A 55,736-nucleotide genomic window follows, 5' to 3' on the forward strand; every position below is an offset into this window, starting at 1 on the left:
GAGAATTGGAACCACCTGATCCCATCCCGAACTCAGTAGTGAAACGATTCCTCGCCGATGGTAGTGTGGGGTTTCCCCATGTGAGAGTAGGTCATCGTCAGGCTTTTATTCTAAGACCCCGTAAGCTTACGCTTACGGGGTTTTTTTATGGCTGGGGTTTGCCGTTACATGGGCAAGTTGTTTGAATTGGTCGATATCGGTTAGAAATAGACTTCAATGCTCGGTATGCTATCCGCTAACTACGTGGCTTTGTGAAAAGTGAGTGATGCAGCAGATTCAATTAATAACTATATTATCCGATGGGCAGTTTCATTCCGGTGAGGATTTGGGGGCTGCAGTTGGTGTAAGTCGGGCCGCTGTTTGGAAGCAAATACAAAAGTTGGCAGAGCTTGGTGTTGAGGTGGAGTCTGTTCGTGGTCAAGGGTACCGCGTTCTGGGCGGTATTGACTTAATCGCACCGGCAGATATTGCCGTTACGAGGTTCGATATAGAGCTTCTGTCGGTAACTACATCGACAAATAGCCTGCTAATGGATCAGGCTCAGCAGGGCTCTATTCACCTTAAGGCAATCAGTGCTGATATGCAGACGCATGGGCGTGGCCGTCGTGGTCGAGCATGGATAAGCCCGTATGCATCGAATATGTATCTCTCTGTTGGTTGGGAGTTCCAGAGTGGTGCAGCGGCTTTGTCGGGGCTTAGCCTGGCTGTTGGTGTGGCTGTCGTAGAGGCGCTGAGTAAGCTTGGTGTTTCAGGTGTCGGTTTAAAGTGGCCTAACGACATTTTACATAACGGGCTCAAGCTTGGCGGTATATTAATTGAAATGGGTGGTGATCCATCGGGTGATTGTCATGTGGTTATCGGCCTGGGGCTGAACGTACATATGGCTGGTGCGAGTAGCCAGGCAATTGATCAGCCCTGGACGACATGCGATAAGCTGACAGAGAAACCCTTGGCCCGGGCAAAAATATTAAGTTGCTTGCTTGATGCACTTGAGTCAATGCTGGAGACGTATGAGCAGCATGGCTTCTCAGCGTATCACCAACAGTGGGAGCAATTACATGATTACCAAAATCAGGTGGTAATAATAACCAGTGGTGAGAACAAATCCAGCGGGGTGGCGCAGGGTGTTGACGGTTCTGGGGCATTAATTGTGGAGACCTCGTTAGGCCGTAAGTTGTTTCATGGTGGTGAGGTAAGTGTGAGGAGGTCGAAGTGACAACGCTGTTGCTTGACTGCGGTAATACCCGAATTAAATGGCAGTTACGTGCTCCGGATGGAATCAGGGCTGCGGGCGTTGTGGAACTGGCAACAGCTGAGGCTGCTGACGCGCTGGCCTTATTGCTCGATAGCTGGGCTGTCGATGCGGTAGCGATCTCGTCTGTACGCAATAAGGCGGCCACGGCTGAAATGGCGGAGGGCTTGAAAAGCCGCTTTAGTTGCAGGGTATTTGTTGCCGAGGTGTCTGCCTGTGCGTGTGGAATTGAGAATGGTTACCACCAGCCGCAACGTTTGGGTGTGGACCGTTGGATGGCAGCTATCGGTGCCTATAAGAAGCTGAGCAGCGCGGTTGTTATCGTTGATGCCGGTAGTGCAATCACTGTCGATTATGTAGATGCTCGGGGTGTGTTCAGGGGGGGGTATATTGCTCCAGGCCTTAAACTTTTGTGCGGAGCTCTACAACTTGGCACCGAGGATGTACATTTTTCAACCGATTATGATAATAAAGAGATGTCTGCGGGGTTGTCGACAGATGAGGCGGTGGCTCGCGGGCTAATGCACATGGCTATGGGGTATATTCGCAGTGCCCAGGATGAGATTGCGAGGCAAAATAAGGGTGACTCTGTGCCTGTCATTATGACTGGGGGGGATGCGCTGTCACTGCTGGCGGTAATGCAGGAGGAGCATGATTATATTGAGTCACTGGTTCTCGATGGGTTGAATTGGGTGTTTGAAGAGGAAGTGGTTGACGAGCTATGAAGTCAGTATTTGTTGTATTGCTAGTTAGCGTAGTAAGTTACGGAGTGTATGGGGCAGTGATGGAACGACAGGGGGTTCAGTCTGCAATTCAGCCTGCTGGAAAGGATGTCGGTGAGCTATATCTGAAAAGTGAGGTGGGTGAATACGCAAAGCCTGCATTAAGGCAGATGCTCAATCCAAAAAGTACAGAGGCTGTTGAGGAGGTGTCGGAACTTAGCCCGGTTGAGGATAAGGGGTTGCCGGTGGAGGCTGATGAGCTATGTTGGGCTATAGGTCCGGTCATTGACAAGCTGTCGTTGGCGCAGCTTGAACGTCGCTTTAATGCATCCTATGTCGATTACAGTGTCAGCGGTGTGGATGTGGCGACAGACTCAGAGTACTGGGTGTATATGGGACCCTATGCCAGTAGAAAAGAATCAATGCGTCAGTTGCGTCAGTTGCAGCAAAATAAAATAGACAGTTATTTGATTGCCAAAGGCGAAATGGCCGAGGCGATCTCGCTGGGTATCTTTAAAAATAAAGATGGGGCGAGTAGGTTGCTGACAAAATATAGCGGCAAAGGGTATTCCGTCAAACTGAAGGAAGTGGTTAAATTTAATACAGTTTATTGGCTGAACGGCACGGCTGCCAACAAACAGGCTGGGGAAGAGTTATATCAAAACTTAAAACAGGATTTCTCAAAGCTAGAAAAGAGAGATTATTTTTGTAAAACGCTTGCCAAAGGAACCGGCATCCACTAATATTCGCGTCGCTTTCAAGGCAACAGTGCTGATGTAGCTCAGTCGGTAGAGCAGCTGATTTGTAATCAGCCGGTCGTAGGTTCAATTCCTATCATCAGCTCCATTTTTGCCTTGTAGTGAGCTTTCCAGTTGGCCTGGAAGGTTGTTGCAAAGAGTATAAAGTTCTTTGTTGTGGTGGGGTTCCCGAGTGGCCAAAGGGATCAGACTGTAAATCTGACGCGCAAGCTTCGGTGGTTCGAATCCACCTCCCACCACCATTTTTTTGAAGCGGGTATAGTTTAGTGGTAGAACCTCAGCCTTCCAAGCTGATGATGCGGGTTCGATTCCCGCTACCCGCTCCAGCATCGATTTAAGCTCTTGTAGCTCAGTTGGTAGAGCACACCCTTGGTAAGGGTGAGGTCGGCAGTTCAAATCTGCTCAAGAGCTCCAAGTTTATTTATTGCAGGAGTTAACCTAGGGTTCTCTCCTGTTTATGTGTAGAAGTTGATAATCACACTCTTCGTAGGGGTTCGTCACAATGGCAAAAGAAAAGTTTGAACGTAACAAGCCGCACGTTAACGTCGGCACCATCGGTCACGTTGACCACGGTAAAACTACTCTTACTGCAGCTCTAACTCGCGTATGTGCTGAAGTATTTGGCGGCGAAGCTGTAGCGTTCGATGGTATCGATAACGCACCAGAAGAGCGTGAGCGCGGTATCACTATCGCAACATCACACGTTGAATATGATTCAACTATCCGTCACTACGCACACGTCGACTGCCCAGGTCACGCCGATTATGTTAAGAACATGATCACCGGTGCTGCTCAGATGGATGGCGCGATTCTTGTTTGTGGTGCTACCGATGGTCCAATGCCTCAGACTCGTGAGCACATCCTGCTTTCTCGTCAGGTTGGTGTTCCTTACATCGTTGTATTCCTAAACAAAGCCGATCTTCTTGCTGAAGATTGTGGTGGCGTTGATTCTGAAGAATTCGAAGAGATGAAAGAGCTCGTCGAAATGGAATTGCGTGATCTGCTAAGCCAGTACGACTTCCCAGGTGACGATACTCCAATCATCTGTGGTTCTGCGCTGATGGCGTTGAATGGCGAAGATGATAACGAGCTGGGTACTACAGCGGTTAAGAATCTTGTTGAGTCTCTAGATAGCTACATTCCAGAGCCAGAGCGTGCTATCGACGGTGATTTCATCATGCCTATCGAAGACGTTTTCTCAATCTCAGGTCGTGGTACTGTTGTTACCGGTCGTGTTGAGCGCGGTATTGTTAACACTGGCGATGAAGTTGAAATCGTTGGTATTCGCGAAACTCAAACCACTACTTGTACTGGTGTTGAGATGTTCCGCAAGCTGCTTGACGAAGGTCGTGCTGGTGAGAACATTGGTGCCCTGCTACGTGGTACTAAGCGTGATGATGTTGAGCGTGGTCAGGTATTGGCTAAGCCAGGTTCAATCAACCCGCACACCAAGTTCGAAGCTGAAGTTTATGTGCTAGGTAAAGATGAAGGTGGTCGTCACACGCCATTCTTCAAAGGCTACCGCCCACAGTTCTACTTCCGTACCACTGACATCACTGGCGCGTGTGAGTTGCCAGAAGGTGTTGAGATGGTAATGCCAGGTGATAACATCCAGATGGTTGTTACTCTGATCAACCCAATCGCCATGGATGATGGTCTACGCTTCGCAATCCGCGAAGGTGGTCGTACTGTTGGTGCTGGTGTTGTTGCTAAAATCATCGAGTAATCGATGATCGGAGAGGGCTTGCTCTCTCCTATTTTAGGCCACTGGCTCAATTGGTAGAGCATCGGTTTCCAAAACCGAGGGTTGGCGGTTCGAGTCCGTCGTGGCCTGCCATATTTAAGCAAACCGCCCTACTTGGGCGGTTTGCTTTGGTGCATTTTGGACTTTTTAAACTGAGAAAGAGGCAATTACCGCTCTATGAATACAAAAGTAGAAGGCCAAGCTAGTCGATTCGATATTGTTAAGTGGGTTCTTGTATCGGCTATAGTTGTTGCTGGCGTTGTTGGTAATACATATTTCTCTGATGAGTCGCTGCTGTACAGAGTTTTGGCGTTGCTGGTAATGGGTGGCGTTTCTCTTGTCGTCGCATTGCAGACTGCAAAAGGTGCCGCGCTTTGGGACTTAATCAAAGAGTCTCGCGTTGAGATTCGAAAGGTTGTGTGGCCCTCGCACCAAGAAACATTACAAACTACTTTTATAGTGGTCGCAGTAACGCTTATAATGGCGCTCATTTTGTGGATGCTGGATTCGTTACTCGGCATGATTATCTCGAAGATTATAGGGTAGCAAAGCAATGGCTAAACGTTGGTATGTTGTTCATGCCTTTTCTGGCTATGAAAAAAGAGTGCAAAAGCAACTACTTGAGCAAATTGAACTCAAGTCGATGCAGCACCTCTTTGGTGATGTTTTAGTTCCCACTGAAGAAGTTGTTGAGATTAGAGCAGGGCAGAAGCGAAAGAGTGAGCGTAAGTTCTTTCCTGGTTATGTCCTGGTCGAGATGGAATTGTGTGATGAGTCTTGGCACCTGGTAAAAGAAACGCCGCGTGTTATGGGCTTTATTGGTGGTAAGGCTGATCAGCCAGCGCCAATCAGTGAGGCAGAGGCCAATGCTATTCTTCGTCGTGTTGAAGATAGCAGTGAGCGTCCTAAACCGAAGACATTGTTTGAGCCCGGCGAAATGGTTCGGGTTGTTGATGGGCCGTTTAATGACTTTAACGGTACTGTCGAAGAAGTGGATTATGAGAAGAGTCGTATTAAGGTTGCAGTATTGATCTTTGGTCGCTCGACTCCTGTAGATTTGGAATTTGGTCAGGTCGAAAAGGCTTAGATCAACTCTTTATTGGCGTAGTTACGCTGTTACCGGGGAGCACTGCTAGGCAGTGCGTTTGCACCCAAAGTGGAGAATCGCAATGGCGAAGAAAGTAGAAGCTTACATCAAGCTGCAAGTTGCAGCTGGTAAAGCAAACCCAAGCCCACCAGTTGGTCCAGCTCTTGGTCAGCACGGTGTGAATATCATGGAATTCTGTAAGGCGTTCAATGCTCAAACCCAGAGCATGGAAGCTGGTCTGCCGATTCCTGTCGTTATCACTGTTTACAGTGATCGCAGCTTTACCTTTATTACCAAGACTCCTCCTGCTGCCGTATTGCTTTTCAAAGCAGCTGGTATCAAGGGTGGTTCAGGTACACCAAACTCAAAGAAAGTCGGTACGGTTACTCGCGCTCAGCTTGAAGAAATCGCTACTACTAAAATGGCTGATCTAACAGCTGCAGATATGGACGCTGCTGTTCGTTGTATCGCAGGTACTGCTCGCAGTGCTGGTTTAGAGGTGGAGGGTTAAGTCATGGCTAAACTTACAAAACGTCAAAAAGCAATTAGCGAGAAAGTTGAGCCAGGTAAGCAGTACGCAATCGACGAAGCCGTGGCTTTGTTGACTGAGCTGTCTACTGTTAAGTTCAAAGAGTCTGTTGAGATTGCCATCAACCTTGGTGTTGATGCACGTAAATCTGATCAGAACGTTCGCGGTGCAACTGTTATGCCTCACGGCACCGGTGCAGATGTCCGTGTGGCTGTGTTCACTCAAGGCGCAAATGCAGAGGCCGCGAAAGCAGCTGGCGCAGAATTCGTCGGTATGGACGATTTAGCGGCCGAGATCAAAGGCGGCATGATGGATTTCGACGTTGTCGTCGCAAGCCCAGATGCAATGCGTGTTGTTGGCCAGCTTGGTCAGGTTCTAGGTCCTCGTGGTCTAATGCCTAACCCTAAGACTGGTACAGTGACTCCTGATGTTGCTACAGCGGTTAAGAACGCTAAGGCTGGTCAGGTGCGTTATCGCACAGATAAGAAAGGTATTATCCATGGCGCCATCGGTAAAGTCGGTTTCGACACCGTTGCGATCAAGGAAAATATTGAAGCTCTAGTTGTTGACCTTAAGAAAGGAAAACCAGCTTCAGCCAAGGGTGTTTACCTTAAGAAGCTGACGCTGACGACTACAATGGGTCCAGGTTTGGTGCTTGATCAGGCCAGCCTAGAGCTGTAATTTTTTACTGTCCAGGCTTTCGGGTTTGGATGGCAAAAGAACTTTGGGGTCTTTAGTTTAGACTGAAGGCCATCAAAGACCGCAGGTGTGAAAGCTTAATCGACTACGGTTAGCCTGCGTAGATGGTGTAATGATTGATTTATCAATCTCTATACTGAAATTGCATATTTAGACTTAGTTTGAATATGCGTGGATAGATCGACTAACCCCGATCATATTTCAGGAGAAATCTTGTGGCATTAGGACTAGAAGACAAAAAAGCGATTGTCGCTGAAGTCCAAGAAGCTGCTGCAAACGCTCTATCTGCTGTAGTTGCCGATGCACGTGGTGTATCAGTGACAGATATGACGGCGCTACGTAGCGAAGCACGTGAAGCAGGCGTAAGCCTCCGCGTTATTCGTAACACGCTAGCACGTCGCGCGGTTAAGGGAACTGATCTAGAGTGTCTTACAGACACTTTTAGCGGTCCTACTCTAATTGCATTTTCTAACGAGCACCCAGGTGCCGGCGCACGCATTCTTAATGCATTCGCCAAAGGAAATGACAAGCTAGAAGTTCGCGCAGCAGCATTTGAAGGTGAGTTGACAGATGTAACTCTGTTAGCAAGCTTGCCGACATACGACGAAGCAATTGCTAAGTTGATGAGCGTTATGAAAGAAGCTTCTGCTGGTAAGTTGGTTCGCACACTTGCGGCCCTACGTGACCAGAAAGAACAGGAAGCAGCATAAGTTATATTTAAATAACTTGCTGTTTCATTAAGATTTTAACGAACGAAAGTTCCCAAAGAAATTAGGATTTGAAAATGTCTTTGACCAAAGAAGATATCATCAACGCCGTAGCCGAAATGTCTGTAAAGGACGTTGTTGAGCTAATCGAAGCGATGGAAGAGAAATTCGGCGTATCTGCAGCTGCTGCTGCCGCTGCACCTGCTGCTGGTGGCGAAGCTGCCGCTGAAGCACAGACCGAGTTTGACGTAGTATTGACAGCTGCTGGCGATAAGAAAGTTAACGCTATCAAAGCTGTTCGTGCAATCACTGGTCTAGGTCTGAAAGACGCTAAGGCTATGGTTGACGGTGCACCTTCTGCAATTAAAGAAGGCGTAACCAAAGAAGAAGCTGAAGAAGCTCTTAAGCAGCTTGAAGAAGCTGGTGCATCTGCAGAGATTAAGTAATCTCGTGAATGCATAAAGCTTTTCGCAAGAAAAGCAGAAAGGCTGACGGCAATTTCGCCGTCGGCCTTTTGTCGTCTCTAACAGGTAATACTGACTGAAGACAAAAAAGTTAGCTGGTATGAGGAAGTTTAGCCAACTTCTGTGGGAAAGAATGAAGCGCGCAAGTGGTGGCGTTTTAACCCAAGCCAATTAGAGATTTCAAAAAACTACTGGGGAGTACTGATGGCCTACTCATATACTGAGAAAAAACGTATCCGTAAGGATTTTGGTAAGCTACCACATGTTAAGGATATTCCTTATCTGTTGGCGATTCAGCTAGATTCTTATCGCAATTTCACCCAAAGTGGTATTGCCGCAGACCAGCGTCAAGACACCGGTTTGCATGCCGCCTTTAAATCGGTCTTTCCTATTGTTAGCTACTCTGGCAGCGCAGCGCTTGAGTATGTTGACTACGCCCTCGGCGCTCCAGCATTTGATGTTGTTGAGTGTCAATTACGAGGAGTTACCTATGCCGTACCTCTTCGTGTCAAAGTACGTCTGATTATTTATGATAAAGATTCTGCCAGTAAGTCGATAAAAGACATTAAAGAGCAGGAAGTCTACATGGGTGAGATCCCATTAATGACTAATAACGGTACCTTTGTAATCAACGGTACTGAGCGAGTTATCGTTTCTCAATTACACCGCTCCCCAGGTGTATTCTTCGATCACGACAAGGGCAAGACACACTCGTCTGGCAAATTGTTGTATTCGGCCCGTGTTATTCCTTACCGTGGCTCATGGTTAGATTTTGAATTCGACGCCAAAGATTTGGTCTTTGTTCGTATTGACCGTCGTCGTAAATTGCCTGCTACTGTATTGTTGCGTGCTCTGGGTTATAACTCAGAAGAAATGCTTGAGATGTTTTACAGTGCTGACACCTTTACTCAGGCGGAAGACGGTCATTACGATCTTGAGCTTGTGCCTGAGCGCCTACGTGGCGAACCAGCAGCGCTTGATATTCTCGATCCCAAGGGTAAATTGATTGTCGAAGCGGGTCGCCGTGTAACCGCTCGTCATATTCGCCAAATTACCAAGGCTGGCTTGACGACGCTGAAGGTGCCCGCCGAGAATGTTATTGGTCGTGCGCTGTCTAAAGATGTTATCAACACCGAAACCGGTGAAGTGTTGCTTGAATGTAACACCGAGTTAACAGAAGAAGCGTTGGCAGCGATTAGCGAAGCTGGTGTTAAGTCCTTCTCGACCATCTATACCAATGAGCTGGACTGTGGTTCGTTCATTGCAGATACCTTGAGAACAGACATTACCCGCAGCAGCTTGGAAGCGCTGGTAGAAATCTACCGCATGATGCGTCCTGGTGAGCCGCCAACAAAAGAAGCCGCGGAAACTCTTTTCCAAAACCTGTTCTTCTCTCCTGAGCGTTATGACCTTTCAAGTGTTGGTCGCATGAAATTTAACATGCGTCTAGGTCGTGAAGAGAGCGTTGGCGATGGCATTCTATCAAGCGACGATATTGTTGACGTCTTGAAGACATTGGTGTCTATCCGTAACGGTGATGGCATGGTCGATGATATCGATCACTTGGGTAACCGTCGTATTCGCTCTGTTGGCGAAATGGCTGAAAACCAATTCCGTGTTGGTCTTGTCCGTGTAGAACGTGCTGTTAAAGAACGTTTGAGCATGGCTGAGTCTGAAGGTCTTATGCCTCAAGATTTAATCAATGCCAAGCCTGTTGCTGCAGCCGTTAAAGAATTCTTCGGTTCAAGCCAGTTGTCACAGTTTATGGATCAGAACAACCCGCTTTCTGAGGTGACACACAAGCGACGTGTTTCAGCCTTGGGCCCCGGTGGTCTAACCCGTGAACGTGCAGGTTTTGAGGTTCGAGATGTACACCCGACTCACTACGGTCGTGTTTGTCCAATCGAAACGCCTGAAGGTCCAAACATCGGTTTGATCAACTCGTTGGCATCCTATGCCCGTACTAACGATTATGGCTTCCTAGAGTCGCCCTACCGTATCGTTAAAGACGGCCATGCCACCGACGAAATTATTTTCCTATCGGCAATCAACGAGGCTGAGTACGTTATCGCTCAGTCGTCTGCCAAGCTGGATGAGAACAACAACCTCAGTGAAGAGATGGTCAACGTTCGTCACTTGAACGAATTCACCATCAAGCCACCGGCCGATGTCCAATATATGGATGTATCGCCAAAGCAGGTTGTCTCTGTTGCTGCTTCTCTTATCCCGTTCCTTGAGCACGATGATGCTAACCGAGCGTTGATGGGATCGAACATGCAGCGTCAGGCTGTACCTACATTAAAGGCTCAGGCACCTATTGTCGGTACCGGTATTGAGCGTAACGTGGCGCAGGATTCTGGTGTCTGTGTTGTTGCTCGCCGTGGTGGTGTGATCGATTCTGTCGACGCACAACGCATCGTTGTTCGCGTTAACGAAGACGAAATCGCCGATGGCCGTAACGGTGTTGATATCTACAACCTGACTAAGTACACACGTTCTAACCAGAACACCTGTATTAATCAGCGTCCTATTGTCAGCAAGGGCGATACCATTGTTCGCAATGACATCCTCGCCGACGGCCCGTCGATTGATCTGGGTGAACTTGCGCTTGGGCAGAACATGCGTATTGCCTTTATGCCGTGGAATGGTTACAACTTCGAGGATTCGATTCTTGTCTCTGAGCGCGTCGTTAAAGAAGACCGCTTCACCACCATCCATATTCAAGAGCTGACTTGTATCGCTCGTGACACCAAGCTGGGCTCAGAAGAAATCACTGCCGATATCCCTAACGTTGGTGAGGGTGCATTAGGCAAGCTGGATGACTCTGGTATCGTCTATATCGGTGCTGAAGTTCTCGGTGGCGATATCCTTGTTGGTAAGGTAACACCTAAGGGCGAAACCCAGCTGACGCCTGAAGAGAAGTTGCTTCGTGCCATCTTCGGTGAGAAGGCATCTGATGTTAAAGATACCTCGCTTCGCGTTCCTTCAAGCGTTAAGGGTACTGTTATTGATGTCCAAGTCTTTACTCGCGACGGTCTTGAGAAAGATCCGCGTGCCAAGGATATCGAAAATAGCCAGCTTGATGGCTATCGCAAAGACCTACAGGAAGAGTTCCGCATCGTTGAGATTGCCGCACTCGACCGTCTTCAGGCGGCTTTGTTAGGCAAGCCTGCCGCTGGTGGCGCTGGTCTTTCTGCCGGCACTGTTTTAACCGAAGAGATCCTATCGGGTCTTGAGGGTGATCAGTGGTTCCGTCTACGCATGCAGGACGAGTCTCTGAACGAGCTTATCGAAGAGTCTGAGAAGACCATGGATGAGTTGCGTAAGGATATCGACGAGCGCTTCGAAATTAAGAAGGGCAAACTGCAAAGCGGCGACGATCTGGCGCCTGGCGTACAAAAGATTGTTAAGGTCTATCTTGCCATCAAGCGTCGTATTCAGCCTGGTGATAAGATGGCTGGTCGTCACGGTAACAAGGGTGTTATCTCGGTTATCATGCCGGAAGAAGACATGCCTTACGATGAGAAGGGGCGCCCCGTCGATATCGTATTGAACCCGCTGGGTGTACCGTCGCGAATGAACGTTGGTCAGATTCTAGAAACTCACCTAGGCCTCGCGGCAAAAGGCTTGGGTCACAGAATCAACGACATGCTAGAGCAGCAGCGTGCCGTAGCCGATATTCGCCAGCTACTCGAAGATATCTACAACACTGCCAGCGAAGCCAACCGTAAAGAAGATCTTGCCAGCTTTAGCGATGAAGAGATTCTTGACCTGGCCCGCAACTTACGTACCGGTGTGCCAATGGCCACCCAGGTATTTGACGGTGCTAAGGAATCGGAGATCAAAGAACTGCTTACCCTCGCTGGCTTGCCAGACAGTGGTCAGCTAGAGCTTAAAGATGGCCGTACAGGTGATACCTTCACGCGTCCGGTAACCGTTGGTTACATGTACATGCTGAAGCTTAACCACTTGGTTGACGACAAGATGCACGCACGTTCTACCGGCTCTTACAGCTTGGTTACTCAGCAGCCGCTGGGTGGTAAGGCGCAGTTCGGTGGTCAGCGTTTCGGTGAGATGGAAGTATGGGCACTTGAGGCGTACGGCGCCGCATATACCCTACAGGAAATGCTTACCGTTAAGTCTGATGACGTTAATGGTCGTACTAAGATGTACAAGAATATCGTTGATGGCGATCATCGTATGGAGCCAGGCATGCCTGAGTCCTTTAACGTATTGATCAAAGAGATCCGATCGCTCGGTATCGATATCGATCTAGATACTGATTAAGCCTATTAACTGATTTTATCGGCGGCGGGTATTAAATACCCGCCGAGCTAAAGCACCGAACGGAGAAAACATCTTGAAAGACTTATTGAATCTACTGAAGTCACAAGGTCCAAACGACGAGTTTGACGCGATTAAGATTGGCTTAGCATCGCCTGAGATGATTCGCTCATGGTCTTTTGGTGAAGTGAAAAAGCCAGAGACTATTAACTACCGTACGTTCAAGCCTGAGCGTGACGGTTTGTTCTGCGCCAAGATTTTTGGCCCAGTAAAAGATTATGAATGCCTTTGCGGAAAATATAAGCGACTAAAACATCGCGGTGTTATCTGTGAAAAGTGTGGCGTTGAAGTTGCCTTGGCTAAGGTGCGTCGTGAACGCATGGGTCACATTGAATTGGCCAGCCCAGTTGCCCACATTTGGTTTCTAAAGTCGCTGCCGAGCCGTATCGGTTTGCTGCTTGATATGACTCTGCGTGATATCGAACGTATTTTATACTTCGAGCACTTTGTTGTTATCGATCCAGGTATGACAACGCTTGAGCGTGGTCAGCTGTTGAACGATGAGCAGTACTACGAAGCGATGGAAGAGTTTGGTGACGAGTTTGTTGCCAAGATGGGCGCCGAGGCTGTTCAATCCTTGATGTCTAGTATGGATCTGGAAGTGGAGGTTCGCGATATTCGTGAAGCTATTCCTCAGACCAACTCTGAAACAAAGATTAAGAAGCTGTCCAAGCGCCTTAAGCTAATGGAAGCATTCGAGAACTCTGGCAATAAGCCTGAGTGGATGATACTGGAAGTTCTACCGGTTCTGCCGCCTGATCTTCGCCCATTGGTACCGCTGGACGGTGGTCGCTTTGCGACTTCTGACCTCAACGACTTGTATCGTCGAGTAATCAACCGTAACAACCGTCTAAAGCGTCTACTCGAGCTCAACGCTCCTGATATCATTGTACGTAACGAAAAGCGTATGCTGCAGGAAGCTGTTGATGCCTTGCTGGATAACGGTCGTCGCGGACGTGCCATTACCGGTTCTAACAAGCGCCCACTGAAATCTCTTGCCGATATGATCAAAGGTAAGCAGGGTCGCTTCCGTCAGAACTTGTTGGGTAAGCGAGTCGACTACTCTGGTCGTTCGGTTATCGTTGTTGGTCCAACACTGAAGCTACACCAGTGTGGTCTGCCAAAGAAAATGGCCTTGGAATTATTCAAGCCATTCATCTATGCCAAGTTAGAAGCCCGTGGTCAGGCGACCACTATTAAGGCCGCTAAAAAGCTGGTAGAGCGCGAGCCCGCTGAAGTCTGGGATATTCTTGACGGTGTTATCCGTCAGCACCCGGTACTGCTTAACCGTGCACCTACTTTGCACCGTTTGGGCATCCAGGCATTTGAGCCTGTATTGATTGAAGGTAAGGCGATCCAGCTACACCCTCTCGTGTGTGCGGCGTATAACGCTGACTTCGATGGTGACCAAATGGCTGTTCACGTACCGTTAACGCTGGAAGCCCAGCTTGAAGCGCGTACGTTGATGATGTCTACCAACAACATTCTATCGCCAGCGAACGGTGATCCGATCATCGTTCCCTCGCAGGATGTTGTCTTGGGTCTGTATTGGATGACACGTGAGCGTGTTAACGCTAAAGGCGAGGGCACATGCTTTGCCGATATGGCGGAAGTAACGCGTGCTTTCGGTGCTCACCAGGTGGATTTGCAGGCCAAGATCAAGGTTCGTATTGATGAAACCTTATTCGACGAAGCCGGCGAAGAAGTTGCTACTCAGCGTATCGTTGATACGACTGTTGGTCGTGCATTGTTGTGGAAGACTGTACCCAAGGGGCTGCCTTTCGACGATACTACGGTTAACCGCAACATGACCAAGAAGGCTATCTCGCAGGTACTGAACAAGTGCTACCGCGACGTGGGTCTCAAAGCGTCGGTTATCTTTGCCGATCAACTGATGTATACCGGTTTTGAATATTCGACTAAGTCTGGTGCCTCAATTGGTGTCAATGACTTCGTTATTCCTCCTGAGAAGAAGCAAATCATCATCGATGCTGAGGCTGAAGTTAAAGAGATCGAGCAGCAGTATGCTAACGGTCTGGTAACTCAGGGTGAGAAATACAACAAGGTTATCGATATTTGGTCGCGCACCAATGACTTGGTCACCAAGAAGATGATGGAGACCTTAGAAACTGAACCGGTTATTGACCGTGACGGCAACGAGGTACAGCAGAAGTCATTTAACTCTGTTTACATCATGGCCGACTCCGGTGCTCGTGGTTCTCAGGCACAGATTCGACAGCTGTCTGGTATGCGTGGTCTGATGGCCAAGCCGGACGGCTCTATCATCGAAACGCCGATCACCGCGAACTTCCGTGAAGGCCTGAACATTCTTCAGTACTTTATCTCGACGCACGGTGCTCGTAAGGGTCTTGCTGATACCGCCTTGAAGACCGCCAACTCGGGTTACTTAACGCGTCGATTGGTTGACGTGGGCCAGGATTTGGTGGTCACCGAAGAAGATTGTGGCACCGAAGAAGGCCTGACTATGACACCGGTTATCGAGGGTGGCGACATCATCGAAACCTTGGGTGCTCGTGTACTAGGTCGAACTGTTGCCCGTGATGTGTTGAAGCCAGGCAGCGATGAAATTGCTGTTACTGCCAATACATTGATCGACGAGAGCTGGGTTATCCGCCTGGAAGAAATGGGTATCGATGAAGTACTCGTTCGTTCGGTTATCAACTGTCAGACATATCACGGCGTTTGTGCGACCTGTTACGGTCGTGATTTGGCCCGTGGTCATAAGGTTAACGCCGGTGAGTCTATCGGTGTTATTGCGGCACAGTCTATCGGTGAACCAGGTACTCAGTTAACCATGCGTACCTTCCACATTGGTGGTGCAGCATCGCGAGCTACCGCAGCCGACAGTGTTCAGGTTAAGCAGCAGGGTACACTGCGTTATCACAACGTTAAGTCAGTCGATAAGGGTGATGGTACTTGCATTACTGTTTCGCGTACCTCTGAGATCGCCGTTGCCGACCTTAATGGTCGTGAGCGTGAGCGCTATAAGCTACCGTTCGGTGCCGTTATCCAGCTGAAGGATAACGCTGCAATCAACGCTGGCGACATCGTCGCTAAGTGGGATCCGCACACACACCCCATCGTTACTGAGGTTGCTGGTCGTGCCAAATTCTCTGGTATGGAAGAAGGCATTACCGTCCGTACAGTGACTGATGAGCTAACAGGCTTGAGCAATATCACGGTTATCGATCCTGCTGAACGTCCAGTAGCCGGTAAGGATATGCGTCCAGCGGTTACTTTGGTGGATGATGCTGGTATCGAGCTTTGCATTGCTGGCACCAACGTTCCTGCCCACTACTTCCTGCCTGCTAACGCTATCTTACAGATGAGCGACGGCAGTGAAGTGAAGTCTGGTGATGTGCTAGCACGTATCCCACAGGAAGGCTCAAAGACGCGTGATATCACCGGTGGTCTGCCTCGCGTAGCCGATCTATTTGAAGCGCGTAAGCCAAAAGAACCAGCCATTCTTGCTGAAATTACCGGTACGGTAAGCTTCGGTAAGGAAACCAAAGGCAAGCGTCGTTTGGTTATCACACCGCTCGAAGGTGAAACAGCACCAGACGGTGGCGACCACTACGAATTGCTAATTCCGAAGTGGCGTACCATGTCAGTGTTCGAAGGTGAGAACGTTGAAAAGGGTGATGTTGTGTCTGAAGGCCCACCAAGCCCGCACGATATTCTTCGCCTCAAAGGTGTTGAAGAGCTGGCACGTTATATCGTGACAGAGATTCAAGAAGTTTATCGTCTCCAGGGTGTTGGTATTAATGATAAGCATATCGAGGTTATTGTTAACCAGATGTTGCGTAAGGTTGATATTACCGATTCTGGCGATTCTAGCTTCATTAAGGGTGAGCAGGTTGAATACGTGAACTTTGTTCGCGAAAACGCTGCCCTTGTTGCTGATGGTAAGTTCCCAGCGAAGGCCGAACGTGTCTTATTGGGTATTACCAAGGCATCGTTGGCAACAGAGTCGTTTATTTCGGCGGCTTCGTTCCAGGAGACTACACGTGTACTAACAGAAGCAGCGGTAACCGGTAAGCGTGATTACCTCCGCGGTCTGAAAGAAAACGTAGTCGTCGGTCGTTTGATTCCTGCCGGTACCGGTCTTGCTTACCACGCTGATCGCAAGCGTAAGAAAGACGAAGCGAAAAACCGCAAGCAGGGTGTCTCGGCTGTCGATGTTGAGCAGGCGTTATCTGCTGCCTTAGGTGGCAAATAACCTCTAGAGATTCGAGATCGTATAGCGATATCGTTTCTTGACGAGAGCGGGCGCAGGTTGTAGAATCTGCGTCCGCTTTTTCGATGAAAGTGGGTGGTCAGTTTTTGATCATTTTTTTTGTAATGAAACTCACGCATTTGGCGTGAGTGAATGTATTGGAGTCCATATCTATGGCAACGATCAACCAGTTGGTTCGTAAGCCTAGGAAGCGTAAGGTCAAGAAGACTGATGTTCCGGCTCTGCAGGCTTGTCCTCAGCGTCGTGGCGTTTGTACTCGTGTATACACCACTACTCCTAAGAAGCCGAACTCTGCGCTACGTAAAGTATGTCGTGTTCGTCTTACAAATGGTTTTGAAGTTACCTCGTATATCGGTGGTGAAGGTCACAACCTACAGGAGCACAGTGTTGTGCTAATACGCGGCGGTCGTGTAAAGGATTTGCCAGGTGTGCGTTATCACACCGTTCGTGGCGCCCTTGACACCTCTGGTGTTGCGGACCGTAAGAAAGGCCGTTCTAAGTACGGTACTAAACGCCCTAAGTCTTAAATTGACCCTGGCTTTTTCTAGCGTTAACAAACACGAAGAGAAAGTAAGGCCAAACAGCCGTAAGGTTTGTTTTGGAATAACCTGAAGAGAGAATGACATGCCTAGAAGACGCGTTGTCGCCAAGCGTGAGATCCTACCAGACCCTAAGTTTGGAGATGTCACCCTTGCAAAATTCATTAACCACGTAATGGTTAGTGGTAAGAAATCGGTTGCTGAGCGCATTGTATACAAAGCCTTAGCCTCTGTTGCTGAAAAGACCAACAAAGAGCCGGTTGAAGTATTTCTAGAAGCACTTGAAAACATTGCCCCAATGGTTGAGGTTAAGTCTCGCCGTGTTGGTGGTGCTACCTACCAGGTGCCAGTTGAAGTACGTCCATCTCGCCGTCACGCGCTATCAATGCGTTGGTTGGTTGAGTATTCCCGTAACCGTGGTGAAAAATCAATGCAGCAGCGTTTAGCTGGTGAGATTGTTGATGCTTCACAAGGTAAGGGTGCTGCTGTTAAGAAGCGTGAAGATGTTCACCGTATGGCTGAGGCCAACAAGGCGTTCTCTCACTACCGCTTCTAAGTCGGTACAATGTCTGGGGCATGTTCATGCCCCAGTTCATATTTGGGTTACCTAATCCGGAGTAAAACACTTGGCACGACAAACCCCTATAAACAAATATCGTAATATCGGTATTTGCGCTCACGTTGATGCGGGTAAAACCACTACCACAGAGCGAGTTTTGTTCTATACCGGTCTATCTCATAAGATTGGTGAGGTTCATGATGGCGCAGCCACTATGGATTGGATGGAGCAAGAGCAGGAGCGTGGCATAACGATCACCTCTGCAGCAACGACCTGTTTTTGGCAGGGTATGCAGCAGCAGTTCGATCAACACAGAATTAATATTATCGACACACCGGGCCACGTAGACTTTACCATTGAGGTGGAGCGTTCTTTACGTGTTTTAGATGGTGCTGTTGTTGTTTTATGTGGCTCCTCAGGTGTTCAGCCGCAGACCGAGACGGTCTGGCGTCAGGCGGACAAATATGAGGTTCCTCGCATGGTTTTCGTCAATAAGATGGACCGTGCTGGCGCAGACTACATGATGGTGGTGGAGCAGTTAAAGGCTCGGCTGGGTTGTAATGCTGTGCCGCTACAGATGACTATCGGTGCCGAAGAAGACTTTATCGGCGTTGTAGATCTGGTTAAAAATAAGGCCATTCTATGGAATGAAGCTGATCAGGGTATGTCTTTTGAGTACGGTGAGGTGCCGGCTGACATGGTTGATCAGGTCGCGGAGATGCGGGAGTACATGGTGGAGTCGGCTGCTGAGGCCAGCGACGAGTTGATGGAGAGGTATCTCGAAGAGGGTGAGCTCTCTGAGGAAGAGATAGTAGCGGGTCTTCGCAAGCGTACTCTGGCAAATGAAATTGTACCGGTTATCGGTGGTTCGGCGTTTAAAAATAAAGGTGTTCAAGCGATGCTTGATGCCGTTGTTCAGTATTTGCCGTCGCCAGAAGAAGTAAAGGCTATCGAGGGTACGTTGCTTGATAAGGCTGAGACTGTCGAGACGCGTCCTGCCAGAGATGATGCTCCGTTTTCTGCCTTGGCGTTTAAGATAGCCACCGACCCCTTTGTTGGTACGCTGACATTTTTCCGCGTTTACTCGGGTAAGCTGGAGTCAGGTACTGCGGTCTATAATTCGGTGAAGGAAAAGCGCGAGCGTGTAGGTCGTATGGTGCAGATGCACTCCAATGATCGTCAGGAGATCAAAGAGGTCTTGGCTGGGGATATTGCAGCGGCCATCGGTCTGAAAGATGTGACCACTGGCGATACACTCTGTGCAGAGAGTAATAAAATCGTACTAGAGCGCATGGAGTTCCCTGAGCCTGTTATCTCTGTTGCTGTGGAGCCTAGAACAAAGGCTGACCAAGAGAAGATGGGTGTTGCACTTGGGAAGTTGGCTCAAGAGGATCCGTCGTTTCGCGTAGAAACTGATCAGGAGACCGGACAAACCATTATCTCGGGCATGGGTGAGCTGCACCTTGATATTTTGGTTGATCGCATGAAGCGCGAATTTAGCGTCGAGGCAAATATCGGCAAGCCACAGGTGGCTTACCGGGAGACAATCCGTACAACGTCTGAGATTGAGGGTAAGTTTGTGCGTCAGTCCGGTGGTCGTGGTCAGTATGGTCATGTCTGGATTAAGTTTGAGCCGGCTGAAGATACTAACAGTGAAAAATTGGAGTTTGTTAACGAGGTAGTCGGTGGTTCGGTTCCTCGTGAGTATATTCCTGCTGTTGCCAAGGGTATTGAAGATCAAATGAAAAACGGTGTCGTTGCCGGCTACCCGTTGCTGGGTGTAAAGGCGACACTTTACGATGGTTCGTTTCATGATGTTGATTCTAATGAAATGGCATTTAAGGTTGCTGCCAGTATGGCGACAAAAAAACTGACAGAATTCGGCGGCGCGGTATTGCTTGAGCCTATAATGAAGGTTGAGGTGGTAACGCCTGAGGATTACATGGGTGATGTTGTTGGTGACTTGAATCGTCGTCGCGGCATGATCGGTGGTATGGAGGATGGGCCGTCTGGCAAGGTTGTAATTGCAGAGGTCCCATTGGCTGAGATGTTTGGCTATGCAACGGACCTGCGTTCCGCGACGCAGGGCCGTGCAACATATGCCATGGAATTTGATAAATATTCTGAAGCGCCAAAAAATATAGCGGATGAAATTATCAGTAAAAATATGGGTTATTAACCCGAAAATTTAACAATTTATAACTGAGGATCACGAAAGTGGCAAAAGAAAAGTTTGAACGTAACAAGCCGCACGTTAACGTCGGCACCATCGGTCACGTTGACCACGGTAAAACTACTCTTACTGCAGCTCTAACTCGCGTATGTGCTGAAGTATTTGGCGGCGAAGCTGTAGCGTTCGATGGTATCGATAACGCACCAGAAGAGCGTGAGCGCGGTATCACTATCGCAACATCACACGTTGAATATGATTCAACTATCCGTCACTACGCACACGTCGACTGCCCAGGTCACGCCGATTATGTTAAGAACATGATCACCGGTGCTGCTCAGATGGATGGCGCGATTCTTGTTTGTGGTGCTACCGATGGCCCAATGCCTCAGACTCGTGAGCACATCCTGCTTTCTCGTCAGGTTGGTGTTCCTTACATCGTTGTATTCCTAAACAAAGCCGATCTTCTTGCTGAAGATTGTGGTGGCGTTGATTCTGAAGAATTCGAAGAGATGAAAGAGCTCGTCGAAATGGAGTTGCGTGATCTGCTAAGCCAGTACGACTTCCCAGGTGACGATACTCCAATCATCTGTGGTTCTGCGCTGATGGCGTTGAATGGCGAAGATGATAACGAGCTGGGTACTACAGCGGTTAAGAATCTTGTTGAGTCTCTAGATAGCTACATTCCAGAGCCAGAGCGTGCTATCGACGGTGATTTCATCATGCCTATCGAAGACGTTTTCTCAATCTCAGGTCGTGGTACTGTTGTTACCGGTCGTGTTGAGCGCGGTATTGTTAACACTGGCGATGAAGTTGAAATCGTTGGTATTCGCGAAACTCAAACCACTACTTGTACTGGTGTTGAGATGTTCCGCAAGCTGCTTGACGAAGGTCGTGCTGGTGAGAACATTGGTGCCCTTCTACGTGGTACTAAGCGTGATGATGTTGAGCGTGGTCAGGTATTGGCTAAGCCAGGTTCAATCAACCCGCACACCAAGTTCGAAGCTGAAGTTTATGTGCTAGGTAAAGATGAAGGTGGTCGTCACACGCCATTCTTCAAAGGCTACCGCCCACAGTTCTACTTCCGTACCACTGACATCACTGGCGCGTGTGAGTTGCCAGAAGGTGTTGAGATGGTAATGCCAGGTGATAACATCCAGATGGTTGTTACTCTGATCAACCCAATCGCCATGGATGATGGTCTACGCTTCGCAATCCGCGAAGGTGGCCGTACTGTTGGTGCTGGTGTTGTTGCTAAAATCATCGAGTAATCGATTGATTTAAGAAGGTAATCTTCTTGTTAGGAGGCGCTCTGAATGAGCGCCTTTTTTTTGTCTGGCCGATACTGATAAGCTGCCTATAAAATAAACATTGACGGCTACTTGTACGGTCTGTAATATGCGCTCTCCATTCACATGAACCATCCAGAATCTTGTCATTTTGGGAAGGCATGTACTATTGAAAACGTAACGGAGTTTTTAAAATGCAGAATCAACGCATTCGCATTCGATTAAAAGCCTTTGATCACCGTTTGATCGATCAGTCTACACAAGAAATCGTTGAGACGGCTAAGCGTACTGGTGCACAAGTTCGTGGACCAATCCCTTTGCCAACGAAAAAAGAACGCTACACAATTCTTGTTTCGCCTCACGTAAACAAAGATGCTCGTGATCAGTACGAAATTCGTACCCACAAGCGCTTGTTAGACATCGTTGAGCCTACAGAAAAAACAGTTGATTCTTTGATGAAGCTTGATCTGGCGGCAGGTGTTGAAGTACAGATTAGTCTTGGTTAATTCAGCCTGTTAAAGGTTTGAAGGATTAAGATGAGCCCCTATCGATAGTGTGGGGTATTACTGAAGTTAGTGTGACGTACATCGTACGGCCATAGCGGGTATAAGCCCCATACGCTAAGAGGTTATTGAAATGACTATAGGTATAGTCGGTCTGAAACGCGGTATGACTCGTGTATTTACCGAGGAAGGTGTTTCGATCCCAGTTACAGTGATTGAGGCTTCGCCTAATCGTGTAACGCAAGTAAAAACAGTTGAAACTGATGGCTATAACGGCATTCAGATTACAACTGGTACTCGTCGCGCTTCTCGCGTAACGAAGTCGGAAGCTGGTCATTATGCCAAAGCTGGTGTTGAAGCTGGTCGCGGTATTTGGGAGTTTCGTTTAGACGAAGCAACTGAGATTTCTGCTGGTGGAGAGCTTACTGTTGAAGCTTTCGAGCCTGGTCAGAAAATTGATGTGACTGGAGAGTCTAAAGGTAAAGGTTTTCAGGGCGGTATCAAGCGCTGGAACTTCACCATGCAAGACGCAACCCACGGTAACTCTATTTCTCACCGTTCAAACGGTTCTATTGGTATGTGTCAGACTCCTGGCCGCGTCTTCAAAGGTAAGAAGATGTCGGGTCACATGGGTGCTGAGCAATGTACTACTCAGAACTTAGAAGTTGTTCGTGTGGATGCAGAGCGCAACCTTATTTTGGTTAAGGGTCCAGTTCCTGGTGCCAACGGTGGCGACGTCATTATTCGCCCAGCCGTTAAAGCTTAAGACTAGGGAGTTAGAGCATGCAGCTAAATATAGCAGGTGCAGGGACTTTAGAAGTTTCTGACACAACATTCGCTAGAGAATTTAACGAAGACTTGGTTCACCAAGTTGTTACCGCCTTTATGGCAACCTCTCGTCAGGGTACTCGCGCACAGAAGAATCGTGCTGCAGTGTCTGGTGGTGGTGCTAAGCCATGGCGTCAAAAAGGTACGGGTCGTGCCCGTGCAGGTACTATCCGTAGCCCAATTTGGCGCTCGGGTGGTGTGACTTTTGCCGCTCAGCCACAGGATTTTTCCCAGAAGCTGAACCGTAAAATGTATCGCGCCGCGCTACAGACCATTTGGTCTGAGCTAGTTCGTCAAGAACGCATTGTAGTAGTAGAAGATTTCGCTATCGACGCACCAAAGACCAAGGTACTTAAAGCCAAGTTGAATGACATGGGTTTAGAGAACGTTTTGGTTGTTACAGAAGAAGTCGACACTGGCTTGTTCTTGGCGGCACGCAACCTACATAAGGTTGATGTTCGCGATGTTGCTGGTGTTGATCCGGTAAGCTTGATTGCCTTCGATAAAGTTGTTGTTACTGTTGCAGCGCTTAAGAAAGTTGAAGAGGGTCTATCATGAACCAGGAACGCGTCTTCAAAGTTGTAATGGGTCCACACGTATCTGAAAAAGCTGCCATGGCTGCCGAAGGCAATCAGGTTGTTTTTAAGGTTGCTGTTGATGCGACTAAATTAGAAGTTAAAAACGCCGTTGAACAAATCTTTGACGTAAAAGTTGAAGGTGTTCGTGTAGTTAACGTTAAGGGTAAGCGCAAAATGAACCGTTATGGTGAAGTTCGCAAGCCTAGCTGGAAAAAAGCATACGTTAGCTTGGTTGACGGTCAAGAAATTGACTTCGCAGCAGCGGAATAAGGGAGAAAGGCAAAATGGCATTAGTTAAATTGAAACCTACTTCTCCGGGTCGCCGCCATGTTGTTCGTGTTGTAAATAACGAACTTCATAAAGGTGCGCCGCATAAAGCGTTGCTGGAGAAGAAGAGTAAGTCAGGCGGTCGTAATAACAACGGTCGTATTACTACTCGTCACATCGGTGGTGGTCACAAGCAGCACTATCGTATGATTGATTTCAAACGCGTCAAAGATGGCATCGCTGCCACTGTTGAGCGTATTGAATACGATCCAAACCGTACAGCGTTTATTGCGTTGATCTGTTATGCCGATGGCGAGCGTGCTTATATTATCGCTCCTAAAGGTGTTGCAGCCGGTGATCAGTTGATGTCTGGTGAAGCGGCGCCAATCAAGGTAGGTAATACCTTGCCATTGCGCAACGTTCCAGTAGGTTCGACTGTACACGCTATTGAGCTTAAGCCTGGTAAAGGTGCACAAATTGCTCGTAGTGCTGGTACTTCTGCACAGCTAGTTGCTCGTGAAGGTCGTCACGTTACTCTTCGTCTTCGCTCTGGCGAAATGCGTAAAGTACTGAGCGAGTGTCGCGCGACTCTTGGTGAAGTATCAAACAGTGAACACAGTTTGCGTAAGCTTGGTAAAGCGGGTGCTTCTCGCTGGCGCGGTGTTCGTCCAACTGTACGTGGTGTCGCGATGAACCCTGTAGATCACCCACATGGTGGTGGTGAAGGTCGTACCTCTGGTGGCCGTCATCCAGTTTCACCTTGGGGTACTCCTACTAAGGGCTTCAAGACTCGTAAGAACAAGCGTACCGATAAACTAATCGTACGTCGTCGCGGTTCTAAGTAACCACCACGATATAGAAAGAGGAATTAGTTGTGCCACGTTCACTAAAAAAAGGTCCCTTTATCGATCTTCACTTGTTGAAGAAAGTTGAAACGGCCCTGGACAACAACGACAAGCGTCCAATTAAGACTTGGTCGCGCCGCTCAATGATCATGCCAGATATGGTTGGTCTAACAATTGCGGTACATAACGGTCGCCAGCACGTGCCAGTATTGGTTAACGAAGAAATGGTTGGCCACAAACTCGGCGAATTCGCTGCAACACGTACCTATAAAGGTCACGTTGCAGATAAGAAAGCCAAGCGCTAAGGGGTTTTGAGATGGAAGTATCCGCCAAACTGAAAGGTGCGCGTATATCGGCTCAGAAGGCTCGCTTGGTTGCTGACCAGATCCGCGGCAAGTCTGTTGAAGAAGCGCTAGATGTTTTAGCTTTCTCCAACAAAAAAGCAGCTGAAATTGTTAAGAAGGTACTTGATTCTGCAATTGCAAACGCTGAGCACAATGAAGGCGCAGACATCGATGAATTAAACGTGTCTACCGTATTCGTTGACGAGGGTATGACTATGAAGCGTATTCGTCCGCGTGCCAAAGGCCGTGCCGATCGCATCATGAAACGCACTTGTCATATCACTGTCAAAGTCGCAGACATTAACTAGGAGACTGCCAGATGGGTCAGAAAGTACACCCCACGGGGATCCGACTCGGTATCGTTAAAAGCCATAACTCTGTCTGGTACGCCGACAAGTCAGGCTACGCTAAGAACTTGATTAGCGATCTTGAAGTTCGTTCTTTTGTTGAAAAAGAACTTGCTCATGCATCTGTTAGCCGTGTTCTTATCGAACGACCAGCACAAAGCGTACGTTTAACAATTTTTACCGCACGTCCAGGTATTGTGATCGGTAAGAAAGGTGAAGATGTAGATAAGCTTCGTAAGAAGCTAACCGCTATGACTGGTGTGCCAGTTCAGATCAACATCGAAGAAATTCGTAAGCCAGATCTAGATGCGAAACTAACCGCGCAAAACGTTGCACAGCAACTTGAGCGTCGTGTTATGTTCCGTCGTGCAATGAAGCGTGCGGTTCAAAACGCAATGCGTCAGGGCGCTCTAGGTGTGAAGATTCAAATCGGTGGTCGTCTCGGCGGCGCAGAAATCGCTCGTAGCGAATGGTATCGTGAAGGTCGTGTACCTCTACATACACTACGTGCTGATATCGATTACGCAACCTACGAAGCTCACACTACCTATGGTGTGTTGGGTATCAAGGTGTGGATCTTTAAGGGCGAAATACTAGAAAACGAACTTCCGGCGGCTGATAAAAAGCCTGCTAAGAAGTCGGCTAAGTAAGGAGTACGCCAATGTTATTGCCGAAGCGTACAAAGTTTCGCAAGATGATGAAGGGCCGCAACCGCGGTCTGGCTCACCGAGGCAGCACTGTCTCATTTGGTGAGTTCGCGTTGAAGGCTACAGGTCGTGGACGTATCACTGCTCGTCAAATCGAAGCAGCTCGTCGCGCCATGACCCGTCACATTAAACGTGGCGGTAAAATCTGGATTCGCGTTTTCCCTGATAAGCCGATCACTGGTAAGCCTCTTGAGGTTCGTCAGGGTAAGGGTAAGGGTAATGTTGAATATTGGGTTGCCCTTGTTCAGCCAGGAAAAATCCTATACGAAGTAGAGGGTGTATCTGAAGAGTTGGCTCGCGAAGCATTCGCACTGGCCGCTGCAAAGATCCCAGTTGCTACTACTTTCGTTAAGCGGACGGTAATGTGATGAATACAACTGAATTAAAAGCTAAGAGTGTTGAAGAACTCAATGCTGAGCTTCTGAAATTGCTCGAAGAGCAGTTCAAGTTGCGTATGCAGAAGGCCACTGGTCAGTTGAATCAGTCGCACTTGCTAAAGTCTACCCGTCGTGACATCGCACGGGTAAAAACCGTGTTGAACCAACAGGCAGGTAAATAATCATGGCTGAAGCAAATACTGCACGTACTGCGACGGGCACCGTGGTTAGCGACAAGATGAATAAAAGCATCTCTGTACTAATCGAACGTCGCGTTAAGCATGCGATCTACGGCAAATATATTACACGTTCATCTAAGCTACATGCTCACGATGAAAACAACGAGTGTAAAATTGGCGACGTAGTGACCATCCAGGAAACTCGTCCACTGTCTAAGACTAAGTCTTGGATCCTGGTCAAGATTGAAGAGCGCGCTGAAGCTTAAGTTAGCTTAGGCTAACTTAGCGAGCAGTAGCTCCCGGAGAAGAAGATGATCCAGACTCAATCCTATCTTGATGTAGCAGATAACAGTGGCGCACGCCGTGTTATGTGTATCAAGGTACTAGGTGGTTCACATCGTCGCTATGCGCGCGTTGGTGATATCATCAAAGTTACCGTTAAGGAAGCAATTCCGCGCGGTAAAGTCAAAAAGGGCCAGGTAATGAACGCTGTTGTCGTTCGTACCAAAAAAGGTGTACGTCGCGGCGACGGATCTAAGATCAAGTTCGACGACAACGCAGCAGTATTGCTGAGCGCCAATGACGCCCCTATTGGCACACGTATTTTTGGGCCAGTTACTCGTGAACTGCGCTCAGAAAAGTTCATGAAAATTGTTTCTTTGGCTCCGGAAGTACTTTAAGTACTTCTCGGCTAAAAAGATCGAGGTCTGAAAATGCGTAAAATTAAGCGTGACGACGACGTAATCGTTATCGCCGGCAAAGACAAAGGCAAACGCGGTAAAGTCGTTTCTTTAAAGAAAGACGGTCGTTTGGTTGTTTCTGGTATTAACATTATCAAGAAGCACCAAAAGCCTAACCCTCAAGCGGGTGTAGCCGGTGGGATTATCGAAAAGGAAGCTGCAATTGAAGCTTCTAATGTTGCGATTTTTAACCCAAACACTAATAAAGCTGACCGTGTAGGTTTTAAAGTAGAGGGCGATGCAAAAACACGCATCTACAAATCTACTGGCGAAGCTATTGATGCTTAAGGGTTTATAATGGCTAATTTGCAAGAAATTTATAAAAGCGAACTCGTCGCTAAGCTGAAAGAAGAGCTTAGCCTTGAGAACGTTATGGAAGTCCCACGCATCACCAAGATCACCCTGAATATGGGTGTTGGTGAGGCGCTAGGCGACAAGAAGGTTCTCGAACACGCCGTAGGCGATCTAGAGAAAATCGTTGGTCAAAAAGTCGTGGTCACTAAGGCTCGCAAGTCAATTGCTGGTTTTAAGGTTCGTGAAGATTGGCCGATTGGTTGTAAGGTAACTCTTCGCGGTGAGCGTATGTATGAGTTCCTTGACCGTCTGATCGCTATTGCGATTCCGCGTATTCGTGATTTCCGTGGTTTAAACCCGAAATCATTCGATGGACGTGGTAACTATGCGATGGGTGTGACTGAACAGATCATTTTCCCTGAAATTGATTACGACAAGATAGACGCTCTACGTGGTTTGGATATTGCTATCACAACCACCGCTCGCACTGACGACGAAGGTCGTGCATTGCTACGTGCGTTTAACTTCCCGTTTAAAACCTAAGGGCTGGTATAATGGCAAAGAAATCTATGATTGCTCGCGAAGCAAAGCGTGAGCGCACCGTAGCTAAGTTCGCTGCAAAGCGTGCTGAGCTGAAGGCGATTATCGTCAATCCTACTTCTACTGAAGAGCAGATTTGGGAAGCACAGATTGCCCTGCAGAAGCAACCTCGTAACGCTAGCACTAGTCGCCAGCGTCGTCGTTGTCAGTTGACTGGTCGTCCACACGGCGTATATCGCAAGTTTGGACTGTGCCGTAACAAGTTGCGTGAAGCAGCCATGCGTGGTGATATCCCAGGTCTTGTTAAGGCCAGCTGGTAAGCTAAATTTAGGAGCTAGCTATGAGTATGCAAGATCCGTTAGCGGACATGCTAACCCGTGTTCGTAACGCCCAAATGGCGGCTAAGCCGTCAGTTGGTATGCCGTCTTCAAAATTGAAGATTGCCGTCGCCAACGTACTTAAGGAAGAAGGTTATATTTCTGACTTAAACGTTGCCGAAGTTGAAGGTAAAGCCATTCTTAATATTGATCTTAAATATTTTGAAGGCAAGCCTGTTATTGAAGAGATTGATCGTGTAAGTCGCCCAAGTCTTCGCCAGTATACTGGTAAAGATGGTCTGCCGAAGGTTCGTGGTGGCTTAGGTGTGGCGATTGTTACTACCTCAAAGGGTGTAATGACCGATCGTGCAGCCCGCGCCGCAGGCGTTGGCGGCGAAGTGCTTTGCACAGTCTTCTAACAGTAATACGTTTAGAGTAAGAATTATGTCACGAGTAGCAAAAAGTCCTGTACAACTCCCTAGTGGTGTTGAGGTTACTCTTAAAGGCCAGAACCTATCCGTTAAGGGTAGTAAAGGTACTTTAGAGCTGGTCGTTCACGATTCCGTTACCGTTAACCAAAATGATAGCGTTCTAACATTCGAAGCAAAGGGTGGCGATAAGTCATCCAGCGCTTTGGCTGGTACAATGCGTTCTTTGGTCAACAATATGGTAACAGGTGTAAGCCAAGGCTTCGAAAAGAAGCTGGTTCTTAATGGCGTTGGTTATCGTGCGAAAGCAACGGGTAACGTCCTGAACCTAACTCTTGGTTTTTCTCACCCAGTGAATTATGAGTTGCCAGAAGGTGTTAAGGCAGCTACGCCATCACAAACTGAAATTGTGGTGAGCGGTGCTGATAAGCAAAAGGTTGGTCAAGCGGCTGCTGAAATCCGTGCTTACCGTCCACCAGAGCCTTATAAGGGCAAGGGTGTTCGTTATGCCGATGAGCATGTACGTCGTAAAGAAGCCAAAAAGAAGTAAGGTAAAATCATGAGCGTGAAGAAAGATTCTAGACAGCGTCGTGCACGTCGTGCACGCGCAAAGATGCGTGAGTTGGGTGCTGTTCGCCTAGCCGTGCATCGCACTCCTCGCCACATCTATGCCCAGGTGATTTCACCTGAAGGCGATAAGGTGTTGGCCCAGGCGTCTACCCTGGATAGCGCACTGCGTGAAAGCAAGACTGGTAACAAAGAAGCGGCTGCTGCAGTCGGTAAACTTGTTGCTGAGCGTGCTAAAGAAGCAGGTATATCTAAAGTGGCGTTCGATCGTAGTGGTTTCCAGTACCACGGTCGAGTTCAGGCATTAGCCGACGCTGCACGTGAAGCTGGATTGGAGTTCTAAGGTAAAGATATGGCTTTTAATAAAGAGACAGACAAAAATACCGAAGGGCTACAGGAAAAGCTGGTTCAAGTTAATCGTGTAGCTAAAGTTGTTAAGGGCGGCCGTATTTTCGGTTTTACCGCTCTTACTGTTGTCGGTGACGGCGCAGGTAAAGTAGGTTTTGGTCGTGGTAAGGCGCGTGAAGTGCCTGTAGCTATCCAGAAAGCTATGGAAGCTGCTCGTCGTAACATGATCGAAGTTGAACTTAATGGCGATACCATCCAGTACGCTGTTAAAGCTCGTCATGGCGCTTCAAAAGTTTACATGCAGCCCGCTTCTGCTGGTACCGGTGTTATCGCTGGTGGCGCAATGCGTGCAGTATTGGAAATTGCTGGCGTTCACAACGTATTGGCTAAGTGCTACGGCTCTACCAATCCAGTAAACGTTGTTCGTGCAACTTACAACGGTTTGGCACAGATGCGCTCTCCAGAGCAAATCGCTGCTAAGCGCGGTAAGAGCATCGATGAGATCACAGGCTAAGGTGTGAACATGGCTAAGAAAACTATTAAGGTTACGCAGGTCCGATCTAAATTCGGTCGCCTGCCAGCCCACCGTGCATGTATTGACGGTCTAGGGCTGCGTCGCATTGGCCACACTGTTGAGCTTGAAGATACTCCTTCTGTTCGCGGTATGGTCAACAAGGTTAACTATCTTGTTAAGGTTGAGGGAGAGTAATCATGACTGAATTACGTCTAAACACTCTAAGCCCTGCAGCTGGCGCCAAACACTCCAAGAAGCGCGTTGGTCGTGGTATTGGTAGTGGTCTGGGTAAAACTTGTGGCCGCGGTCACAAAGGTTTGAAATCCCGTTCTGGCGGTAGTGTACGTCCAGGCTTCGAAGGCGGTCAGATGCCTTTACAGAAGCGTCTACCAAAGTTTGGTTTCACATCACGTATTTCTCGCGTAAGCGCTGAAGTTCGTCTTGCTGAGTTAAACACTGTAGAAGCTGAAGTTATCGATTTGGCAGCGTTGAAAGACGCTGATATCATAGGCGGCCAAATGACTCGTGCAAAAGTATTTTTGTCGGGTGAAATTACCAAGGCTGTTACTTTGAAAGGTATTGCTTGCACCAAAGGTGCACGTGCTGCGATCGAAGCAGCCGGCGGCAAAGTCGAGGACTAAATGGCTAAAAAAGGACCACTTGCGGTAAGTGGTCAATCCGGCACAGGCGAGCTTTGGGCTCGCCTGCGTTTTCTATTCTTAGCAATAGTTGTATATCGGGTTGGCACACATATACCTGTTCCAGGTATTAATCCAGAACAATTAGCAGCGTTATTCAACCAGAATCAAGGCACGATTCTTGGGCTATTTAATATGTTTTCGGGCGGCGCCCTTGAACGTATGAGTATTCTTGCGTTAGGAATAATGCCTTATATATCAGCCTCTATAATTATGCAGCTGATGTCGGCGGTATCGCCAACATTGGAAGCGTTAAAAAAAGAGGGTGAAGCTGGGAGACGCAAGATAAGTCAGTACACCCGATACGGGACTGTCTTATTGGCTACAGTTCAAGCCGCTGGTATGTCAGCTGGCTTGGGTGGTCAAGGTCTGGCTCTTTTGCCTGAGAATGCAACCAATATCGACATGATGTTGTTCCACTTTGTGGCCATCGTTTCGTTGGTAACGGGTGCAGTATTTATGATGTGGCTAGGTGAACAGGTCACTGAACGAGGTATAGGCAACGGTATATCGATGCTTATATTTGCTGGTATTGTGGCGGGTCTACCCGGTGCAATTGGTCAGTCTCTCGAACAGGCGCGTCAGGGTGAGCTAAATCTTCTGGTTTTATTGGTCGTAGTAGCACTCGCAATAGCAGTGGTTTATTTCGTTGTTATGATCGAGCGCGGGCAGCGTCGTATCGCTATCAACTACGCCAAACGTCAGCAAGGTAACCGCACCTATGCCGCTCAGAGTTCATTTTTACCATTGAAAGTAAATATGGCTGGTGTCATTCCTGCAATATTTGCCAGCAGTATCTTGCTGTTCCCGGCCTCAGTGGCTCAGTGGATCGGCCAGTCAGCTGACAATATGGAATGGTTACAGGATGTCGCCTTGGCGATAGGACCTGGTCAGCCGCTTAATATTCTACTGTTTACTGTCTTTATCGTGTTTTTCTGCTTCTTCTATACAGCATTGGTTTTCAATCCTGATGAAGTTGCCGATAACCTAAAGCGTTCCGGTGCGTTTGTACCAGGTATACGTCCAGGTAAAAGCACTGCGCAATATATCGATAGTGTGCTGACCCGCCTAACAGTGTTTGGCGCAGGTTATATCGCACTAGTTTGTCTAATGCCGCAGTTCCTTGTCGTATTCGCAAATGTACCATTCTATCTTGGCGGTACATCATTGTTGATCGTAGTTGTTGTTATTATGGACTTTATGTCCCAGGTGCAGAGTCATCTGATGAGCAATCAATACGATGGGTTAATGAAAAAAGCCAATTTAAAAAACTACGGTAGGTAGTTTGACTGAGGTGGTGTATATTACGCCGCCTCATTTATCCGAGTTTGGAGTCGAAAAATGAAAGTTCGCGCATCTGTTAAGAAAATGTGTCGTGACTGTAAAGTTGTTCGCCGTAATGGCGCGGTTCGAGTGATTTGTAAATCAGAACCACGTCATAAGCAGCGTCAAGGTTAATCCTTAACCTCACGAAGCGACCATCCAATGTTGGATGGTTGATTTTTGTCTGCTCAACGTGTAGACTTTCGCGCCTTTCGTCTCTATGGCATTTGCTATAGGGATGAGGTTAAAAAGTTAGCATTTGAGCTAAATAAGACTGGAGTAAAAAATGGCCCGTATAGCTGGTGTGAACATACCAGATCACAAACACGCGGTGATCTCTTTGACCTACATCTTTGGTGTTGGTCGCACAACTGCGAAACAGCTTTGTGCAGCAACTCAGGTTGCAGAAGATAGTAAGATATCTGATCTTTCAGAAGCTCAGATGGACGCACTTCGTAATGAAGTAGCCAAATTAGCTGTTGAAGGTGATTTGCGTCGTGAAGTATCAATGAACATCAAGCGTTTGCTTGACCTAGGTTGTTATCGCGGTCTTCGTCACCGTCGTAGCCTTCCTCTTCGTGGACAGCGTACTAAAACCAACGCTCGCACACGTAAAGGTCCACGTAAACCAATTCGTAAGTAATCAATTTTTGTTGATTGTTTAGTGTAGCTGTACGTTTAAGTACAGTGTCGATATTAAGCAGGGTAGAAAAATGGCAAAGCCAGTTTCCAAAAGTACACGCAAAAAGGTCAAAAAGACCGTCGTTGATGGTGTCGCGCATATTCACGCTTCATTCAACAACACAATTGTGACTATTACCGATCGTCAGGGTAATGCACTGACTTGGGCTACCGCAGGTGGTTCAGGCTTCCGTGGTTCACGTAAATCAACTCCTTTCGCTGCACAGGTTGCTGCTGAACGAGCTGGCATCGCCGCTCAAGAATACGGGTTGAAGAACTTAGACGTTCAGGTTAAAGGTCCAGGACCTGGCCGTGAGTCTGCCGTTCGTGCGTTGAACAACTGTGGTTACAAAATCACAAACATTACCGACGTGACTCCGATTCCACATAACGGCTGTCGTCCACCTAAGAAACGTCGCGTGTAACTGATAGTAGGAATTTTAAAATGGCAAGATATATTGGTCCAACTTGTAAGCTTTCTCGTCGTGAAGGAACCGATCTTTTCCTAAAGAGCGGTGTACGTCCACTAGAGTCAAAGTGCAAGCACGAAACTGTACCAGGTGTTCACGGTGCTCGTCGCGGTCGTCTTTCTGACTACGGTGTTCAGCTACGTGAAAAGCAAAAAGTTCGTCGTATGTACGGTGTACTTGAAAAGCAGTTCCGTAAGTACTACAAAGAAGCAGCACGCGTTAAGGGTGCTACCGGTGAGAACCTTCTTCAGCTTCTAGAAAGCCGCCTCGATAACGTTGTATATCGTATGGGCTTTGGTTCAACACGTGCAGAATCACGTCAATTGGTCTCTCACAAGGCCATCACCGTTAACGGTGGCTGCGTCAATGTAGCGTCTTACCAGGTTAAGGCTGGTGACGTTGTAGCAGTTTGTGAAAAAGCTAAGAAGCAGCTTCGTGTAGAAGCCGCTCTTAAGCTTGCCGAGAATCGAGCTGCAGTTGAGTGGGTTGATGTTAACGCATCTAAGGTTGAGGGTACTTTTAAGGCTCAACCGGATCGTGCAGACCTCTCTTCTGAGATCAATGAAAACTTGATCGTAGAGTTGTACTCGAAGTAACACTATCGACTAAATCGTCAACACAGGTGTAAATATGCAGAGTGCCGTCAATGAGTTTTTGACACCGCGTAATATTGATGTAGAAGAAACTTCTACAACACGCGCGAAGGTAACCTTGGAGCCGCTAGAGCGCGGCTTCGGACACACTTTAGGTAATGCTTTACGTCGTATTTTACTATCTTCTATGCCTGGTGCCGCAGTAATTGGCGCCAAGATTGAAGGTGTTGAGCACGAGTACAGCGCTATTGAAGGTGTTGAACAGGATGTCATTGAGATTCTTTTGAATCTTAAGGGCGTCGCTATCATTATGGAAGGTAAGACTGAAGCTACTCTTACCGTTAGCAAGAAGGGGCCTGCAGTTGTTACTGCTGGCGACATCGAGCTGCCAGGTGATATCGAAATCAGGAATCCTGATCACGTTATTGCAACAGTGGGTGAAGGTGGAGAGTTAAATATGACTCTTACTGCTTCTGTTGGTCGTGGTTATGTCCCTGCGGATCAGATTCACTCAGGTGAAGAAGAAGGTCGCAGCATTGGACAATTGGTTTTGGATGCCTCGTACAGCCCTGTTCGCAGCGTTTCGTACGTTGTTGAGAGCGCTCGTGTAGAACAGCGTACTGATCTTGATAAATTGGTTCTCGACTTAGAGACCGATGGAACTCTTGATCCAAGCGAAGCTATTCGTCGTGCCGCAACTATTTTGCAGCAGCAGTTGGCAGCATTTGTCGATTTAGAGAGCGAGAAAGAAGCTGAGCCAGAAGAGCATGAAGAGGAAATTGATCCGATTCTGCTACGCCCAGTAGATGATCTAGAGTTGACTGTTCGTTCTGCGAACTGTCTGAAGGCCGAGAATATTTATTATATCGGTGATCTGGTTCAGCGTACTGAGGTCGAGTTGTTGAAGACGCCTAATTTGGGTAAGAAGTCTCTTACTGAAATAAAAGACGTTCTAGCTTCTCGCGGGCTATCGCTAGGTTTGCGTTTAGACAACTGGCCACCAGCCAGCTTGCGTAACGACGATCGCGTTCTCGTCAATTAATCAGGTGGGTTGTGTCGCATAATGCGCCGCAATCCCAGTTAATTTTTATTGCTGTGATAGCAATGAATGTAAGGAATTAAGCCATGCGTCATCGTAAAAGTGGCCGTCAGTTAAATCGTAACAGTTCGCACCGTAGTGCTATGTTCCGTAATATGGTCAACTCACTAGTTGAGCACGAACTCATCAAAACTACTTTGCCTAAAGCAAAGGAGCTTCGTCGTCATGCCGAGCCTCTGATCACTTTAGCTAAAGAAGATACCGTTGCTAACCGTCGTCTAGCCTTTAACCGTCTGCGTTGTAAAGATGCAGTGGCTAAGCTTTTCTCGGAAATCGGTCCTCGCTATCAAGCCCGTCCAGGTGGTTACCTGCGCGTTCTTAAGTGCGGCTACCGTACCGGTGATAAAGCACCTATGGCTTACGTAGAGTTAGTAGATCGTCCAGTAGCGGAAGCTTCTGAAGAGGATTAATTTCCTTGGCGGTAATAAAAAAGCAGCTTATCGCTGCTTTTTTTGTGCCTGAGATATATCGATGTTTGTAGGAGCCGCTTACAGCAGTTCTTTTAAAAACCGACCGGTGTGAGACTGTTGACAATTTGCAATATCGGATGGAGTGCCCGTGGCGACAATTTGTCCGCCGCCAGAGCCACCTTCAGGGCCGAGGTCAATCACCCAATCTGCCGTTTTGACGACATCTAGATTGTGCTCGATAACGACAATACTGTTTCCGTGATCGCGGAGTCTATGCAGAACTTTCAACAGTTGCTGGATATCATGGAAATGTAGACCGGTAGTCGGTTCGTCGAGAATGTAGAGTGTGTTACCAGTATCCCGTTTACTCAACTCTTTTGCCAGCTTGACCCGTTGGGCCTCGCCACCTGACAGCGTGGTGGCTGCCTGACCTAGTTTGATATACGAGAGACCAACATCCATCAGCGTGCTTAGTTTTTTCTTAATGCTCGGTACGGCCTCGAAGAATTCACAGGCAGCCTCGATGGTCATATCCAATACTTGATGAATGCTCTGTCCCTTGTATTTGACCTCAAGTGTCTCACGGTTGTAGCGCTTGCCCTCGCAGATATCACAGGGGACATAGATATCAGCAAGAAAATGCATTTCGACCTTGGTAACGCCATCACCTTGGCACGCTTCACAGCGACCGCCTTTGACATTAAAACTGAACCTTCCTGGCTTATAGCCGCGGGATCGAGATTCTTGCGTGCCGGCGAAAAGCTCTCTTACCGGAGTGAAAATCCCAGTGTACGTGGCGGGGTTCGAGCGCGGTGTTCTACCGATGGCGCTCTGATCAATATCGATACATTTATCCACCAGGTCCAGACCGCTGATGCAGTCATGGGGAGCAGCGGTAAGCGTGGTAGCGCCATTAAGCTCCGTGGCGGCAAGTGGGTATAGGGTGCCGTTTATCAGAGTCGATTTTCCTGAGCCTGAGACGCCAGTGACACAGGTAAGAAGTCCCAGTGGTATATTGACCGTAACATTTTGCAAATTATTGCCACTGGCGCCAGCGATGACAATTTGCCTGTCTGGATTGTTTGCTGTCAGTGTTGTGGGGATTTCGATCGCTTTAGTGCCACAAAGGTATTGACCGGTAAGCGATTCATCACAATTCATGATGTCGTCTGCGGTACCAGCGGCGATCACCTCGCCACCATGAATGCCGGCTCCTGGGCCGATGTCGATTACATAGTCTGCGCTGCGAATTGCATCCTCATCATGCTCGACAACAATAACGGTATTACCCAAATCTCTGAGGTGATTGAGGGTGCGAAGTAGTCTTTCATTATCCCGTTGGTGAAGGCCAATAGAGGGTTCGTCGAGGATGTACATGACGCCGACCAGGCCGGCGCCAATTTGACTGGCGAGGCGTATCCGTTGTGCCTCGCCACCAGAAAGAGTGTCTGCAGAGCGTTCAAGGGTAAGATAATTTAAGCCGACATCTACCAAAAACTCTAAACGGTCTCTGATTTCCTTAAGGATTTTTTCTGCTATCTCGCCTTTGCTGCCGTCCAGTTTGAGGTTGCTTGCATAGTCCAAGGCCTCGGCAATTGGCAGGCTGGTGAGGCTGGGTAGGTTTCGTTCGTTAATGAATACGTTGCGGGCAGAGCGTCGCAATCTAGAGCCCGAACAGCTGGGGCAGGATTGGCTGTTGAGATACTTGCCTAGCTCCTCACGTACCATATTTGACTCGGTATCTTTATAGCGGCGATCAAGGTTTGGAATGATGCCCTCGAAGCTGTGAGTGCGTTTGTAGATGTCGCCCTTATCGTTGGCGTAATTAAAGGCAACCTCTTCTTCGCCGCTACCGAATAAGATTATTTGTCGATGCTCTTCGCTGAGGGTGTTAAATGGGCTGTCAATATCGAAACCATAATGCTCGGCCAAAGAGGTGAGCATATGGAAGTAATATACGCTGCGGCGATCCCAGCCGCGAATGGCGCCCTCGGCCAGGCTTGCAGAATCATCTGTGATCAATCGGTTGGGGTCGAAAAACTGTTTCAAGCCAATACCATCGCACTCGGTGCAGGCGCCCGCAGGGTTGTTGAAGGAGAATAGTCTGGGTTCAAGTTCTTTTAGGCTGTAACCACACTCAGTGCAGGCAAAGCGGGCCGATAAAACCTGTTCCTCATCGGAATCCATCGAGGCAATAATGGCAAGGCCGCCGGAGAGCTCGAGAGTGGTTTCGAAAGACTCTGAAATACGCAGCTTGAGATCATCGCGAACTTTAAAGCGGTCAACGACAACTTCGATATCGTGTTTGTGATTTTTCTGTAAGTCGGGCAGCTCGTCTAATTCATAGATGGTGCCGTCTACTCTTGCTCGGATGTAACCCTGGCTACGAAGTTGCTCAAATACATGTACGTGTTCACCTTTACGTTGCTTGATGACAGGTGCTAACAGCATCAACTTAGTACCTTCGGGGCGTGACAATACTTCATCGACCATCTGGCTGACGGTTTGTGCCGCAAGGTCGGTGTGATGGTCAGGGCAGCGCGGTGTGCCAACACGAGCGTAAAGCAGGCGCAAATAGTCATAAATCTCGGTAATCGTCCCGACCGTGGAGCGAGGGTTGTGCGATGTTGATTTCTGCTCTATGGATATTGCTGGTGATAGTCCAGCAATATGATCGATGTCTGGCTTTTCCATCATGGACAAGAACTGCCTGGCGTAGGTGGAAAGCGATTCCACATAGCGTCGCTGCCCTTCTGCGTACAGCGTATCGAACGCTAGAGAGGATTTTCCTGAGCCGGAAAGTCCCGTAATAACAATGAGCTTGTTGCGCGGAATATCAACATCAATATTCTTTAGGTTATGAGTACGAGCGCCACGTACGACGATATTTTCCATTGCTATTCACCGCAGAAAAACAGAAAAGTATATAGTGCTGAGGCGTTTTTAGGTAGGGGTAGCGTGCAATGCAATCGTATTAATAATAATCGTTAGTTGCTATCATGGATGTTTTTATATTACCGAATTGATAGGAAGTCTGTCGTTGTCTGAACATCACATCTCCGCCAGCGAGAGCCGTTCCATATACGGCCTCGCCACGCTGTATTCTTTTCGAATGCTTGGGCTATTCATGGTTCTGCCGGTTTTGGCTTTGTATGCTGATGGCTTCACCGGGAGTACGCCAGCGTTGATTGGCTTGGCTCTTGGTGCCTATGGTATCAGCCAGGCGGTATTGCAAATTCCATTGGGTATGCTGTCCGACAAAATTGGCCGCAAAGCGGTGATTATTGGTGGCTTGTTAATTTTCGCCTTGGGCAGCTTGGTCGCTGCTGGGGCGGATAGTATCTGGGGTGTCATACTCGGCCGTTTTTTGCAGGGTTGTGGGGCTATTGCAAGCTCGGTATTGGCATTGATGACAGATTTAACCCGTGAGCAGCACCGCACCAGGGCCATGGCGACCATTGGCATGAGTATCGGGGTGTCGTTTATGGTGGCGGTAATTATTGGCCCTTTAATAGCCGGCAGCTATGGTGTCTCGGCTATATTCATTGTCACATCGCTGTTGGCCATCGCCGGCATTATGATTACGGTATGGCTTATACCGACACCGCTGAGTCAAGCCAGTGCGCAGCCGGATGTCGTCGCTGCACCGTCGTTGTTAAAAAAAGCGCTGATGGATGTTGAGCTGGTGCGTTTAAATACCGGTATCTTCACTCTTCACTTTATTTTAATGTCGACTTTTGTGGTTTTGCCGTTAATGTTGGGTGATGTTTTAAACCTTGGTGATAGCGAACATTGGAAGTTGTACCTGCCGCTGTTCTTTTTCTCATTTGTCGCCATGATTCCATTGATCATTATCGCTGAACGCGGTCAAAAGATGAAACCCGTGTTCGTGTTTGCGGTCGCTCAGTTATTATTGTCTCTGTTGGCCCTGGCATTCTTTGGTGGTCAATTTTGGGGGCTGATTATTGCTTGTTTTGCTTTCTTCATGGCGTTTAACCTGCTCGAGGCGACACTGCCTTCACTGATCAGTAAGCGGGCATTTGCCGGCGGTAAGGGAACGGCAATGGGAGTGTATTCAACCTCTCAGTTTCTCGGCGCCTTCTTGGGTGGCACGATGGGGGGGGTTGCCATTCAGTATTGGGGGGCATTCGGCGGCTTTACCTTATCGGCAGCCCTGGCCTTGGTATGGTTACTGGTGGCTGCAGGCATGCAGAAACCTAAACACTTGAAGGGCTTGGTGCTGCGTTATGGCGATAGCTTTGATAGCGCATCGATTGCTGGCAAACTCAGCAAGTTGGCCGGTGTTGTCGATGTAATGGTGATAAAAACTGACAGGCAGGCCTATTTGAAAATAGACGAGCAACTATTCGACGAGGAGAGCCTTACAGGCTTTCGCCAGCAGTAAATTTGCCACTCGTATCAGCTAGTCGCTGAGAGTATATTACGATATAGTTGATAGAATTTTCACATGCCATATTTAAGGAGAAGCTGATGGCTTCAAGAGGTGTTAACAAGGTTATATTGGTTGGTAACATAGGGCAGGACCCTGAGACCCGCTACACCGCTGCAGGGGCAGCCATTACCAATATTACGCTGGCAACCAGCGAGACTTGGAAAGATAAAAACACCGGTCAGCCACAGGAGCGAACAGAATGGCATCGCGTGGTGTTTTTCAATCGCCTTGGCGAGATTGCCGGTGAATATTTGCGCAAAGGTTCTAAGGTCTACGTTGAGGGCCAGTTACGCACCCGTAAATGGCAGGGTCAAGATGGACAGGATCGGTATACCACCGAGATAGTGGCCAATGAAATGCAGATGCTGGATAGCCGCAATGCAAATAATGGCGGCGACTCTCAGCATCAGGGCAGCCAGCAGAATTACCAGCAGCCCGCTGCAGCGCCAGCCCAGCGTCAGCCAACGCAGCAGCAACCGGCGCAACAACCTGCACAGCAGCCCGCCGCTGCGCCTCAGCAGGGTTACCAGCAGCCGGCGCAGCAGCCAGTGCAACAACAAGGCTATCAGCAGCCCGCTCAGCAACAATCTGCTCCGCAGCCTGCACAGACGTTTACTGACAACGCCTTTGATGATGACATTCCATTTTAAATAGTTAGGCAGTGATACTCTGAACCACCCTATAGCGGGTGGTTTTTTGTTTTAAGACAGTGGTCGAGGTGGTGTGATGAGAGTATTGGTGTTAGATAGTGACAGCCGTGTCGGTACCGAGGTTGTTGCCGCATTGTTGATGAAGGATTATCGCGTTGAGGGTATCACCCGAGAGCAGCTTGCTGATGCCGAATCGTTGCAGGCGATTGATCACCATACGATCAATATTGTGATTAACTGCTATATCCTGCAGAGCACTGAGCTCTCGTCTGAGGTGGGTGATAACGATATTGCTTTTGCCGCGGCGGTCGCTGAGCGTTGTCAGCAACAGTCAATTATCCTGTTGCATCTGTCGAGCTCGCAGGTGTTTTTAGAAAGGCACTCTGTCGAATACACCGAAGATGATGAACCGGCACCCAATATGGCCAGCGGCCGCGCCTTGTTAGCTGCAGAGCAGGCTATTATGGTCTGCGATAAACAGTTAACACTTCGTGTCGGTTGGGCCTTTAGTAATGGCAGTCATGGTCTGTTTGAAGACTTACTAATGCGTCTGGAGACTGGAGAGGAGTTGATTGTTCATGCTGGTGCAGAGGGCTGTCCTACGCCAGCTGTTGATGTTGCGCGGGTGGTGGTGGCCTGTGCTGAGCAATTAGTGGCCGGCGCAGGATGTTATGGGCTGTACCATTATTGCAGCTCCGACCCCACTAATAGTGAAGGCTTTGTCGAGGCTATTATTGCCACAGGCCAGCAATATGGTTATGTCGATCCAGAGAAAGTCAGCATTAAGCTGGTCGACAATGGCGAACTTTATGGGATTCCACCCCACCCAGTATTAAATTGCCACAAAATATTGAATCACTTTGGCATAAAACAACGTCCATGGCGCTCGGTTATGGCAAGCTTGCTAAAAGAACGTTACCAGGAAAGCGATTAGATTATGACGAATAAAAGTGTACAAGAAGAATTGAAGGTTGCCGTGTTAACGGTGTCAGACACACGCAATGAAGAAACAGACACCTCGGGTGGCTATTTGGTTGAGGCGGTTAAGCAGTCTGGTCATAACATCGTCGATAAGCAGATCGTAAAGGATGATATTTACGATATTCGAGCCGTGGTCTCTGGCTGGATTGCCTCAGATGTACAGGTGGTGATCTTAACCGGCGGCACAGGATTTACTGGGCGTGACTCGACCCCCGAGGCGGTGACGCCATTGTTTGATAAAACCATTGAGGGTTTTGGTGAAACCTTTAGAGCGATCTCGTACGCTGAGATTGGTAATTCGACGATACAATCGCGGGCGGTTGCAGGTCTGGCCAAGCATACGGTCATTTTTTGTTTGCCCGGCTCTACCGGCGCCTGTCGTACCGGCTGGGAAGGGATTATCAAAGATCAGATCGACAGTCGTCACCGACCCTGCAATTTTACCGGTGTGCTAAAGCCTAATGGCATTATGGGGCATGCCCAGTGAGCCCGTCATGGACCAAAATTGACGATGCGATAGCGCAGTTGCTGGCTGATGCCCGCTTGGTTGTTGAAAGCGAGAGTGTTGATTTGCTGTCCTCATTGGGCAGGGTGCTGGCCGCCGATGTCATGGCAAAGGTTTCTGTGCCTCCGTTTGATAACAGTGCGATGGACGGCTACGCGGTTCGGATTGAAGACATGCAGGACGGCAATGGGCTGCCTGTTACTCAGCGCATCGCCGCCGGATCGGTGGGTTCTCCTTTGCTTGTCGGTGAGGCAGCGAGGATTTTCACCGGTGCCCCAGTGCCCGAAGGTGCTGATGCCATTTTAATGCAAGAAAATGCAGAGTTTGATGGCAGTCTGCTGAAAACACAGTCGGTGCCTAAGCGACATCAAAATATTCGCCGGGCCGGTCAAGATATTGTCATCGGTGATATTGTCTTTGCCGCGGGTCATCGTATTCAGCCACAGGATTTGGGTGTGCTGGCTTCTGTCGGTGTCGCCACCTTGTCGGTGCGGCGTCGGCTTAAGGTGGCCGTGCTATCCACCGGTGACGAATTGCGTGAGCCGGGCGATACGCTCAATCCTGGTGAGATTTTCAATTCTAATCGTTACACGCTCAATGGTTTGTTGCAGCAGTTTGATATCGATATAGTTGACTTGGGAATTTGTCGGGATACTGCTGAGCACACAGAAGAGTTGCTGCGTTCAGCTGCCCAGCAGGCCGATGTCATTGTCAGCAGTGGCGGTGTGTCGGTGGGTGAGGAGGATCATGTTAAGGCCGTGGTTGAGCAACTCGGTGAACTCAAACTGTGGAAGTTGGCGATCAAGCCGGGCAAGCCTCTGGCCTACGGTAAAGTTTTGGGAGTGCCGTTCTTAGGCTTGCCAGGCAACCCTGCTGCGGTATTTGTAACCTTTGGTTTAATCGTCAAACCCTATTTGTTGCGTATGTTAGGTGTTGATGATGTCACGCCGCTAATCGTTCAGCTGCCTGCCGCTTTCAATATTACAAAAGAAGGGCGTAGACAGGAATATCAGCGGGCAAAAGTGGTGGCTAAAAATGGCAAGAGCGGTGTTGAGATTTATGCTAATCAGAGCTCTGGAGTATTGTCATCAGCATCGTGGGCAAATTGCTTGGCTGTGATACCAGCGGGCAAGACAATCGCCCAAGGTGACTTGGTGGATGTGATGTTGCTCGATAACCTGATGGGTTGACCGAATGGTTTTTGGAGGCATAAAAAAGGCTGCAACTGCAGCCTTTTTTATGTCTCGAACAGGGACCGATTAATCTTGGTAGCGCTGGAACACAAGCGATGCGTTGGTGCCACCGAAGCCGAAGCTATTGGACATCACACGTTCAAGCTTAACGCCATCTTGGCGCTCGGTAACGATCGGCATGCCCTGGGCTTCATCGTCCAGTTGAGAGACGTTGGCCGAGGCTGTGATGAAATCGTTCTCTTGCATGATGAGACTGTATATTGATTCCTGCACGCCGGCGGCGCCTAAAGAGTGCCCCGACAGAGACTTGGTCGAGCTAATCTGAGGGATGTCGCTGCCGAAGGCCTGCTTCATTGCGCGCAGCTCTGGGATATCGCCGGCGGGGGTGCTGGTACCGTGGGCATTGATGTAATCGATAGAGCCTTCGACAGTGCTTAATGCTTGTTGCATACAGCGTACCGCGCCTTCACCCGATGGCGCGACCATGTCGTAGCCATCAGAGGTGGCGCCATAGCCAACAACTTCGGCATAAATCTTAGCGCCGCGGGCCTTGGCGTGCTCGAGTTCTTCCAGTACCAGCATACCGCCGCCACCAGCAATGACAAAACCGTCGCGGTCTGCATCGTAGGCTCGTGAGGCCTCCGTCGGTGTTTCATTACGCTTTGAGGACAGGGCCCCCATAGCATCAAACAGAGAACTCATGGTCCAGTGCAGCTCTTCAGCACCGCCGGCAAAGACAATATCTTGCTTGTTAAGTTGTATTTGTTCCATCGCGTTGCCAATACAGTGTGCGCTGGTAGAACAGGCGGAAGAGATCGAGTAGTTCACGCCTTTTATTTTGAAGGGGGTTGCCAGACAGGCTGACACAGTCGACCCCATGGTCTGAGTAACACGATAAGGGCCGACACGCTTGATACCCTTGGCGCGTAGGATGTCTGCAGCTTCCGTTTGGCTGGCGGCAGAGGCGCCACCTGAACCCGCGATAATGCCGGTGCGGATATTGGAAACCTGGTCATCGCTTAGGCTAGAGTCATCGATTGCCTGTTGCATAGCAATGTAGGCATAGGCTGCCGCATCACCCATAAAGCGGAGTTGTTTGCGATCGATATGCTCTTTAAAGTCGATAACTGGTGTGCCGCTGACGTGGCTGCGAAAGCCTAAATCTTTGTATTCTTCATTGAAAGAAATACCAGAGCGGCCTTCAAAAAGAGATTCTTTGACCTCTTCCTTATTGTTGCCAAGACAAGAAACTATACCAAGTCCTGTAACTACAACCCTTCTCATAACTGCCTCTTAGCTGTTTAGCTGTATCAATTTTGAAACGAATACGGAATTAAGTTATCCGTAAAAAATTAAAAGTTCTCAGTGGTTGAAAACAATCCAACACGCAAGTCTTTTGCGCTGTAGATAACCTCACCATCAACGGAAACGGTGCCATCGGCTATGCCCATAATTAATTTACGCTCAATGACTCTTTTCAGCGTCAAGGTGTAGGTCACCTTACCAGCGGTAGGCAGAACCTGACCGGTAAACTTTAACTCGCCGACGCCGAGAGCGCGGCCCTGGCCTTTATTACCCTTCCAACCGAGGAAAAAGCCGACCAATTGCCACAGTGCATCTAGCCCTAGGCAGCCGGGCATGACTGGGTCGCCAGGAAAGTGGCATTCGAAGAACCAGAGGTCGGGGTTAATGTCGAGCTCGGCAACAATTTCGCCCTTGCCATTAGCGCCACCGTCGACCGTAATGCTGGTAATGCGATCGACCATTAACATATTATCGACGGGTAATTGTGCGTTACCGGGGCCAAACAGGCGACCGTGACCACATTCTATTAGGTCTTCTTTGGTAAAGCTGTTGATATGAGTTAATCCGGTCTTTTCAGTCATCGTCGGTATCGGTCTCTTGGTCAGGTGCTTAATGGGTAATAGTTATTGTGGAAATTGCACTCGCTAAGCCAACCATTGTAACGGTTTACGGTGGGCTGTCTAGTCGCGTAAGGGTGAACTTAAGCAAACGAAACAGGGCTGTACAACACGATTTTAGGGACTTCGCGGAAATTGCTCTGCATATCGTGCATGTTCTAATTGTCTCGCTGATGTTTTAGCGAAGTAGTCAATGGGTTACAATCCTATTATTTTTATAAAAACTGCCAATTAACCAATGTTTTTTGCTGTAGACATATAACTTTTTATTTTTTTAGAGGGAATTTTATGATTCATCCGATTCTGCTTTGTGGGGGTGTGGGGAGTAGGCTTTGGCCTGTATCGAGGGGCTTGTTTCCCAAGCAATATATTAATTTGGTCGACCCCGATGAATCGATGTTGCAGCAGACTATCTCACGCTTGGCGGGTCTGGAATTGGCGCCGCCGATAGTCGTTTGTAATGACGAGCATCGCTTTTTGGTGGCAGAACAGTTGCGTCAGTTAGGCATCGATGATGCGACGATTTTGCTGGAGCCCATGGGGCGAAACACCGGCCCTGCTGTTGCCTTGGCGGCCTATGCCGCGCAGTTGAAGGACGATACGGCGACGCTGTTAGTCCTGCCTGCCGACCATGTGATCGAGCAACATCATTCTTTTCAGGCTGTGGTAGCGCAGGCCGCTGCCGTTGCTGAGCAAGATAAGTTGGTGACTTTTGGCATTGTGGCTTCTGGGCCAGAGACCGGCTATGGCTATATTGAGCGTGGTGAAAAACTGGATGAGACGTCTTTTGCTGTGGCTCGCTTTGTCGAAAAGCCGAACCTTGCCACTGCGACAGAATATTTGGCCACAGGTAACTATGACTGGAATAGCGGGATGTTTGTCTTCAAGGCGAACACATTTTTAGCCGAGTTAAACCATTGTGCGCCTCAGATGGCCGCGTCAACCAAACTGGCCTTTGATAACCGTGGTGGAGATATGGATTTTATCCGTATTCATGCTGAAGACTTTGCCGCCTGCCCCAGTGACTCGATAGATTATGCGGTTATGGAAAAGACCGACAATGCTGTCGTCATTCCGTTAGATGCAGGCTGGAGTGATGTTGGGGCGTGGAACTCTCTGTGGGAGGTCAGTGAGCAGGATGATAATGCCAATGTTTGCCGCGGTGATGTGATGACCCATAATGTCAGTAACAGCTATATCCGAAGCGACCAGCGTCTTGTGGCCGCGGTAGGTGTCAGCGATATTGTGGTAGTGGAAACCGCCGATGCCGTATTGGTTGCAGATAAAAACCAGGTGCAGGATGTTAAGCACATTGTCAACCAGCTTAAGGCTGATGGTCGGGATGAGACCCATGCTCACACCAAGGTGTATCGCCCTTGGGGAAGCTATGAATCCATCGCCAATGACAGGCGCTTTCAGGTAAAGCGGATTGTTGTCACCCCGGGGCAGACTCTGTCTTTGCAGATGCATCACCACCGTGCCGAACACTGGGTTGTGGTCAGTGGCAGTGCGCTGGTTGAGTGCGACGGTAAAGAATTTTTATTGGCTGAAGATCAGTCGACTTATATACCGCTCGGGCATAAACATCGACTGTCTAACCCCGGCGTAATTCCGCTGGAATTGATAGAGGTGCAGAGTGGTAGCTACCTCGGCGAAGACGATATTGTTCGCTTTGAAGACGTTTATGGCCGCTCGGAGTAAGGCGGTAACCAAACACCTGATTTAATAATGGAAATTTAGATTGTTATGAGTAACGCGATTAAATGTTTTAAGGCCTATGATGTTCGTGGTCGTATCCCGGATGAGTTAAACGATGATATCGCCTACCGTATTGGGCGGGGTTATGCCAAGGTATTGCAGCCAAAGAAGGTTATCGTCGGCTATGATATTCGTCTCACCAGTGTTGCCATCTCAACGGCTGTAATCAATGGCTTGCGAGATGAGGGGGTCGATGTCTATTGTATCGGCCTGTGTGGTACCGAAGAAGTTTATTTTGCCACGTCTCATGAGAAGATGGACGGTGGTATTGCAGTGACGGCCAGTCATAACCCGAAAGATTACAACGGCATGAAGTTTGTCCGTGAAGAGTCGAAACCTATCAGCGGCGATACCGGGCTATTTGATATTCAGGCAGCTGCCGAGCGCAATGAGTTTAGCGATGCACCGGTGCGCGGCCAATTGATAGAAATCGATACCCGCCCAGCCTACGTGCAACACCTGCTGACCTATGTTAGTGGCGATACGATGAAACCGCTGAAACTGGTGGCAACAGCGGGTAATGGCGGCGCCAGTATCGCCCTTGATGCCATTGAGCCTGAGTTGCCAATAGAGTTTATTAAGGTGCATCATCAGCCGGACGGCAATTTCCCCAATGGTGTCCCTAACCCGCTGTTGGAAGAAAATCGCAGGCCGACTGCTGAAGCCGTGGTGGCTAACAAGGCTGACTTTGGCATTGCCTGGGATGGTGATTTTGACCGTTGCTTCTTCTTCGATGAGACGGGGGCGTTTATTGAGGGCTATTATGTCGTCGGCTTGTTAGCTGAGGCCTATCTGCAGAAAAATCCGGGTGAGTCGGTTGTGCATGACCCTCGCCTGACATGGAATACCGTTGATATTGTCGAGACGAATAAGGGGGTGGCAATCGAGTGTAAAACAGGCCACGCTTTCATTAAAGAGCGGATGCGCAAAGAGAATGCCATCTATGGTGGCGAGATGAGCGCCCACCATTACTTCCGTGAATTTGCCTACTGCGACAGCGGCATGATTCCCTGGTTGTTGGTGGCTCAATTGGTCAGCGACAGCGGTAAGACTTTATCACAGCTGGTGGCGGAGCGTGTTGCTGCCTATCCCTGTAGCGGTGAGATCAATAGCACGGTTAAAGATGCCAAGGCCTTGATTGAGCAAATAGAAACGATATATGCCGGCGATGCGGTGTCTGTTGAGCATACCGATGGGCTAAGTGTTGCCTACAGCGATTGGCGCTTTAATGTACGCATGTCTAATACTGAGCCGGTATTGCGTTTAAATGTTGAAAGTCGTGGCAGCGTTAGCTTGATGAAAGAAAAAACAGCAGATTTGCTGGCCATTATCGAGGCGCAATAGATAGGGCATTCGGCGGCGCCGATATTTAGCGCCGCTGGTTCTTTTGTTGATATCTTTTGATCATTGCCAGGGTGGAGCCGTCTAGGTCGGCCAGTGCTTCCGGTTTTCCCTGAATTGCCTCATCGACTTGCTGGCCAATTCTCTTGCCGAGTTCCACGCCCCACTGATCGAAGGGGTTGATATCCCAAAACACACTGCAGACAAATGTTTTGTGTTCGTAGAGCGCTAGAATTTCACCCAGCGTAAAGGCATCGAGCTGGTCGAAGCTGATAATGGTGCTGGGCATATTGCCGTGCATGACTTTATGTGGGGCCAGGGTGCTGATGTCTTTCTCGTTATAGCCATCGAGGCGCATCCGATACTCAGCATCGGCTAAGCTTTGCCCCGTCATTAATACTCGGCTTTGAGCCAGGCAATTAGCAACGAGTTTCTGATGAGCGATTGGGCAGTTATCACCGGCTGATAGCGGGAGTAGGAAGTCTACGGTGACGGTCTGTGTGCCCTGGTGAAGCAACTGATGATAAGAGTGTTGACCATCTGTGCCGGCGGTGCCCCAAACAATCGGATTGGTGTCAGACAGCACGGGGCTGCCATCACGCCTGACCGATTTGCCATTACTTTCCATACATAATTGCTGCAAATAACTCGGCAGCTTTCTGAGGGCATAACAATAGGGAATGACCGCATGGCTGCGGGCGCCCATAAAGTTGCCATACCAGATCTCAAGCACGGCGAGAATGGTCGGCAAATTTTCTGTGAAAGGGGCTTGTTGAAAGTGCTGATCCATGACATGAGCACCGGCAAGCAGTTGTTGAAAGGCCTGTTTGCCAGCGCAGAGCATGGTGGATAAGCCGATGCATGACCACAGCGAGTAGCGCCCGCCAACCCAGTCCCACATGGGTAAAATGCAATCGGTGGCAACGCCAAAATCGACCGCCTTGTTGTGGTTGCTGGTAATGGCAATAAAGTGTTGGTCGCTGCCTGTGCCGACTGATGACGAGGCCAGCCAGCGCTGAGCATGCCGGGCATTGGTCAGTGTTTCTTCGGTGGCAAAGGACTTCGATGCCACGATGAAAAGTGTGGTTTCGGGCGATAGCTTGGCGAGGGTTTTGTTAATCTCGGCGCTGTCGAGATTGGAGATGAAGTAAGCGTTGATACCGGCCTGCTTATTCTTCAGGACGTCGGCAGCAAGTCTTGGCCCTAAATCTGAGCCACCAATACCAATATTAACAACATCGGTAAAGCGCTGACCGCTGGCTCCCGTTTTATTGGCCGATAAGATGTCGTCGCAGAGCTGGTAGCAAGAGGCCAAGGTTTGCTCGATGAGCGGATCCGCGGGCACGTCTCTAAGGCGGGTGTGGTGAGCCGCACGCTGCTCAGTATTGTTAATCAGCTCACCGCTAAACAGGCGCTGAATCCATGAGTGAAGATCGAGCGTATCGAATTGCTGCTGAAAGGCTGACAGTACATTATTAGAGATTAAGTTTTTTGAGTAATCGATCGATAGGCTTTGGCTACGCGCACTGAATGCTTCTGCGCGCATAGAGTCTTTGTCAAACAGCTCGGAGATGGTTTGTTGTTTAAGTTCGTCGCTGAGCCGGGATAAATCTGTGGGTTTCATAATGCCTAACAGTCGATTGTAGTTGCGGCGGTATAGCGCTTATTTATAGGCGTTTTCTAGTCACTATGCGCCATGACGCTTACATGCAGGTCTCATGACGCATAGTGTCCGGCTACAGGTCAGCTGTCGAAACGGTTCGCATCGGGGAGTCGGGGATTTGAATCTCATACTTTTTCACCAGGTCATACAGCGTCGGCCGAGTGATACCCAATAGCTTCGCGGCGGCGGAAATATTGCCGGCGGTGATATAGAGGGCCTTGTTGATCGCTTGTTGCTCTGCTTCGTAGCGTACCTTGCGCAGGTTGATGCTCAAGTCTTTGGCTGATTCTAGGCAGAGGTCGGCAGCGGATATTTTCTTGCCCTCGCACATAATAACGGCGCGACGTATTTTGTTTTCCATCTCGCGAATATTGCCAGGCCAATTGTAGCTCTCAATAGCGGCCGTAGCTTCGCTATTAAAGCCGGCAATACCTCGATTTTGCTGTTCGTTAAACTGCTGTAACAAGTGCCTGGCCAATAGGATTTTATCACCATTACGCACACGGAGAGGGGGGATGTTAATCACCATTTCGCTGATGCGGTAATAGAGGTCTTCACGGAAGTCACCATCGGCAACCATGGTTTCAAGGTCTTTGTTGGTGGCGCAGACAACACGCACGTCGACAGCAATTGTCTCGCGACCCCCGACGCGCTCAATTTCGCGCTCTTGCAAAAAACGCAGCAATTTGGCCTGCAGTGGCAGTGGCATATCGCCGATTTCGTCGAGGAATAGGGTACCGTTGTGGGCAGTTTCAACCTTGCCGGGGGTGGTTTTGTTGGCACCGGTAAAGGCGCCTCGTTCGTGGCCAAATAATTCGCTCTCCATCAGCGCCTCGGGAACGGCGGCGCAGTTAATAGCAATAAAGCGATGCTCGTTTCGAGGGCTGGAGTGGTGGATGGCCTTGGCCAGCACCTCCTTACCAGTGCCGCTCTCGCCAAGCAGCAGACTGGTAATATTGGTGGGGGCAATTTTCTCGATGGTTTGGCAGATACGCAGCATTGCTGGGTCGGAGGCAATCAGGCCGTTAAGATTACTGTGTGATTGTGATTGTAGACGGCGGTTTTGCTCTTCCAGGTTGTAGATGTGAAATGCGCGATTAACAATCAGATCCAAGGCCTCTGTGTTGACCGGCTTTTCATAAAAGTCATAGGCTCCAAGATCGACGGCGCGGAGTGCGTTCTCGCGTTCATGATGGCCGGTAACAACAATAATTTTCGTGTTGGGGGCAAGGGCGAGAGTCTCTCTTACCGTTGCAAAACCTTCTTCGACGCCCTCGTCATCGGGCGGTAGTCCAAGATCTTGGACGACAACGGCAGGCTCCTCTTTGCGAATGGCGGCGATGGCTGATTGGCGATCGTTGGCCAGTACGACATGATAAGCATCGAAGTGCCAGCGCAACTGGCTCTGTAATCCAATGTCATCCTCTACAATCAGTAATGTTGGCTTGTTATTGATTTTATTCATTTTCTGACTTCCTAGTAATCGCTGGTCTCTAATAGTGGGACGGCGATGTTAAATACGCTGCCTTTGTGCAGTTCGCTGCTGACGCTGAGTTCGCCTTGTAGGCTGTGAATATATTCTCTGGCTTGGAACACGCCTATGCCCATGCCTTTTCCTGATTTAGTGGTTTCAAACGGCTTAAAGAGTCGTTGACGGATGAAGGTCTCGCTCATGCCGCAGCCATTATCGGTGATGGCGATAGAGGCTCTATCGTTGTCGGTGCTAAGGTGGATGTTGATCTCACCGTTGTTAGGTGTCGCCTCCTGCGCGTTTTTAATCAGATGGGTTAAGACCATGGTAAAGGTGTCGATATCGGCATTGACTTCGAGAGTCTTTTCGCCGGCAAATGAAAATTGCGGCTGTGGGTAATCGAAGCGACATTTCTTAATTGCCTGTTGAATGACTTTTTCGAGTGGAATGGTCTGGTTGATACTGCGGCTTTGGCTTTGTAATTTGGTTAGCAGGCTGCTCATTCGGTTGACTGAGTTGTCGATGGTATTGATGGCATCCTCGAAAAATTCGGGGTTGTTTTTGTGTTTGGCGGCATTTTGAACTACCAGCGCTTGTTGGGCGATCAGGTTTTTCAAGTCGTGCATGATGAAGGCGGTCAATTTGTTGTAGGTGTCAAACTGGCGCGACTGAGAAAGCTGCTCTGAGGCTTCATGGCGGGCTAAATAGGAGGCGATTTGACGTCCCACCGTTTTCAATAAATCGAGATCCTCCCAGCTCAGTGGCTGTATCTTATTGGGCGGTTTTTGCAGACACATAAAGCCCAGTAGATCATTTTCATTGAGCAGCGCTAGCACGATCCACAGATCTTTGATTTCTCTGGCCCAGCCTGGCAACAACAGGTTCTCGGGGTATTTTGTGCTCTGTGGCCCTATGGCTTCAAACACCCACTCTTTGTCACGCAGAGCATGGATGAACGGTGAGTCAACAGTTTGGATGGCAGCTTCCGGCAGTGGGCAGCGACTCTCGCAGCTGGGGATGTAGAGCTGGTGTTGGCGCTGCCACAAGGCGCCTCCAGGGCAGCCAAAGATATTAGCCACGGCTTTGATGGTGCGCTTTTGCAGATTATCTTGATCCACTGGCTGGGATAAGATTTGAATCAAGTTGAGCCACTCGTTACGGTAATCATATTTGTGGCTGAAGAAATGTTTGTTGATCAGCACCACGATGTAGGCACGGAATTGGCCGAGTGAGAATAATACGGCAACCGATAAAATGGTGGTGAAGGTGAGAACCTGTTGTAGTGCGCCGCCCCATGAACCACCATAAATCTGCATGTAAAAGCCAACGCCGGCCATGACAAACAACAGAATGCCGGCACTGGTAAGGCTGGTGGTATAGAACACAATCTTGCGTGAGAGGGTAAGCTGGGGGGTGTGTTTCTGTTTCAGTGTGAACAGAAAAAACATACCGACAATGGCATAAATCCAGCCCCTGGCAAGCCAGCTATCGAGGGGGATGGCTTGAAATATCAGCGCCTGGGTATAGAGGTAAAGTTCATAGGCGAGCAGTGCAGCAAGCCCCCAGGAGAAGAACTTGATCGAATGCTTGTGGGCGTTGTTAATATTCTTGTAGAACTGCTCAATCAGGATAAGACTGATGATTGGCAGGATAATGTTGCACCAAATAACGGTCTCAGTAGCGTATATTTGTGTGTCGGTATTGTTCATGCCGTAACTGATAATGGCGAAAATCACAGTGGCGGAATATACCACGGCGACCAGTCGGCGCAGAAACATAGGCAGTGCTTGCTGGGTTGTGTGTTTGGCTGTGTCAAACAGCGTCAGCAACCAAATGCCATAGAAAGCTAAATCGACAATCAGCAGTACGCTACCGGGTATGTCGTAGTGACTATAAAACAGTGCTGACAGGCATCGAACCATGGTAATAACGCAGGCGGCAACGAGCATGGTTGGGTAGTATTTTTGTCGTTGCAGCAAGACGCTTAACGGCACAAGCAGGGCGAATGCAAGTGCGCCGGAGGTATAGCTGATAGCTCCGATAGTGCTGCCGATATACATGTTTTTTTTCTTTTTAATAAATGAGTAAGATCTAGCCTGATTATTATATTTTGACTGGCTAGTGAAGATTTACTCTCTTATTTTGTTAACAGAGTGTCAACGATATGGACGCATTTTTTAAAGGCTGGTGCTGATTCGGGGGGAAGTGTTACCGATGACTACATTAGGCGAGTAAATATGCCGGAAACTGTCGACTTACTATACACTTGACCCCTCTGGCCTGCGGCGGAGGGGCGTTTTTGTCGTTGGCTTACTTGTTGCGGTTTATCGCCAAGTCGACCAGTCGAGCCATTTGAGTCTTGGCCTCGCTGTCGGGCAGGAGTGCAAGCGCATCTATTGCTCGTTGCTTCTCTTTGAGGGCGCATTGAAAGGTGTAGTCGAGGGCGCCGTTGGTGCTGACGGCATCGATAATCTGTGAAAGATGTTCCGCGCTCTTGTCTTGGATTGCCTGGCGAACAATGGCAGCCTGGGCTTTATTGTCCTGTCGCATAGTAAAGATCAGAGGAAGTGTTGGCTTGCCTTCGGCTAAGTCGTCACCGATATTTTTACCCATTTCAGCGGGGTCGCCCTGGTAATCGAGGATGTCGTCTACCAGCTGGAAGGCCGTGCCGAGTGCGCTGCCAAAAGTGCGCAGTGCCTGTTGTTGCGTTTCGGTGCCGCCGGCAATCATGGCGCCGCCCAGAGATGAGGCCTCGAACAGTATTGCGGTCTTGTTTTTGATGACGGTGAGGTATTCTTCTTCGCTGGTGTCGGGGTCGCCGGCTTTTTGTAGTTGCAGCACCTCACCTTCGGCAATTTTATTTGTGGTCGAGGCGAGCAGGTTCATAATAGACATGTCATTCATCGCCACTAGCATTTGAAAGGCGCGAGAGTATATGAAATCGCCAACCAAGACGCTTGAGGCATTGGTGTATTCGGCGTTGGCCGTTGGTCTGCCGCGACGTAAGGCTGACACGTCAACAACATCGTCGTGCAATAATGTAGCGGTGTGAATAAACTCAATCGCCGTTGCCAGTTGCTTATCGAGTTCGCCCTGATAATTGAGGGCCTTAGCTGCTAGGAGGACAAGTATTGGCCGCATCCGCTTGCCGCCGGCAGCGATGATATACTGCCCGATTTCTTCGACCAGCGGGACATCGGAGTAAAGTTCGCTGACTATTAACTGGTTTACTTTGTCGAGATCGTTGGCGATGGTGCTACGGATTTGCTGCATAATTGTTCCGAGATAGGCGGTCTGTCGTCATATTGAGCAGGATGCTATGGCTTGCTAAGTGAGCTGTCAACTAGCTGGGCGAAAACAACGCAAGATGGCTTGTCTCGCTGGATAAGTTTCGGTATAATCCGCGCCCTTATGTAAAAACCTAAGTTGTCGCCTTTAAAAGCAGTAACTTGGTGCCTGTCTTACCGGAGCTTTCGTGTGGAAAGTACTCTCAGACTTGTAAGCAGGCTTGATTGGAGCGCAGCAATGTACGCAGTATTTGTTAGCGGTGGTAAGCAGCACCGTGTCATTGAGGGTGAAACCCTCAAGCTAGAAAAAATTGAAAAATCAGTAGGTGACGTGATCGAGTTTGATCAGGTTCTACTTGTTGGTGAAGGCGAAGGCGTTAAAATTGGCGCACCTGTTGTTGCAGGCGCTAAGATTACAGCTGAAGTTATTACTCAGGGTCGTCACAAGAAAGTGAAGATCATGAAATTCAAGCGTCGTAAGCACCACATGAAGCAGATGGGTCACCGTCAGTGGTTCACCGAAGTTAAAATTACCGGTATTAACGGCTAAGCAGGAGATAGAAAATGGCTCATAAGAAAGCTGGTGGTAGTACTAGTAACGGTCGCGATTCGGTAAGCAAACGCTTAGGCGTTAAGCGTTTCGGCGGCCAACAAGTTATTGCAGGTAACATCCTTATTCGTCAACGTGGTACTAAGTTCCACGCTGGTGAAAACGTAGGTATCGGCAAAGACCACACATTGTTTGCTAAGGCAGATGGCGTTGTTAAGTTTGAAGTTAAAGGTCCTAAGAATCGTAAGTTCGTAACTATTGTTGCCGCTTAAGATCTGATCTCTTCAGATATCAAAAAGCCTCGTCGTTAGACGGGGCTTTTTTGTTTTATACTATTGATAGATATATAAACCCTTAGCGGAGAATAGGCGATGAAATTTGTCGACGAGGCGAGCATATTGGTACAGGCGGGGCGCGGTGGTTACGGCGCGCTAAGCTTTCGCCGAGAGAAATACATCGCCCAGGGCGGCCCTGATGGTGGTGATGGTGGTGATGGTGGCAGTGTGTGGTTTGAGGCCGATGAGGGGCTAAACACACTGGTTGATTATCGCTATACCCGTAAATTCTTCGCCAAAGACGGTCAGCGTGGTCAGCGCAGTAATATGACTGGCTGCAAGGGCGATGACTTGGTCATTAAAGTGCCTGTTGGCTGTACTGTGATCGATGAAGACACCAATGAAGTGCTCGGTGATTTGGCTGAGTCGGGTCAGCGTTTGTTGGTTGCCCAGGGCGGCTTTCACGGTCTTGGCAATACCCGTTTCAAATCGAGTACCAATCGTGCGCCGACTCAGACAACCAAGGGTTCTGAGGGTGAGATGCGAAACCTCAAGCTAGAGTTGAAGGT

Annotated in this window: 61 protein-coding genes, 5 tRNA genes and 1 rRNA gene (1 of these 67 running past the window's edge); 60 read left to right on the plus strand and 7 right to left on the minus strand. The window is 48.8% G+C overall.

All coding sequences use genetic code 11. From position 1 onward, the window contains the following. From rrf to rplQ, 50 genes are all read left to right on the plus strand, one after another. Positions 1-103, plus strand: a 5S ribosomal RNA gene (gene rrf, locus L9P87_RS16685); the annotation flags it as partial. Positions 104-265: 162 nt separating this feature from the next. After that, complete coding sequence (gene birA, locus L9P87_RS16690) at positions 266-1,216, plus strand: bifunctional biotin--[acetyl-CoA-carboxylase] ligase/biotin operon repressor BirA (protein ID WP_237445903.1); 951 nt, start codon at positions 266-268, stop codon at positions 1,214-1,216. Then, the gene (locus L9P87_RS16695; RefSeq protein WP_237445904.1) at positions 1,213-1,977 is read left to right on the plus strand and encodes a type III pantothenate kinase; all 765 of its coding nucleotides are present in this window, start codon (positions 1,213-1,215) and stop codon (positions 1,975-1,977) included. Before birA ends, L9P87_RS16695 begins: the two co-directional genes overlap by 4 nt. After that, a complete protein-coding gene (locus tag L9P87_RS16700; RefSeq protein WP_237445905.1) occupies positions 1,974-2,717 on the plus strand; it encodes an SPOR domain-containing protein in 744 nt (247 codons plus the stop codon). Before L9P87_RS16695 ends, L9P87_RS16700 begins: the two co-directional genes overlap by 4 nt. Before the next feature lie 27 nt (positions 2,718-2,744). Next, positions 2,745-2,820: transfer RNA gene (locus tag L9P87_RS16705), tRNA-Thr, on the plus strand. Between the two features lie 70 nt (positions 2,821-2,890). Beyond that, positions 2,891-2,974 (plus strand) — tRNA-Tyr (locus L9P87_RS16710). Positions 2,975-2,984: 10 nt separating this feature from the next. Further along, a tRNA-Gly gene (locus tag L9P87_RS16715) sits at positions 2,985-3,058 on the plus strand. A 12-nt stretch (positions 3,059-3,070) separates the two neighbouring features. Further along, positions 3,071-3,146, plus strand: a tRNA-Thr gene (locus tag L9P87_RS16720). An 88-nt stretch (positions 3,147-3,234) separates the two neighbouring features. Then, positions 3,235-4,458, plus strand: coding sequence for an elongation factor Tu (gene tuf / locus L9P87_RS16725; protein ID WP_237445906.1), 1,224 nt, complete (start codon positions 3,235-3,237; stop codon positions 4,456-4,458). 35 nt (positions 4,459-4,493) lie between these two features. Continuing rightward, positions 4,494-4,569 (plus strand) — tRNA-Trp (locus tag L9P87_RS16730). Positions 4,570-4,653: 84 nt separating this feature from the next. Beyond that, positions 4,654-5,022: a preprotein translocase subunit SecE gene (secE, locus tag L9P87_RS16735; protein WP_237445907.1), complete on the plus strand. Its 369-nt coding sequence runs from the start codon at positions 4,654-4,656 to the stop codon at positions 5,020-5,022. Positions 5,023-5,029: 7 nt separating this feature from the next. Continuing rightward, positions 5,030-5,563, plus strand: coding sequence for a transcription termination/antitermination protein NusG (nusG, locus tag L9P87_RS16740; RefSeq protein WP_237445908.1), 534 nt, complete (start codon positions 5,030-5,032; stop codon positions 5,561-5,563). A gap of 82 nt (positions 5,564-5,645) precedes the next feature. Beyond that, positions 5,646-6,074, plus strand: coding sequence for a 50S ribosomal protein L11 (rplK, locus tag L9P87_RS16745; RefSeq protein ID WP_237445909.1), 429 nt, complete (start codon positions 5,646-5,648; stop codon positions 6,072-6,074). Between the two features lie 3 nt (positions 6,075-6,077). Next, positions 6,078-6,773, plus strand: a complete 696-nt coding sequence (gene rplA, locus L9P87_RS16750) for a 50S ribosomal protein L1 (protein WP_237445910.1) — start codon at positions 6,078-6,080, stop codon at positions 6,771-6,773. A 233-nt stretch (positions 6,774-7,006) separates the two neighbouring features. Then, positions 7,007-7,501, plus strand: coding sequence for a 50S ribosomal protein L10 (rplJ, locus tag L9P87_RS16755; RefSeq protein WP_237445911.1), 495 nt, complete (start codon positions 7,007-7,009; stop codon positions 7,499-7,501). 74 nt (positions 7,502-7,575) lie between these two features. Next, positions 7,576-7,944 carry a 50S ribosomal protein L7/L12 gene (gene rplL, locus L9P87_RS16760; RefSeq protein WP_237445912.1) on the plus strand — a complete coding sequence of 123 codons (369 nt, stop codon included), beginning with the start codon at positions 7,576-7,578 and terminating at the stop codon, positions 7,942-7,944. A 222-nt stretch (positions 7,945-8,166) separates the two neighbouring features. Further along, positions 8,167-12,249: a DNA-directed RNA polymerase subunit beta gene (gene rpoB, locus L9P87_RS16765; RefSeq protein ID WP_237445973.1), complete on the plus strand. Its 4,083-nt coding sequence runs from the start codon at positions 8,167-8,169 to the stop codon at positions 12,247-12,249. Between the two features lie 73 nt (positions 12,250-12,322). After that, positions 12,323-16,546, plus strand: a complete 4,224-nt coding sequence (gene rpoC, locus L9P87_RS16770; protein WP_237445913.1) for a DNA-directed RNA polymerase subunit beta' — start codon at positions 12,323-12,325, stop codon at positions 16,544-16,546. Positions 16,547-16,716: 170 nt separating this feature from the next. After that, positions 16,717-17,091, plus strand: coding sequence for a 30S ribosomal protein S12 (gene rpsL / locus L9P87_RS16775; RefSeq protein ID WP_237445914.1), 375 nt, complete (start codon positions 16,717-16,719; stop codon positions 17,089-17,091). 97 nt (positions 17,092-17,188) lie between these two features. After that, complete coding sequence (gene rpsG, locus L9P87_RS16780) at positions 17,189-17,659, plus strand: 30S ribosomal protein S7 (RefSeq protein ID WP_237445915.1); 471 nt, start codon at positions 17,189-17,191, stop codon at positions 17,657-17,659. A 70-nt stretch (positions 17,660-17,729) separates the two neighbouring features. After that, entirely contained in the window at positions 17,730-19,841 is a 2,112-nt protein-coding gene (gene fusA / locus L9P87_RS16785; RefSeq protein ID WP_237445916.1) for an elongation factor G, read from the plus strand. 38 nt (positions 19,842-19,879) lie between these two features. Then, the gene (gene tuf / locus L9P87_RS16790) at positions 19,880-21,103 is read left to right on the plus strand and encodes an elongation factor Tu (protein WP_237445906.1); all 1,224 of its coding nucleotides are present in this window, start codon (positions 19,880-19,882) and stop codon (positions 21,101-21,103) included. Between the two features lie 212 nt (positions 21,104-21,315). Continuing rightward, entirely contained in the window at positions 21,316-21,627 is a 312-nt protein-coding gene (gene rpsJ / locus L9P87_RS16795) for a 30S ribosomal protein S10 (protein WP_237445917.1), read from the plus strand. Between the two features lie 130 nt (positions 21,628-21,757). Then, the gene (rplC, locus tag L9P87_RS16800) at positions 21,758-22,390 is read left to right on the plus strand and encodes a 50S ribosomal protein L3 (RefSeq protein WP_237445918.1); all 633 of its coding nucleotides are present in this window, start codon (positions 21,758-21,760) and stop codon (positions 22,388-22,390) included. Positions 22,391-22,407: 17 nt separating this feature from the next. Further along, positions 22,408-23,010 carry a 50S ribosomal protein L4 gene (gene rplD / locus L9P87_RS16805; protein WP_237445919.1) on the plus strand — a complete coding sequence of 201 codons (603 nt, stop codon included), beginning with the start codon at positions 22,408-22,410 and terminating at the stop codon, positions 23,008-23,010. Beyond that, a complete protein-coding gene (gene rplW, locus L9P87_RS16810) occupies positions 23,007-23,300 on the plus strand; it encodes a 50S ribosomal protein L23 (RefSeq protein ID WP_237445920.1) in 294 nt (97 codons plus the stop codon). Before rplD ends, rplW begins: the two co-directional genes overlap by 4 nt. A gap of 14 nt (positions 23,301-23,314) precedes the next feature. After that, on the plus strand, positions 23,315-24,142 hold the full coding sequence (gene rplB, locus L9P87_RS16815; RefSeq protein WP_237445921.1) for a 50S ribosomal protein L2: 828 nt from the start codon (positions 23,315-23,317) through the stop codon (positions 24,140-24,142). Positions 24,143-24,171: 29 nt separating this feature from the next. Beyond that, positions 24,172-24,447, plus strand: a complete 276-nt coding sequence (gene rpsS / locus L9P87_RS16820; RefSeq protein ID WP_237445922.1) for a 30S ribosomal protein S19 — start codon at positions 24,172-24,174, stop codon at positions 24,445-24,447. 11 nt (positions 24,448-24,458) lie between these two features. Further along, positions 24,459-24,794: a 50S ribosomal protein L22 gene (gene rplV, locus L9P87_RS16825; RefSeq protein ID WP_237445923.1), complete on the plus strand. Its 336-nt coding sequence runs from the start codon at positions 24,459-24,461 to the stop codon at positions 24,792-24,794. 11 nt (positions 24,795-24,805) lie between these two features. After that, complete coding sequence (rpsC, locus tag L9P87_RS16830; protein WP_237445924.1) at positions 24,806-25,483, plus strand: 30S ribosomal protein S3; 678 nt, start codon at positions 24,806-24,808, stop codon at positions 25,481-25,483. 11 nt (positions 25,484-25,494) lie between these two features. Beyond that, positions 25,495-25,908 (plus strand): 50S ribosomal protein L16, encoded by a 414-nt coding sequence (rplP, locus tag L9P87_RS16835; RefSeq protein ID WP_237445925.1) that lies wholly within the window; start codon positions 25,495-25,497, stop codon positions 25,906-25,908. Further along, positions 25,908-26,099 (plus strand): 50S ribosomal protein L29, encoded by a 192-nt coding sequence (gene rpmC, locus L9P87_RS16840; RefSeq protein WP_237445926.1) that lies wholly within the window; start codon positions 25,908-25,910, stop codon positions 26,097-26,099. Before rplP ends, rpmC begins: the two co-directional genes overlap by 1 nt. Positions 26,100-26,101: 2 nt before the next feature. After that, entirely contained in the window at positions 26,102-26,362 is a 261-nt protein-coding gene (rpsQ, locus tag L9P87_RS16845; protein WP_237445927.1) for a 30S ribosomal protein S17, read from the plus strand. Between the two features lie 45 nt (positions 26,363-26,407). Continuing rightward, entirely contained in the window at positions 26,408-26,776 is a 369-nt protein-coding gene (gene rplN / locus L9P87_RS16850; protein WP_237445928.1) for a 50S ribosomal protein L14, read from the plus strand. 33 nt (positions 26,777-26,809) lie between these two features. Next, positions 26,810-27,124 carry a 50S ribosomal protein L24 gene (rplX, locus tag L9P87_RS16855; protein ID WP_237445929.1) on the plus strand — a complete coding sequence of 105 codons (315 nt, stop codon included), beginning with the start codon at positions 26,810-26,812 and terminating at the stop codon, positions 27,122-27,124. Positions 27,125-27,133: 9 nt separating this feature from the next. Next, a complete protein-coding gene (gene rplE, locus L9P87_RS16860) occupies positions 27,134-27,673 on the plus strand; it encodes a 50S ribosomal protein L5 (protein WP_237445930.1) in 540 nt (179 codons plus the stop codon). An 11-nt stretch (positions 27,674-27,684) separates the two neighbouring features. Next, positions 27,685-27,990: a 30S ribosomal protein S14 gene (gene rpsN / locus L9P87_RS16865; RefSeq protein WP_237445931.1), complete on the plus strand. Its 306-nt coding sequence runs from the start codon at positions 27,685-27,687 to the stop codon at positions 27,988-27,990. A 20-nt stretch (positions 27,991-28,010) separates the two neighbouring features. Next, positions 28,011-28,406, plus strand: coding sequence for a 30S ribosomal protein S8 (gene rpsH / locus L9P87_RS16870; protein ID WP_237445932.1), 396 nt, complete (start codon positions 28,011-28,013; stop codon positions 28,404-28,406). A gap of 25 nt (positions 28,407-28,431) precedes the next feature. Beyond that, entirely contained in the window at positions 28,432-28,965 is a 534-nt protein-coding gene (gene rplF / locus L9P87_RS16875; RefSeq protein WP_237445933.1) for a 50S ribosomal protein L6, read from the plus strand. Between the two features lie 9 nt (positions 28,966-28,974). Next, positions 28,975-29,325: a 50S ribosomal protein L18 gene (gene rplR / locus L9P87_RS16880; protein WP_237445934.1), complete on the plus strand. Its 351-nt coding sequence runs from the start codon at positions 28,975-28,977 to the stop codon at positions 29,323-29,325. 9 nt (positions 29,326-29,334) lie between these two features. After that, positions 29,335-29,844 (plus strand): 30S ribosomal protein S5, encoded by a 510-nt coding sequence (gene rpsE, locus L9P87_RS16885; protein WP_237445935.1) that lies wholly within the window; start codon positions 29,335-29,337, stop codon positions 29,842-29,844. A gap of 9 nt (positions 29,845-29,853) precedes the next feature. Further along, positions 29,854-30,039, plus strand: a complete 186-nt coding sequence (rpmD, locus tag L9P87_RS16890) for a 50S ribosomal protein L30 (RefSeq protein ID WP_237445936.1) — start codon at positions 29,854-29,856, stop codon at positions 30,037-30,039. Positions 30,040-30,041: 2 nt separating this feature from the next. After that, positions 30,042-30,485 carry a 50S ribosomal protein L15 gene (rplO, locus tag L9P87_RS16895; protein ID WP_237445937.1) on the plus strand — a complete coding sequence of 148 codons (444 nt, stop codon included), beginning with the start codon at positions 30,042-30,044 and terminating at the stop codon, positions 30,483-30,485. After that, positions 30,486-31,826 (plus strand): preprotein translocase subunit SecY, encoded by a 1,341-nt coding sequence (gene secY / locus L9P87_RS16900; RefSeq protein ID WP_237445938.1) that lies wholly within the window; start codon positions 30,486-30,488, stop codon positions 31,824-31,826. Positions 31,827-31,883: 57 nt separating this feature from the next. Continuing rightward, on the plus strand, positions 31,884-32,000 hold the full coding sequence (gene rpmJ / locus L9P87_RS16905; protein WP_237445939.1) for a 50S ribosomal protein L36: 117 nt from the start codon (positions 31,884-31,886) through the stop codon (positions 31,998-32,000). Between the two features lie 151 nt (positions 32,001-32,151). Beyond that, entirely contained in the window at positions 32,152-32,508 is a 357-nt protein-coding gene (gene rpsM / locus L9P87_RS16910) for a 30S ribosomal protein S13 (RefSeq protein WP_237445940.1), read from the plus strand. A gap of 70 nt (positions 32,509-32,578) precedes the next feature. Next, positions 32,579-32,971, plus strand: a complete 393-nt coding sequence (gene rpsK, locus L9P87_RS16915; RefSeq protein ID WP_237445941.1) for a 30S ribosomal protein S11 — start codon at positions 32,579-32,581, stop codon at positions 32,969-32,971. A 20-nt stretch (positions 32,972-32,991) separates the two neighbouring features. Next, on the plus strand, positions 32,992-33,612 hold the full coding sequence (gene rpsD / locus L9P87_RS16920; protein WP_237445942.1) for a 30S ribosomal protein S4: 621 nt from the start codon (positions 32,992-32,994) through the stop codon (positions 33,610-33,612). Positions 33,613-33,646: 34 nt separating this feature from the next. Continuing rightward, positions 33,647-34,651, plus strand: coding sequence for a DNA-directed RNA polymerase subunit alpha (locus tag L9P87_RS16925; RefSeq protein WP_237445943.1), 1,005 nt, complete (start codon positions 33,647-33,649; stop codon positions 34,649-34,651). 83 nt (positions 34,652-34,734) lie between these two features. Then, positions 34,735-35,118 (plus strand): 50S ribosomal protein L17, encoded by a 384-nt coding sequence (gene rplQ, locus L9P87_RS16930; protein ID WP_237445944.1) that lies wholly within the window; start codon positions 34,735-34,737, stop codon positions 35,116-35,118. Positions 35,119-35,196: 78 nt separating this feature from the next. On the opposite strand, the gene uvrA is transcribed toward rplQ, so the two are convergent. Next, the gene (uvrA, locus tag L9P87_RS16935; RefSeq protein ID WP_237445945.1) at positions 35,197-38,013 is read right to left on the minus strand and encodes an excinuclease ABC subunit UvrA; all 2,817 of its coding nucleotides are present in this window, start codon (positions 38,011-38,013) and stop codon (positions 35,197-35,199) included. 145 nt (positions 38,014-38,158) lie between these two features. Between uvrA and L9P87_RS16940 the strand changes: the two genes are divergently transcribed. The 5 genes from L9P87_RS16940 to L9P87_RS16960 all read left to right on the plus strand — a co-directional run bounded on the left by L9P87_RS16940 (position 38,159) and on the right by L9P87_RS16960 (position 42,897). Then, the gene (locus L9P87_RS16940; protein ID WP_237445946.1) at positions 38,159-39,523 is read left to right on the plus strand and encodes an MFS transporter; all 1,365 of its coding nucleotides are present in this window, start codon (positions 38,159-38,161) and stop codon (positions 39,521-39,523) included. 86 nt (positions 39,524-39,609) lie between these two features. Further along, positions 39,610-40,221: a single-stranded DNA-binding protein gene (ssb, locus tag L9P87_RS16945; RefSeq protein ID WP_237445947.1), complete on the plus strand. Its 612-nt coding sequence runs from the start codon at positions 39,610-39,612 to the stop codon at positions 40,219-40,221. A gap of 76 nt (positions 40,222-40,297) precedes the next feature. Further along, positions 40,298-41,155: a sugar nucleotide-binding protein gene (locus L9P87_RS16950; RefSeq protein WP_237445948.1), complete on the plus strand. Its 858-nt coding sequence runs from the start codon at positions 40,298-40,300 to the stop codon at positions 41,153-41,155. A gap of 3 nt (positions 41,156-41,158) precedes the next feature. Continuing rightward, positions 41,159-41,689, plus strand: a complete 531-nt coding sequence (gene moaB / locus L9P87_RS16955) for a molybdenum cofactor biosynthesis protein B (RefSeq protein ID WP_237445949.1) — start codon at positions 41,159-41,161, stop codon at positions 41,687-41,689. After that, positions 41,686-42,897, plus strand: a complete 1,212-nt coding sequence (locus L9P87_RS16960) for a molybdopterin molybdotransferase MoeA (protein ID WP_237445950.1) — start codon at positions 41,686-41,688, stop codon at positions 42,895-42,897. Before moaB ends, L9P87_RS16960 begins: the two co-directional genes overlap by 4 nt. A 69-nt stretch (positions 42,898-42,966) precedes the next feature. On the opposite strand, the gene fabB is transcribed toward L9P87_RS16960, so the two are convergent. Together fabB and fabA are read right to left on the minus strand one after the other, a co-directional pair. Then, positions 42,967-44,184, minus strand: a complete 1,218-nt coding sequence (gene fabB / locus L9P87_RS16965) for a beta-ketoacyl-ACP synthase I (protein ID WP_237445951.1) — start codon at positions 44,182-44,184, stop codon at positions 42,967-42,969. 68 nt (positions 44,185-44,252) lie between these two features. After that, a complete protein-coding gene (gene fabA, locus L9P87_RS16970) occupies positions 44,253-44,786 on the minus strand; it encodes a bifunctional 3-hydroxydecanoyl-ACP dehydratase/trans-2-decenoyl-ACP isomerase (protein WP_237445952.1) in 534 nt (177 codons plus the stop codon). Between the two features lie 324 nt (positions 44,787-45,110). Between fabA and L9P87_RS16975 the strand changes: the two genes are divergently transcribed. Beyond that, positions 45,111-46,523 carry a mannose-1-phosphate guanylyltransferase/mannose-6-phosphate isomerase gene (locus L9P87_RS16975; RefSeq protein WP_237445953.1) on the plus strand — a complete coding sequence of 471 codons (1,413 nt, stop codon included), beginning with the start codon at positions 45,111-45,113 and terminating at the stop codon, positions 46,521-46,523. Between the two features lie 45 nt (positions 46,524-46,568). Beyond that, positions 46,569-47,924: a phosphohexomutase domain-containing protein gene (locus L9P87_RS16980; RefSeq protein WP_237445954.1), complete on the plus strand. Its 1,356-nt coding sequence runs from the start codon at positions 46,569-46,571 to the stop codon at positions 47,922-47,924. A 25-nt stretch (positions 47,925-47,949) separates the two neighbouring features. On the opposite strand, the gene pgi is transcribed toward L9P87_RS16980, so the two are convergent. The 4 genes from pgi to L9P87_RS17000 form a co-directional block, all read right to left on the minus strand. After that, positions 47,950-49,545: a glucose-6-phosphate isomerase gene (gene pgi / locus L9P87_RS16985; RefSeq protein ID WP_237445955.1), complete on the minus strand. Its 1,596-nt coding sequence runs from the start codon at positions 49,543-49,545 to the stop codon at positions 47,950-47,952. Positions 49,546-49,657: 112 nt separating this feature from the next. Continuing rightward, positions 49,658-51,049: a PEP-CTERM-box response regulator transcription factor gene (gene prsR / locus L9P87_RS16990; protein ID WP_237445956.1), complete on the minus strand. Its 1,392-nt coding sequence runs from the start codon at positions 51,047-51,049 to the stop codon at positions 49,658-49,660. A gap of 11 nt (positions 51,050-51,060) precedes the next feature. Further along, a complete protein-coding gene (gene prsK, locus L9P87_RS16995) occupies positions 51,061-53,115 on the minus strand; it encodes an XrtA/PEP-CTERM system histidine kinase PrsK (RefSeq protein ID WP_237445957.1) in 2,055 nt (684 codons plus the stop codon). Positions 53,116-53,365: 250 nt separating this feature from the next. Continuing rightward, positions 53,366-54,328: a polyprenyl synthetase family protein gene (locus L9P87_RS17000; RefSeq protein ID WP_237445958.1), complete on the minus strand. Its 963-nt coding sequence runs from the start codon at positions 54,326-54,328 to the stop codon at positions 53,366-53,368. A gap of 252 nt (positions 54,329-54,580) precedes the next feature. On the opposite strand from L9P87_RS17000, the gene rplU reads away from it, so the two are divergent. The 3 genes from rplU to cgtA form a co-directional block, all read left to right on the plus strand. Further along, positions 54,581-54,892, plus strand: a complete 312-nt coding sequence (gene rplU / locus L9P87_RS17005; RefSeq protein ID WP_237445959.1) for a 50S ribosomal protein L21 — start codon at positions 54,581-54,583, stop codon at positions 54,890-54,892. Positions 54,893-54,906: 14 nt separating this feature from the next. After that, positions 54,907-55,164: a 50S ribosomal protein L27 gene (gene rpmA, locus L9P87_RS17010; RefSeq protein WP_237445960.1), complete on the plus strand. Its 258-nt coding sequence runs from the start codon at positions 54,907-54,909 to the stop codon at positions 55,162-55,164. Between the two features lie 99 nt (positions 55,165-55,263). Beyond that, positions 55,264-55,736, plus strand: the start of a protein-coding gene (gene cgtA / locus L9P87_RS17015) for an Obg family GTPase CgtA (RefSeq protein ID WP_237445961.1). Its footprint extends 736 nt past the window's final position; only the first 473 of its 1,209 coding nucleotides appear in the window; it begins with the start codon at positions 55,264-55,266; the stop codon falls past the right edge of the window.

The sequence above is a fragment of the Sinobacterium norvegicum genome, assembly GCF_923077115.1.
Lineage (GTDB): Bacteria > Pseudomonadota > Gammaproteobacteria > Pseudomonadales > Sinobacteriaceae > Sinobacterium > Sinobacterium norvegicum.

What these genes read in the sequence shown, in the direction of transcription:
- birA (WP_237445903.1), top strand. Translation starts at nt 266, where the DNA reads ATGCAGCAGATTCAATTAATAACTATATTATCCGATGGGCAGTTTCAT.
- L9P87_RS16700 (WP_237445905.1), top strand. Translation starts at nt 1,974, where the DNA reads ATGAAGTCAGTATTTGTTGTATTGCTAGTTAGCGTAGTAAGTTACGGA.
- tuf (WP_237445906.1), top strand. Translation starts at nt 3,235, where the DNA reads ATGGCAAAAGAAAAGTTTGAACGTAACAAGCCGCACGTTAACGTCGGC.
- secE (WP_237445907.1), top strand. Translation starts at nt 4,654, where the DNA reads ATGAATACAAAAGTAGAAGGCCAAGCTAGTCGATTCGATATTGTTAAG.
- nusG (WP_237445908.1), top strand. Translation starts at nt 5,030, where the DNA reads ATGGCTAAACGTTGGTATGTTGTTCATGCCTTTTCTGGCTATGAAAAA.
- rplK (WP_237445909.1), top strand. Translation starts at nt 5,646, where the DNA reads ATGGCGAAGAAAGTAGAAGCTTACATCAAGCTGCAAGTTGCAGCTGGT.
- rplA (WP_237445910.1), top strand. Translation starts at nt 6,078, where the DNA reads ATGGCTAAACTTACAAAACGTCAAAAAGCAATTAGCGAGAAAGTTGAG.
- rplL (WP_237445912.1), top strand. Translation starts at nt 7,576, where the DNA reads ATGTCTTTGACCAAAGAAGATATCATCAACGCCGTAGCCGAAATGTCT.
- rpoB (WP_237445973.1), top strand. Translation starts at nt 8,167, where the DNA reads ATGGCCTACTCATATACTGAGAAAAAACGTATCCGTAAGGATTTTGGT.
- rpsL (WP_237445914.1), top strand. Translation starts at nt 16,717, where the DNA reads ATGGCAACGATCAACCAGTTGGTTCGTAAGCCTAGGAAGCGTAAGGTC.
- rpsG (WP_237445915.1), top strand. Translation starts at nt 17,189, where the DNA reads ATGCCTAGAAGACGCGTTGTCGCCAAGCGTGAGATCCTACCAGACCCT.
- rpsJ (WP_237445917.1), top strand. Translation starts at nt 21,316, where the DNA reads ATGCAGAATCAACGCATTCGCATTCGATTAAAAGCCTTTGATCACCGT.
- rplC (WP_237445918.1), top strand. Translation starts at nt 21,758, where the DNA reads ATGACTATAGGTATAGTCGGTCTGAAACGCGGTATGACTCGTGTATTT.
- rplD (WP_237445919.1), top strand. Translation starts at nt 22,408, where the DNA reads ATGCAGCTAAATATAGCAGGTGCAGGGACTTTAGAAGTTTCTGACACA.
- rplW (WP_237445920.1), top strand. Translation starts at nt 23,007, where the DNA reads ATGAACCAGGAACGCGTCTTCAAAGTTGTAATGGGTCCACACGTATCT.
- rplB (WP_237445921.1), top strand. Translation starts at nt 23,315, where the DNA reads ATGGCATTAGTTAAATTGAAACCTACTTCTCCGGGTCGCCGCCATGTT.
- rplV (WP_237445923.1), top strand. Translation starts at nt 24,459, where the DNA reads ATGGAAGTATCCGCCAAACTGAAAGGTGCGCGTATATCGGCTCAGAAG.
- rpsC (WP_237445924.1), top strand. Translation starts at nt 24,806, where the DNA reads ATGGGTCAGAAAGTACACCCCACGGGGATCCGACTCGGTATCGTTAAA.
- rplP (WP_237445925.1), top strand. Translation starts at nt 25,495, where the DNA reads ATGTTATTGCCGAAGCGTACAAAGTTTCGCAAGATGATGAAGGGCCGC.
- rpmC (WP_237445926.1), top strand. Translation starts at nt 25,908, where the DNA reads ATGAATACAACTGAATTAAAAGCTAAGAGTGTTGAAGAACTCAATGCT.
- rpsQ (WP_237445927.1), top strand. Translation starts at nt 26,102, where the DNA reads ATGGCTGAAGCAAATACTGCACGTACTGCGACGGGCACCGTGGTTAGC.
- rplN (WP_237445928.1), top strand. Translation starts at nt 26,408, where the DNA reads ATGATCCAGACTCAATCCTATCTTGATGTAGCAGATAACAGTGGCGCA.
- rplX (WP_237445929.1), top strand. Translation starts at nt 26,810, where the DNA reads ATGCGTAAAATTAAGCGTGACGACGACGTAATCGTTATCGCCGGCAAA.
- rplE (WP_237445930.1), top strand. Translation starts at nt 27,134, where the DNA reads ATGGCTAATTTGCAAGAAATTTATAAAAGCGAACTCGTCGCTAAGCTG.
- rpsN (WP_237445931.1), top strand. Translation starts at nt 27,685, where the DNA reads ATGGCAAAGAAATCTATGATTGCTCGCGAAGCAAAGCGTGAGCGCACC.
- rpsH (WP_237445932.1), top strand. Translation starts at nt 28,011, where the DNA reads ATGAGTATGCAAGATCCGTTAGCGGACATGCTAACCCGTGTTCGTAAC.
- rplF (WP_237445933.1), top strand. Translation starts at nt 28,432, where the DNA reads ATGTCACGAGTAGCAAAAAGTCCTGTACAACTCCCTAGTGGTGTTGAG.
- rplR (WP_237445934.1), top strand. Translation starts at nt 28,975, where the DNA reads ATGAGCGTGAAGAAAGATTCTAGACAGCGTCGTGCACGTCGTGCACGC.
- rpsE (WP_237445935.1), top strand. Translation starts at nt 29,335, where the DNA reads ATGGCTTTTAATAAAGAGACAGACAAAAATACCGAAGGGCTACAGGAA.
- rpmD (WP_237445936.1), top strand. Translation starts at nt 29,854, where the DNA reads ATGGCTAAGAAAACTATTAAGGTTACGCAGGTCCGATCTAAATTCGGT.
- rplO (WP_237445937.1), top strand. Translation starts at nt 30,042, where the DNA reads ATGACTGAATTACGTCTAAACACTCTAAGCCCTGCAGCTGGCGCCAAA.
- secY (WP_237445938.1), top strand. Translation starts at nt 30,486, where the DNA reads ATGGCTAAAAAAGGACCACTTGCGGTAAGTGGTCAATCCGGCACAGGC.
- rpmJ (WP_237445939.1), top strand. Translation starts at nt 31,884, where the DNA reads ATGAAAGTTCGCGCATCTGTTAAGAAAATGTGTCGTGACTGTAAAGTT.
- rpsM (WP_237445940.1), top strand. Translation starts at nt 32,152, where the DNA reads ATGGCCCGTATAGCTGGTGTGAACATACCAGATCACAAACACGCGGTG.
- rpsK (WP_237445941.1), top strand. Translation starts at nt 32,579, where the DNA reads ATGGCAAAGCCAGTTTCCAAAAGTACACGCAAAAAGGTCAAAAAGACC.
- rpsD (WP_237445942.1), top strand. Translation starts at nt 32,992, where the DNA reads ATGGCAAGATATATTGGTCCAACTTGTAAGCTTTCTCGTCGTGAAGGA.
- L9P87_RS16925 (WP_237445943.1), top strand. Translation starts at nt 33,647, where the DNA reads ATGCAGAGTGCCGTCAATGAGTTTTTGACACCGCGTAATATTGATGTA.
- rplQ (WP_237445944.1), top strand. Translation starts at nt 34,735, where the DNA reads ATGCGTCATCGTAAAAGTGGCCGTCAGTTAAATCGTAACAGTTCGCAC.
- uvrA (WP_237445945.1), bottom strand. Translation starts at nt 38,013, where the DNA reads ATGGAAAATATCGTCGTACGTGGCGCTCGTACTCATAACCTAAAGAAT.
- ssb (WP_237445947.1), top strand. Translation starts at nt 39,610, where the DNA reads ATGGCTTCAAGAGGTGTTAACAAGGTTATATTGGTTGGTAACATAGGG.
- L9P87_RS16950 (WP_237445948.1), top strand. Translation starts at nt 40,298, where the DNA reads ATGAGAGTATTGGTGTTAGATAGTGACAGCCGTGTCGGTACCGAGGTT.
- moaB (WP_237445949.1), top strand. Translation starts at nt 41,159, where the DNA reads ATGACGAATAAAAGTGTACAAGAAGAATTGAAGGTTGCCGTGTTAACG.
- fabB (WP_237445951.1), bottom strand. Translation starts at nt 44,184, where the DNA reads ATGAGAAGGGTTGTAGTTACAGGACTTGGTATAGTTTCTTGTCTTGGC.
- fabA (WP_237445952.1), bottom strand. Translation starts at nt 44,786, where the DNA reads ATGACTGAAAAGACCGGATTAACTCATATCAACAGCTTTACCAAAGAA.
- L9P87_RS16975 (WP_237445953.1), top strand. Translation starts at nt 45,111, where the DNA reads ATGATTCATCCGATTCTGCTTTGTGGGGGTGTGGGGAGTAGGCTTTGG.
- L9P87_RS16980 (WP_237445954.1), top strand. Translation starts at nt 46,569, where the DNA reads ATGAGTAACGCGATTAAATGTTTTAAGGCCTATGATGTTCGTGGTCGT.
- pgi (WP_237445955.1), bottom strand. Translation starts at nt 49,545, where the DNA reads ATGAAACCCACAGATTTATCCCGGCTCAGCGACGAACTTAAACAACAA.
- prsR (WP_237445956.1), bottom strand. Translation starts at nt 51,049, where the DNA reads ATGAATAAAATCAATAACAAGCCAACATTACTGATTGTAGAGGATGAC.
- prsK (WP_237445957.1), bottom strand. Translation starts at nt 53,115, where the DNA reads ATGTATATCGGCAGCACTATCGGAGCTATCAGCTATACCTCCGGCGCA.
- L9P87_RS17000 (WP_237445958.1), bottom strand. Translation starts at nt 54,328, where the DNA reads ATGCAGCAAATCCGTAGCACCATCGCCAACGATCTCGACAAAGTAAAC.
- rplU (WP_237445959.1), top strand. Translation starts at nt 54,581, where the DNA reads ATGTACGCAGTATTTGTTAGCGGTGGTAAGCAGCACCGTGTCATTGAG.
- rpmA (WP_237445960.1), top strand. Translation starts at nt 54,907, where the DNA reads ATGGCTCATAAGAAAGCTGGTGGTAGTACTAGTAACGGTCGCGATTCG.